The sequence below is a fragment of the Tardiphaga sp. 768_D3_N2_1 genome (genome assembly GCF_052076105.1).
Lineage (GTDB): Bacteria > Pseudomonadota > Alphaproteobacteria > Rhizobiales > Xanthobacteraceae > Tardiphaga.
Genome location: NZ_CP197245.1, coordinates 2,954,785 through 3,010,490, shown reverse-complemented (window position 1 = coordinate 3,010,490; position 55,706 = coordinate 2,954,785). Strand labels below are relative to the sequence as shown.

Genomic DNA, 55,706 nt, shown 5'->3' with positions numbered 1-55,706 from the left:
CGGAATTTACAGATTCCGGCCTGTATAAGTACGTATCCAACAAATTGCCCAAAGACCTTCACACGCGGCGTGATGCCATCCTGAATCGGTTCCTGATCTAAGAACTTGTGACACGCGACCATTCTGCATACAGCAGAAGTCGCGCCGAGCGGCCGGCTCAGGCCTTTCAGGGATAGTAAAACGAGGCCGCACCGTCCTTTGTGTAGATCCAGGTGCCGTCCTCGTAAAACTGTGCACCCCCACTCGGGGAATGCCACCAGCCTGCATCGCGCCAGAATGCGCGGGTGCCGTCGATACCGTAAATGTTGTCATCGATCCGGTAAAAGGCGGCCGTGCCGTCTTTTGCGTAGATCCACTGTTCGTCAGCCATGTCCGAGACTCTCGTACCGATATGTGCTGCATGTAAACCGCTGGCGGGATGTCGACAACTATGCTGGCGACGGCAGCGTGAGCCATGTCTGGAACGTCTTCTGGCAAGTCGCGGGAAGCCGGTGATGCCCGGTCAACTGAACTGCCGCTTTTCCGGCGCTGCGACCACGCGGTTGCGGCCCGCGTCCTTGGCGCCATAGAGTGCGCGATCGGTGCGCGCCAGAATGTCTTCCGGCGCATCATTGGGCCTGATGGCGCTGATCCCGGCGGACATCGTCAGAGTCAGATCCTGCGCAATCGCTGACCAGTTCAGTTCCGTGATCAGGCTGCGCAATCGATTCAGCGTCTGGATCGCACGATCGATGTCGGTATCCGGCAGGATCAACAGAAATTCCTCGCCGCCCTGACGGCCGAACCTGTCAGTGGTGCGGATATTGGCGAAGATCGAGACGGCGAAGGCGCGCAGCACTTCATCGCCCACCGGATGTCCGAAGTGATCATTGATTGTCTTGAAGTGATCGAGGTCGATGATCGCGATGCAGCAGGTTGTGGCGTTGCGCTGGACCCTGGCGATCTCATCGTTCAGGCACTGCATGATGGAGCGCCGGTTCAGTGCACCGGTGAGCTCGTCGAGTTGCGCCAGTTCCTCGATCCGCGCATTGGCGGCTGCAAGGTCGTTGCTGCGATGATACAGCAGCTCGCGCATCGAGTTGCCGTAGAGGCCGGCGCTGGCACAGCGGCCAAGCGCGGTGACGAAACAGGCCAGCGCCAGAGCGCGCTCGGCCGTTGTTGCCATGGGAATGCTGATCGGTTTGTCGGTCATCAGAAACAGCAGTGCGAGGCCCAGCGTTGCAGTGGACCAGACGATGGCGGTCTGGCGCGCACTCATGCGGAGTGCGGCGAAGCCGAGCACGACGAAAATGATGGAGATGAAGTAGAAGCCGATCTGGGGCACGAGATAGATCGCGCCGATCTGGACGACGATGCTGACGACGGAGAGGGGGACCGTGAGATAGGGATCCTTGAAGCGGTCGTTGACCTGGATCTCCGAGAGATAGGTCGCAATGCCGACGACAGCGAGCCTGATGGCCAGATACACGACGGCCGTCGCCACCGTGGTGACGCCGATCATGGCGTAGAGCAGCAGGATCGCGGTATCGATCAGATAGCTCGACGCCTGAGCGATATAGGCGGTTCGCCGCCGCGCGATCTGCAGCGCCGAATGTTTGCTGACATCTGTCGCGGGAGCGTCGATTCCCCCGGACAGGGTGCTGATGCTGGTCATTCGCTGCATGCCCGTCGCATTGCTGACTAAGTCAGCAATCTGCTGATCAAAGCATTCAGGTCTGCTAATGCGTCAACTCGCTGCGGTATTCAGGTAGTTCTCGATGTTTTAGTCTGGCCGCGGGGTTAATGGAATCTGACGGACCGCGGGGCAATTTGCTCGATAGGCTGATGGCCATGTCCGGCATCGGCATCGAATTCCGCTGATCATGCGCGATCGTGCGCAAGCCAGATTTGCTTCGCATGGCCTGCCTGCGGCGTGCGGTCGCGGCGATGAACCTAGCTTGCCGCGCGCGCGACACACCCGTTGGGAATTCAGCCGGAAGTCGAGAATGAAATTACATGTGACGTTCGTCGTGGGGGCCACGACGTTGCTGTTGTCGTCCTTTGGTCTTTTGTCATTGAGCTATGGCGCTCATGCCGCCGATCTGCTCTGGCAGGTGGAAAGTCCATTTCGCTTCTTCAAGAATGCCGCGTCCTTCGCGATGTATGAGCGCGGCTATCCTGCTGCGCGTAACGAATTGGTGCAGCCGCCCGCCGATGTGGTGTGGCGCACCGAGCGGCGGCTCAACGATCCCGATTGCCGCGACATGACCAGCCCGACCAGTTGCGCCGATACCGCGCGGGCGCGCTACGATCGCTCGCGTCTCGGCTGGGCGTCGCAGACCATCGACGCCGTCTGCTACGACAGCCGGCAGGGCCGCTATCTCGCGAGTTGCGACCGCCGCTATTCGTGGGGCACGGCCAAGGAAGATTACGTGTTGCCGGATGCGCATACAGTGCTGATCCGGCTGTCGCCCGAGCGCATTGCCGAAGCCGGCGCGTATGATTGCGTGTGGAGCTGGACGCCGCGGCGGCCGGGCAGCAGGACGGAGACCGCAACGCAATCCTGCGCGACGCCGCTCAAGATCACGCGCCTGCCTTATGCCGTCGATCGCAACCTGTCCGGTGCGTCGGTCCAGGTCAAATTGCCCGACGGTCGTATGTTGAACGACCCGCAAGTCGTGGTCGAGGATCTGTTCATCGTGGCGCTCGGCGATTCCTTTGCCTCGGGCGAAAGCAATCCGGACGTTCCGGTGACGTTCAGCGCCGTCCGCGAGATGGTCTACGATCCGACCCTGATGCGCGAGGAGATGGCGACACGTAGCACCGCCAAGTCGCTGCAGAAGCTCGATCTCTCCTCGGGAACGGGGTTCGACTACAAGAACCTGCCGCGGCGCAAGCTCGCCGACGAGGAGCAGGAGCTGTATTTCCCGCTCGCGTCCGCGCAGTTCGACAAGGCTTTCAACGCCGCCAATCCGCGCTGGCTCAGCCCCGATTGTCACCGCTCGCAATACGGCTATCCGTTTCGCGTCGGCCTGCAGCTCAGTCTGGAGAACCCGCACCGGTCGATCACGCTGGTCAGTCTGGCCTGCACCGGCTCGGAGGTCACCGAAGGTCTCTTCCTCGAGAAGAAGGCGCGCGAGGGCGCCGGCAACGCGATGGTGCGTTCGCAGCTCGATCAACTCGCCGATCTGATCTGCAAAAGCCCTGCGGGCCGCACGCAGCGTGCGACTTACAATCTGCCGACCTATTCGAGCGGCAGCGTGCAGGTTGCGAACACGCCGGTCACGAAATCCTGGTGTGCGCCGAACGAGCGCAAGCGGCCCATCGATACGCTGCTGCTGTCGATCGGCGGCAACGATGTCGGCTTCTCGCCGCTGATGGTCTATGCGATGACCGAATCCGCCGGCGATCTCGCGCCGATCGCGAACCTGCTCGGCAAGCAGATCCGGTTCTCGCCGCAGGTGTCGCGCGCCTATATGGAGCAGCTCGACGAGCGCATGGTGGCGCTCCGCGATGCCTTGCGCGACGGTTTTGGCGTGGCGCCCGCGAAGGTGCTGCAGACGGCTTACGAGCCGATCCAGTTCGACGAGACGGGCGCCCTGTGCGGCGCGCAGCCGACACTCGGCCTCGACGTCCACAAGAAGCTGTCGCTGTCGCGCGAACGGCTGGCCGAGACGGTGAGCTTTCTCAACGATTTCTTCACCCGGACCGCCTGCATCACCAACGGACGGGGCGGTGGCTGCCCGGCGCTGGCCACCGGCGCCGGAACCGGCTTCCAGCTGATCACCGATCACCAGAGCGAATTCACCAAGCGCGGTCTCTGCGCGCGCGATCCGAAGCGGCCGCAGGCGGACGGCGAGGCGATGGCGATGCCGCGGCGCTGGATCGGCAAGGAGGAGTTCACACCCTATTCGCCGGCGGCCTATCTGCCCTATGCGTCGCGCTGGCGCCTGTTCCGGACCCCGAATGACGCGTTTCTGACCGCAAACGTCCATGCGACGGGCTTCACCCAGTTCGACATCCTGCAGCCGGTCTATGCGGCCATGTATAGCGGGGCGGTGCATCCGACCGCGGAGGGCCACGCCATCGTCGCCGATCACGTGGTCCGGCATGTCCGCGCGGCGGTGCGGAAGTAGGCGTCCTGACGGGAAGGGCTGCCGTCCTGGCTCCGTCATGCGCGGGCTTGTCCCGCGTATCCACGCCTTTCTTCAACCATATCAAAGACGTGCATGGCCGGGACGAGTTCGGCCATGACGGTGCAGGGGGCTGGGCAGGGTCCTCCCGGACCAGTTGGAGTTCTTGACCTTTCGGCTCTCCTGCCATACAAAGCGCCACTCGCTGTCGGCCCGTTTTGACGGACTTCCGACGCGGCTTTGATCTCCAGACAAAAGAGCTCTTTTGGCGGCTCATCCTTGGCAAAGATTCCTGGTAGCAGGTTCTTCGGCAATGGGTTGGGCGCAAGAGGGCTGTTCGGATTCCTGAAACCTAACAATCGTCTCACGACGGACGCGGATCACATAACGATGGCTTTCAGCCCGTTCAAATTCCTGCAGGAAGTGCGCACCGAGACCAACAAGGTCACGTGGCCTTCGCGACGCGAGACGACCATCACCACCATCATGGTGTTCGTCATGGTGGCGCTGTCGTCGATCTTCTTTTTCGCGGCGGATCAGATCATCCGCTACCTCGTATCGTTTTTGCTCACGATGCACTAACTCGGAACTGAATTATGAGCATGCGCTGGTACATCGTTCACGCCTATTCGAATTTCGAAAAGAAGGTGATGGAGTCGATCAAGGAACAGGCCAAGCAGCGTGGCCTGGAAGACCTGTTCGAGCAGATTCTGGTTCCGACCGAGAAGGTCACCGAAGTGCGTCGCGGTCGCAAGATGGACGCCGAGCGCAAGTTCTTCCCGGGCTACGTGCTGGTGAAGATGCAGCTCACCGACGAAGCATTTCATCTGATCAAGAACACCCCGAAGGTCACGGGCTTCCTCGGCGCGGAAAACAAGCCGATGCCGATTTCGGAAGCCGAGGCGATGCGCATTCTGCACCAGGTGCAGGAAGGCGTGGAGCGCCCGAAGGCGTCGGTGTCGTTCGAGATCGGCGAGAACGTGAAGGTGGCCGATGGCCCATTCGCGTCGTTCTCCGGCGTCGTCGAGGAAATCGACGAGGCACGCTCGCGCGTGAAGGTCGCAGTGTCGATCTTCGGCCGCGCCACGCCGGTCGAACTGGAATTCGGTCAGGTCGAGAAGGTCTGATCGCAATAGCGTAGAGCGCGTCTCTGCGTTTCGAAGGCCGTGGGAGGAAGAGGGCGGTTGCCAGCCGTTTTCGACCGAACCACGAAACCTGAAACAGCCGGTCGTCGATCGGCACAACAGGAGTGACACATGGCAAAGAAAGTGACCGGATACCTGAAGCTTCAGGTGCCGGCCGGTGCGGCGAACCCTTCGCCCCCGATCGGTCCCGCGCTTGGTCAGCGCGGTTTGAACATCATGGAATTCTGCAAAGCGTTCAACGCGCAGACGCAGAAGGAAGAAAAGAACACCCCAATCCCGGTGGTGATCACGATCTATGCCGATCGTTCGTTCACCTTCGCCCTCAAGACCCCCCCGATGTCCTTCTTCATCAAGAAGGCCGCCAAGCTCACCTCCGGCTCCAAGCTGCCGGGTCGTGACAAGGCCGGCGCGGTGACCAAAGCGCAGGTGCGCGAGATCGCCGAAGCAAAGATGAAGGATCTGAATTGCGACACCATTGAATCGGCCATGAAGATGGTTGAGGGCTCTGCCCGTTCGATGGGCGTCGAGGTCGCGGGGTAAACGGTCATGGCAATTGGAAAACGTTTGAAGAAAGCCCGTGAGGGCATCGACCGCGAGAAGCTCTATCCGGTCGCCGAGGCCATCAAGATGGTCAAGGAACGCGCCAAGTCGAAGTTCGACGAGACCATCGAAGTCTCGATGAATCTCGGTGTTGATCCGCGTCACGCCGACCAGATGGTCCGTGGCGTCGTCACGCTGCCGAACGGCACTGGCCGTACGCTGCGCGTCGGCGTGTTCGCCCGTGGTCCGAAGGCTGAAGAAGCCAAGGCAGCAGGCGCAGACGTCGTCGGTGCAGAGGACCTGTTCGAGAAGGTTCAGGCCGGTCAGATCGATTTCGACCGCTGTATCGCAACCCCCGACATGATGCCGCTGGTCGGTCGCCTTGGTAAGGTGCTCGGTCCGCGCGGCATGATGCCGAACCCGAAGATCGGTACCGTGACCATGGACGTCACGGGTGCGGTCAAGGGTGCCAAGGGCGGTTCGGTCGAGTTCCGCGTCGAGAAGGCCGGCATCATCCAGGCTGGCGTCGGCAAGGCGTCGTTCTCGGAAGAGAAGCTGGTCGAAAACATCAAGGCTCTGGCCGACGCCGTCGCCAAGGCGAAGCCGGCTGGCGCGAAGGGCACCTATGTGCAGCGCGTGGCCGTGTCCTCGACCATGGGCCCCGGCATCAAGGTTGAGCCGGGCACCGTGCTCGGCTAAGCCGGAACAAGGCTTGCAAGAAACCAGGGCGGAATCGGGCAACCGGTTCCGCCCTTTCTTTTGTCTTCCGCTCTCTGATCCAGCAGGAATGTCACGATGGCCGAGAAGGTTCTGATCTATTCGCGTTTCCCGAAGTCCCAGATGGTGCGCATCGGCGAGCGCTTCGATCTTCTGGACGCTGCAGGCAAGCCGCCGCTGCAGACCTTTTCCGCTGACCAGCTGAAAGACGTGCGCGCGCTGATCACCGCGGGCGGTCAGTTGCTCAAGGCAGACGTGATGGACATGATGCCGGCGCTCGGCGCCATCATCTGCTACGGCACCGGCTATGACGGCGTCGACTTCAAGGCTGCGGCCGAGCGCAAGATCGTTGTTGGCAACAGCCCCGGCGCGAATGCGGCCTCGGTCGCCGATCTGGCGCTGACGCTGATGCTCGCGGTGACGCGGCGCCTGCTGCCCGCGGATCAGTATCTGCGCGAAGGTGGCTGGTCCTCCGCAAAGCCGTCGCCGCTGATGTCGCCGCAGCCCGGCAATCCGGGCCGCAAGGTGGGCGTCTATGGCATGGGCGAGATCGGCCGCAAGATCGCATCGCGCGTCGCGGCCTTCGAATGCGACGTCGCCTATACCAACCGCACGAAGTATGACGACCTGCCGTATCGCCATGAGCCGAGCCTCGAGGCGCTGGTCGAATGGTGCGACGTGCTCATGATCGCGGTGCGCGCCGGCAAGGAGACGCATCACATCATCGATGCCGCGATGCTGAAGAAGCTCGGCGCCAACGGCGTGGTCGTGAACATCTCGCGCGGCTCGGTGATCGATCAGGCGGCGCTGACGGCGGCGCTCGCCGACAAGACCATCGCGGGCGCCGGCCTCGACGTGTTCGAGAAGGAGCCGCATGCGCCCGACGCGCTGACGGCGCTGCCGAATGTCGTGCTGACGCCGCATATCGGCGGCCACACGCTCGACTCGCATATGGGAATGCAGAACTGCGTCATCGCCAATCTCGACGCGTTTTATGCGGGGAAGGGGCTGCCTTACCCTGTGAAGGTGTAGCAGCAAGGGAATTGACGCGATGACGATCGAGAACGAGGACCAGCTCGAGAAGCTGCGCGCCATCGGCAGTCTGGCGGCGCGCACGCTGGCCGCCATGGGCAAGGCGCTGGAGCCCGGCATGACGACGCGGGAGCTCGATGATCTCGGCCGCGCCATGCTGGAGAAGGAAGGCGCACGTTCCGCGCCCGAACTCGCTTATGATTTTCCTGGCGCGACCTGTATCTCGGTCGGTCCGGATTGCGCGCATGGCATCCCGGATGACACCGTGGTGAAGGCTGGCGATCTCATCAATATCGACGTCTCGGCGGAGCTCGACGGCTTTTTCGGCGACACCGGGGCAAGCTTCGCCGTGCCGCCGGTCAAGCCGCGCATCGAGCGTCTCTGTCGCGACGGGCGCCGCGCGATGTGGGCCGGCATCAAGGCCGTGAAGCCCGGCGGCCGGTTGAATGAAGTCGGTCGCTCCATCGAGAAATTCGCCAAGACCAACGGTTACAGCCTGGTGCGCAATCTCGCGAGCCACGGTGTCGGACGCTCGCTGCACGACGAGCCTGGCGAGATCCCGACATGGTACGAGGTGCGTGACAGGCGCATGATCACCGAGGGTCTCGTCTTCACCATCGAGCCGTTCCTGTCGCTCGGCGCGGACTGGGTAGATCAGCAGGACGACGGCTGGACGCTGCGTCCGCCGTTCAACCAGCCCACGGTGCAGTTCGAACACACGCTGGTCGCGACGAGCCGAGGGCCGGTGATTTTGACGCTTGCATGATGCTGCGAGATTTATGTCAGATCCTGCAACAAGGCCGAAAACGCCCCGGAATCCTGCTGAAGTAATTTCGTTCCCGGCCGGTACAAAAATAATTGAATGGGCCATTCCGCAATGCGGATGTAGACGTCGGATGTTTAGAACAACTCGAATGTAGGCGTACATTCGACGACATAGGACATCAGCGATGGCTGCGTTCACCCTCAAGATCAACGGTCAGGCCCGTCAGGTCGACGTCGATCCCAATACACCTCTCCTCTGGGCCATTCGTGATGGAGTCGGTCTCACCGGCACCAAATATGGCTGCGGCGTCGCGCAATGCGGTGCCTGCACGGTCTATGTGGACGGCCAGACCGTCCGCTCCTGTTCGATGCCCGTCTCGTCTATCGGCACCAGCGAAATCACCACCATCGAAGGCCTCGACTCCAAGGAAGCCAAGGCGGTGCAGGCGGCCTGGGTCGCGCTCGACGTGCCGCAATGCGGCTACTGCCAGTCCGGCCAGGTGATGAGCGCGACCGCGCTGCTCAGCCTCAATCCCAAGCCAACCGACGAGGACATCGATCTGGCGATGAATGGCAATATCTGCCGCTGCGCCACCTATGTCCGTATCCGCGCCGCCATTCATGGCGCCGCCAAATCGCTGGAGGGTTGAGCCATGACCGTTCATGACACCAAGCTCTCCCGTCGCACGCTGCTCAAGGGCGGTGCCGGCCTCGTGCTCGGCGCCTATGTTGCCCGCGCCGACAAAATGTTCGCGCAGGCGGCGGCAAAGCCGCAGGTCAATATCGCGCCGAACACCTTCCTGATCATCAAGCCTGACAACACCGTCACGGTGCTGTGCAAGGCGATCGAGTTCGGGCAGGGGCCGTTCACCGGCATGGCGACACTGGTCGCCGAAGAACTCGACGCGGACTGGGCGCAGATGCGCGCCGATCACGCGCCGTCGAATCCGCAGCTCTACAAGAATCTGGCGTTCGGCATGCAGGGCACCGGTGGCTCGACCGCCATCGCCAATTCCTACATCCAGATGCGCCAGGTCGGCGCCGCCGCGCGCCAGATGCTGGTCGCGGCTGCTGCCGATGCGTGGCAGGTGCCGGCAAGCGAGATCACGGTCGAGAACGGCGTGATCAAGCATGCGTCAGGTCATGAAGGCAGCTTCGGTCAATTCGCTGAGAAGGCGATGGCCATGCCGGTGCCGACCGATCCGAAACTGAAGGATCCGTCGCAGTTCAAGCTGATCGGCAAGGAAGGCGTCGTGAAGCGCCTCGACAGCGCCGACAAGACCAATGGCAAGGCATTCTACACGCTCGATATCAACGAGCCGGACATGCTCACGGTGGTCGTGGCGCGTTCGCCGAAATTCGGCGGCAAGGTCGCATCATTCGACGCGACGGCTGCGAAAGCGGTGCCTGGTGTCGTCGACGTCAAGCAGGTGTCGAACGGTGTCGCCGTCTATGCCAAGGGGTTCTGGCCCGCGAAGATGGGCCGTGAAGCGCTGAAGATAACCTGGGATGACAGCAAGGCGGAGAAGCGTGGCAGTGCCGAGCTGCTGCAGCAATTCCGCGGGCTGTCGAAGACGGCCGGCAAGCTCGTGAGAGCGGAAGGCAAGTTCGAAGAGTCGATGGCCAAGGGTGGCCGCGTGATCGAGGTCGAATACGTCTTCCCGTATCTCGCTCATGCCGCGATGGAGCCGCTCAACGCCTATCTGAAATGGGACGGCGACACCGCCTATGCGCGCTATGGCTGCCAGTTTCCGACGCCTGACCATATGGCGATCTCCAAGGTGCTCGGGCTGCCGATCGAGAAGGTGAAGATCGACGTTGTTCTCGCCGGTGGCAGCTTCGGCCGCCGCGCGCAGCAGAGCACGCATCAAGCCATCGAGCTCGCCGAAGTCGCGAAAGCGATCGGGCCGGGCAAGCCGGTCAAGCTGGTGTGGACCCGCGAAGACGACATGCGCGGTGGCTACTATCGGCCATACGCCATCCACCGCATGCGCGGTGCGGTGCGCGACGGCAAGATCGAAGCCTGGAGCGACACCATCGTCTCGCAGTCGATCATGAAGGGCTCGTTCTTTGAGTCCATGATGTTCAAGGACGGCCTCGACCCGACCTCCTATGAAGGCTCGAACGAAATCCCGTACGACGTCGAGAACTTCCGTTGCGACATGCACCAGGTCGATGTCGGCGTGCCCGTGTTGTGGTGGCGCTCGGTGGGCCACACCCACACCGGTTATGTCGTCGAGGCCTTTGTCGATGAACTGCTGGAAGCCGCCGGCAAGGATCCGGTCGAAGGTCGGCTCGCGCTGCTGAGCAAGAAGCCGCGCCATGCCGGTGTGCTGAAGGCCGTCGCCGAACTCGCCGACTGGAAGAACTACAAGGTGCCCGCAGGCCGCGCGCGCGGCGTTGCGGTGGTCGAGAGCTTCAACACCTTCGTCGCGCAGGTCGTGGAACTGTCCATGACCGACGACGGTCCGAAGGTGCACAAGGTGTGGTGCGCGGTGGATTGCGGCGTCGCCGTGAACCCCGACATCATCCGCGCGCAGATGGAAGGTGGCATCGGCTTCGGCCTCGGTCACATCCTCTATGCGGAACAGACGCTCGATGCCGGCGCGCCGGTGTCCGGCAATTTCGACACCTATCGTTCGCTGCGCATCAACGAGATGCCGGAGGTCGAAGTGGTGATCGTGAAGTCGACCGAGAAGCCGACGGGTGTTGGCGAACCCGGCGTGCCTCCGCTCGGGCCTGCCGTTGCCAATGCGATGGCCAAATTGGGTGTGGGAAGGCCGCGGCAATTGCCGGTCGTGCCGGGAGCGTCGGCATGAAGCTGTTCAGGACCTCGATGCTGGCGCTGGTCGCTGGCGGCCTTGCGGCTGGCCTCCTCGCATTCGCGGAGCCGGGCTTCCAGGAGGCCGATGCAGCGGTCAGCAATCCGACCAAGCTGCAGCCGGTCTCGGCCTTCGCCAAGATCAAGAACAAGAACGAGCGCGCGGTGGCGCTGTTTACGGAGGCCGGCAAGGTCATCCAGTCGCCGCGCTGCATGAACTGCCACCCGGCCACCGACCGGCCGACCCAGACCGATCGCATGCGGCCGCATATCCCGCTGGTGGTGCGCGGCGAAGGCGGCATGGGAGCAGCGGGCGGTCTCGTCTGCACGACCTGCCACCACGAGAACAACTTTGATGCCGCCAACGTCCCCGGCAATCCGAAGTGGTCGCTGGCGCCCATCGAGATGGCCTGGCAGGGCAAGACGCTTGGCCAGATCTGCACCCAGATCAAGGACAAGGAGCGCAACGGCGGCAAGGACATGGCCGCGCTTGTGAAGCACATGGCCGAAGACGAACTGGTCGGCTGGGGCTGGCATCCCGGCGGCAACCGGACCCCGGCGCCGGGTACCCAGAAGGAGTTCGGTGAGCTGATCAAGGCCTGGGCGGATGCCGGAGCGGCCTGCCCGAAGGGGTAATATTGACGGAAGTGGAGCCGGCCCGACCGGTTCCACTTCCGGTCCAGGAAGGGGGCCTGACGGCTCCCTTGCAGAAAAGATGCCAGATCGGCATTTCGCGCTTGGCAACACGAAAAAGACTCGTTAAACAACCGTTTCCGGGCGTGCTGGCTGGTAGCTGGCGCGTCTGTGTTCGCATTCCGACAACCCACATCGCAGGAGACTTTTCCTTTCAGGCTATCCACTCGGATCGCTCGAAGGGGATGGAACGCGCGACGCGGATTTGAGGAAGGCGGGCAGGGGTCACCAATAGGTCAGATGATGGCTTATCGATGATCTTGAATCCTGTCCGAGACTGCTGGCGCCTGAGACGAACGCGAGTTCGATCAATGGCTTAATCGATAAACTTGATGCAGCCAGCATAGACGGGTGAAGACTGGATTTCGCCAGTGTCGTTTTGTGCGGCACGACGCGTATTTGGTTCGAACCTCGACACCCCGCGTCATGGCTGCTCGCAGCTGCGGTTCGGGAGGGCAGGCTATCATATCGTCTCGCCCGACGTGTCTTTGTAGGCCAAGTCTTTATAGAGGACGGGCGCCTTGGGGTCAGGTTCAGGTGGGGCGGTGGGTGTAACCCGGCGGTCCTATCTTGATAGAGGCCGCCAACCGGAGAGAGCTTGCTGTGGAAAGAGCGGCAAAAAAGGACGCGGTCGAAGCGCTGAACGGGGTCTTCAAGACCACCGGCGTTGCGGTCGTCGCCCACTATTCCGGCCTCACGGTTGCCCAGATGCAGACTCTGCGTTCGCAGATGAAGCAGGCTGGTGCCTCGGTGAAGGTCTCGAAAAACCGTCTCGCCAAAATTGCTCTTGAAGGCACGGATGTTGTTGCCATCGGTTCCCTGCTGAAGGGCCCGACTGTGATCGCCACTTCGGACGATCCGGTAGCTGCACCGAAGGTTGCCGTCGAATTTGCCAAGGCGAACGAGAAGTTCGTCATTCTTGGCGGCTCGATGGGTAAAACCGTCCTGAACGTCGACAGCGTCAAGGCTCTGGCCTCGCTGCCCTCGCTCGACGAACTGCGCGGCAAGATCGTTGGCCTCCTCGTGGCGCCTGCGACCAAGATCGCCCAGCTCTCGACAGCTCCCGCGGCGAAGCTCGCGCGTGTTGTTCAGGCTTATGCCTCAAAGGGCGAAGCGGCCTGACGCCCTTCGCAATCAACCCTGGTTCGAACCAAATACGCTTAAGGATATAGATCAATGGCTGACCTCAATAAAATCGTTGACGACCTCTCGAGCCTGACCGTGCTCGAAGCTGCTGAACTCGCGAAGCTTCTCGAAGAGAAGTGGGGCGTTTCGGCTGCTGCCGCTGTTGCAGTTGCTGGTCCGGCTGCTGGTGGTGGCGGTGCCGCTGCTGCTGAAGAAAAGACCGACTTCACGGTTGTCCTGGCTTCGGCCGGCGACAAGAAGATCGAAGTCATCAAGGAAGTCCGTGCGATCACGGGCCTGGGCCTCAAGGAAGCCAAGGACCTGGTCGAAGGCGCGCCGAAGCCCCTCAAGGAAGGCGTTGCCAAGGACGAAGCCGAAAAGATCAAGGCTCAGCTCGAGAAGGCTGGCGCCAAGGTCGAACTCAAGTAAGACCCTTTGGGTTCCCCCAAAGAGCGGCCTCTGGCCGTTCTTTGGGAGAGGGACGGCCTCCGGGCCGTTCCTCGGACGGGAACTCGATGCACTACACAGGAATGTGTGGGGATGCGCTGGGAACCACCCTCGAATCTCCACGATTGCCATCCCATATCGGGACGGCAGCACGAAAACGCGGTCTGACAGCAGGAGCGGCGACGCCTCTGGTTAAGCCGTTGGGAGACAGGCAATTTTCGGGCTTTTCGGTCCGTAGCTAGACGGTTTGGACGGGCGGGATGCAGTCGGGCATCGCGCACGTCGTTTTGCGTTCTGCGATTCAAATGCTCGGGGGAGGGATTTTGTTCCTCATATTGAGCGCTGAATTCGGGGCGTTCTTGGAAATTCAACCCGGAGGCGATGGCAGTCGCGCTCTGGAAGGTTCGCCCCTTTCGGGCGACGCAATGAGAGGCCACGATGGGTCAGCAGACGTTCACAGGTCGCAAGCGCGTTCGCAAGTTCTTCGGTCATATTAAAGAAGTCGCAGAGATGCCGAACCTCATCGAGGTTCAGAAGGCGTCCTACGACCAGTTCCTGATGGTCGATGAGCCGACCGGCGGTCGCCTCGACGAAGGTCTGCAGGCTGTTTTCCGTTCGGTGTTTCCGATCTCGGACTTCTCGGGCACCTCGATGCTGGAATTCGTGCGCTACGAATTCGAGCCGCCGAAGTATGACGTGGACGAGTGCCGTCAGCGCGGCATGACCTATGCTGCGCCGCTGAAGGTGACGCTGCGCCTGATCGTGTTCGATATCGACGAAGAAACCGGCGCCAAGTCCGTCAAGGACATCAAGGAGCAGGACGTCTACATGGGCGATATCCCGCTCATGACCATGAACGGCACCTTCGTCGTCAACGGCACCGAGCGCGTCATCGTCTCGCAGATGCATCGTTCGCCGGGCGTGTTCTTCGATCACGACAAGGGCAAGACCCATTCGTCGGGCAAGCTGCTGTTCGCTGCCCGCGTGATCCCGTATCGCGGTTCCTGGCTGGACATCGAGTTCGACGCCAAGGACATCGTGTTCGCGCGTATCGACCGTCGCCGCAAGATTCCGGTGACGTCGCTGATGTTCGCGCTGGGTCTGGACGGCGAGGAGATCCTCTCGACGTTCTACAAGAAGATCCAGTTCAAGAAGATCAAGGAAGGCTGGCGCGTTCCGTTCGACGCCACCCGTTTCCGTGGCTACTCCACCGTCAACGACCTGATCGATGCCGACACCGGCAAGGTCGTGCTCGAAGCCGGCAAGAAGCTCACCGTGCGCGCTGCCCGTCAGCTCGTCGAGAAGGGCCTCAAGGCGCTGCGCATGACCGACGAAGAGTTGGTCGGCAACTACCTCGCCGAGGACCTCGTCAACGTGAAGACCGGTGAAATCTACGCCGAAGCCGGCGAAGAGATCACCGAGAAGTCGCTGAAGGCGCTGAACGAGGAGGGCTACAAGGAACTCCCGCTGCTGGACATCGACCACGTCAATATCGGCGCCTATATCCGCAACACGCTCTCGGCAGACAAGAACCTGACGCGTGAAGACGCGCTGTTCGACATCTATCGCGTGATGCGTCCGGGCGAGCCGCCGACGCTCGAATCCGCGCAGAACATGTTCCAGTCGCTGTTCTTCGACAGTGAGCGTTACGATCTCTCGGCCGTGGGCCGCGTGAAGATGAACATGCGCCTCGAACTCGACGCGCCGGACACTCATCGCACGCTGCGCAAGGAAGACATCCTGGCCGTCATCAAGACGCTGGTGGATCTGCGCGACGGCAAGGGCGAAATCGACGACATCGACCATCTCGGCAACCGCCGTGTGCGTTCGGTCGGCGAGCTGATGGAAAATCAGTATCGCGTCGGCCTGCTGCGCATGGAGCGCGCCATCAAGGAACGTATGTCGTCCGTCGACATCGACACCGTGATGCCGCAGGACCTTATCAACGCGAAGCCCGCGGCTGCCGCGGTGCGCGAGTTCTTCGGCTCGTCGCAGCTGTCGCAGTTCATGGACCAGACCAACCCGCTGTCGGAAATCACCCACAAGCGTCGTCTCTCGGCGCTTGGACCGGGCGGTCTGACCCGCGAGCGCGCCGGCTTCGAAGTCCGCGACGTGCATCCGACCCATTACGGCCGTATCTGCCCGATTGAGACGCCGGAAGGCCCGAACATCGGTCTGATCAACTCGCTCGCCACCTTCGCGCGCGTCAACAAGTACGGCTTCGTCGAGACCCCTTACCGCAAGGTCAAGGACGGTCGCGTCACTGACGACGTGGTGTACCTGTCGGCAATGGAAGAGGGCCGCTACTCGGTCGCGCAGGCGAACGTGTCGCTCGACGCCAAGGGCAAGTTCACCGAAGAAATGGTGATCTGCCGTCACGCCGGCGACGTGTTGCCGCTGCCGGCCGACAAGGTCGACTACATGGACGTGTCGCCGAAGCAGCTCGTTTCGGTCGCCGCGGCGCTGATCCCGTTCCTCGAGAACGACGACGCCAACCGCGCGCTGATGGGCTCGAACATGCAGCGTCAGGCCGTGCCTCTGGTGCGCGCTGAAGCTCCGTTCGTCGGTACCGGCATGGAAGCCGTCGTGGCTCGCGACTCCGGTGCTGCGATCGCTGCCCGCCGTTCGGGTGTCATCGACCAGATCGACGCAACCCGCGTGGTTATCCGTGCGACCGAAGATCTCGATCCGACCAAGTCGGGCGTCGATATCTATCGCCTGATGAAGTACCAGCGTTCGAACCAGTCGACCTGCATCAACCAGCGTCCGCTGGTGAAGGTTGGCGACGTCGTGCGCAAGGGCGACATCATTGCCGACGGTCCGTCGACCGATCTCGGTGAACTCGCGCTCGGCCGTAACGTGCTCGTCGCGTTCATGCCGTGGAATGGCTACAACTTCGAAGACTCGATCCTGCTCTCGGAGCGGATCGTGAAGGAAGACGTCTTCACCTCGATCCATATCGAGGAATTCGAAGTCATGGCCCGCGACACCAAGCTCGGCCCTGAGGAAATCACCCGCGACATTCCGAACGTGTCGGAAGAAGCGCTGAAGAATCTCGACGAAGCCGGCATCGTGTATATCGGCGCCGAAGTCCGCGCCGGCGACATCCTGGTCGGCAAGATCACGCCGAAGGGCGAAAGCCCGATGACGCCGGAAGAAAAGCTTCTGCGCGCCATCTTCGGTGAGAAGGCGTCGGACGTTCGCGACACCTCGCTCCGCGTGCCTCCGGGCGTGCAAGGCACGATCGTGGAAGTCCGCGTGTTCAACCGTCACGGCGTCGACAAGGACGAACGTGCTCTGGCGATCGAGCGGGAAGAAATCGAACGTCTCGCCAAGGACCGTGACGACGAACAGGCCATCCTGGATCGTAACGTCTATGGCCGTCTGGCTGATCTTCTGGAGAACAAGGTCGGCATCGCCGGTCCGAAGGGCTTCAAGAAGGACGGCAAGATCACGCGCGCCGTGCTCGACGAGAATCCGCGGTCGCAGTGGTGGATGTTCGCCACCGCGAACGACAAGCTGATGACCGAAATCGAAGCGATGCGGAAGCAGTACGACGAGTCGAAGAAGGGCCTTGAACAGCGCTTCCTCGACAAGGTCGAGAAGCTGCAGCGTGGCGACGAACTTCCTCCGGGCGTGATGAAGATGGTCAAGGTCTTCGTCGCGGTGAAGCGCAAGATCCAGCCCGGCGACAAGATGGCCGGCCGTCACGGCAACAAGGGCGTGGTGTCGAAGATTGTTCCGATCGAAGACATGCCGTTCCTTGAGGACGGTACGCATGCGGACATCGTGCTGAACCCGCTCGGCGTGCCTTCGCGTATGAACGTCGGTCAGATTCTCGAGACGCATCTTGGCTGGGCCTGCGCAGGCATGGGCAAGAAGATCGGTCAGACCATCGACGCCTTCTACCAGAAGCAGGACCTGAAGCCGCTGCGCGACACCCTGAAGAAGGTCTACGGCGAAGACGAAGTCATCAAGTCGCTGAACGACGACCAGCTGCTTGAACTCGCGCGTAACCTGAAGCCGGGCGTGCCGATCGCGACGCCGGTGTTCGACGGTGCGAAGGAAGCCGACATCGAAGAGATGTTGAAGATGGCAGGCTTCGACGCGTCGGGTCAGTCCACCGTCTATGACGGCCGGACCGGCGACCAGTTCGATCGCAAGGTGACTGTGGGCTACATCTACATGCTCAAGCTTCACCATCTCGTGGACGACAAGATCCACGCGCGTTCGATCGGTCCGTACTCGCTCGTCACGCAGCAGCCGCTGGGTGGCAAGGCGCAGTTCGGCGGCCAGCGTTTCGGCGAAATGGAAGTGTGGGCGCTCGAGGCTTATGGCGCGGCGTACACGCTCCAGGAAATGCTGACGGTGAAGTCGGACGACGTCGCGGGCCGTACCAAGGTCTACGAGGCGATCGTGCGCGGCGACGACACGTTCGAGGCCGGTATCCCGGAATCGTTCAACGTGCTGGTCAAGGAAATGCGCTCGCTCGGCCTCAACGTCGATCTGCACAATTCCAAGCTGCCGGGGCCGACCTCCGAGGCTGCCGAGTAAGAACAAGCGTTACGCCCGGCCTGATGGCCGGGCGTCCGCACCCAGCCGGGACGTGGGGCAGGGTGTGTGGCTCTAAAGAATTTCGAATTTGCTGCTGATGGCGATCGGCACGCGAGGAGAAGACGATGAACCAAGAAATTATGAATCTCTTCAATCCGACGACTCCGGCTCAGGTCTTCGACCAGATCCGGATCTCGATTGCGTCCCCGGAGAAGATTCTGTCGTGGTCCTACGGCGAGATCAAGAAGCCGGAAACCATCAATTACCGTACCTTCAAGCCCGAGCGCGACGGCCTGTTCTGCGCCCGCATCTTCGGGCCCATCAAGGATTACGAGTGCTTGTGCGGCAAGTACAAGCGCATGAAGTACAAGGGCATCATCTGCGAGAAGTGCTCGGTCGAAGTGACTTTGTCGCGCGTCCGTCGCGAGCGCATGGGTCACATCGAACTGGCGGCTCCGGTTGCGCATATCTGGTTCCTGAAGTCGCTGCCGTCGCGCATCGGCCAGCTGCTGGACATGACGCTCAAGGATCTCGAGCGTATCCTGTATTTCGAATACTACGTCGTTCTCGAGCCGGGTCTCACCGCGCTCAAGGACCGTCAGCTGCTGTCTGAAGAAGAGTATCTGAAGGCGCAGGACGAATACGGCCAGGACTCGTTCACCGCGATGATCGGTGCCGAGGCGATCCGTGAACTGTTGAAGGGTCTGGAGCTCGAGAAGCTCGACGAGCAGCTGCGCGTCGAGATGAAGGAGACCGAATCCGACATCAAGCACAAGAAGCTCGCCAAGCGCCTGAAGATCGTCGAGGCCTTCCGCTATTCCGGCAACAAGCCGGAATGGATGATCCTCACGGTGGTACCGGTGATCCCGCCGGATCTGCGTCCGCTGGTGCCGCTTGATGGCGGCCGCTTCGCGACGTCGGATCTGAATGATCTGTATCGCCGCGTCATCAACCGTAACAACCGCCTGAAGCGTCTGATGGAGCTCCGCGCGCCGGACATCATCATCCGCAACGAAAAGCGCATGCTGCAGGAGGCCGTCGACGCACTGTTCGACAACGGCCGCCGTGGCCGTGTCATCACCGGCGCCAACAAGCGTCCGCTGAAGTCGCTGGCCGACATGCTGAAGGGCAAGCAGGGTCGTTTCCGTCAGAACCTGCTCGGCAAGCGCGTCGACTATTCGGGCCGTTCGGTCATCGTCGTCGGTCCGGAACTGCGTCTGCATCAGTGCGGCCTGCCGAAGAAGATGGCGCTCGAACTGTTCAAGCCGTTCATCTATTCGCGTCTCGACGCCAAGGGTCTGTCCACCACGGTGAAGCAGGCGAAGAAGCTCGTTGAAAAAGAGCGTCCCGAGGTCTGGGACATCCTCGACGAGGTCATTCGCGAACATCCCGTGCTGCTGAACCGCGCGCCGACGCTGCATCGTCTGGGCATCCAGGCGTTCGAGCCGGTGCTGATCGAAGGCAAGGCGATCCAGCTGCACCCGCTGGTCTGCTCGGCCTTCAACGCCGACTTCGACGGTGACCAGATGGCCGTGCACGTTCCGCTGTCGCTCGAAGCGCAGCTGGAAGCGCGCGTCCTGATGATGTCGACCAACAACATCCTGCATCCCGCGAACGGTCAGCCGATCATCGTGCCGTCGCAGGACATCGTGCTGGGTCTGTACTACCTGTCGACCATGCGTGCGGGTCTCCCGGGCGAGGGCAAGGTCTATCGCGAGATGTCGGAGATCGAGCATGCGCTGCATGCGAAGGTCATCCACCTCCACACCAAGATCAAGTACAGCTGGTCGGGTCTGGATGCAGACGGCAAGCCGGTCACGCGTCTGATCGAAACCACCGCCGGCCGTGCGATGCTCGGTCAGGTTCTGCCGAAGTCGCCGAAGATGCCTTTCGACGTCATCAACAAGCTGATGACCAAGAAGGAAATCTCGGGCGTCATCGATCAGGTCTATCGTCACTGCGGTCAGAAAGAGACTGTGATCTTCTGCGATCGCATCATGGCGCTCGGCTTCTACAACGCGTTCAAGGCGGGCATCTCGTTCGGCAAGGACGACATGGTCGTGCCAGGCTCGAAGTGGAAGATCGTCGACTCGACTCGTGCCTTCGCGAAGGACTTCGAGCAGCAGTACAATGACGGTCTGATCACCCACGGTGAGAAGTACAACAAGGTCGTCGACGCCTGGTCGAAGGCGGGTGAAGAAGTCGCCAAGGAGATGATGAAGGAAATCTCCTCGGTGAAGAAGAATGCGCAGGGTGAAGAAGCCCAGATCAACTCGATCTACATGATGGCGCATTCCGGTGCCCGTGGTTCGCCGGCCCAGATGCGTCAGCTCGGTGGTATGCGCGGCCTGATGGCCAAGCCGTCGGGCGAGATCATCGAAACGCCGATCATCTCGAACTTCAAGGAAGGTCTGTCGGTTCTCGAATACTTCAACTCGACCCACGGCGCCCGCAAGGGCCTCGCGGACACCGCGTTGAAGACCGCGAACTCGGGCTACCTGACCCGCCGTCTCGTCGACGTGGCGCAGGACTGCATCATCACGCAGACCGATTGCGGCACCAATCTCGGCATCAAGATGCGCGCCATCATCGACTCCGGTTCGGTGGTCGCATCGCTGGCGTCGCGTATCCTCGGTCGTTCGGCCTGCGAAGACATTCGCGATCCCGCGACCAACAAGGTGCTGATCAAGCGCAACACGCTGATGGAAGAGAAGGACGTCGATCTGCTCCAGCAGGCCGGCATCCAGGAAGTGAAGATCCGTTCGGCTCTCACTTGCGAGCTGGTCAACGGCATCTGCGGTACCTGCTACGGTCGCGATCTGGCCCGCGGTACGCCTGTCAACCACGGTGAGGCCGTCGGCGTCATCGCGGCGCAGTCGATCGGTGAGCCCGGCACGCAGCTGACGATGCGTACCTTCCACATCGGTGGCGCGGCGCAGCTCAACGAACAGTCGGTGATCGAGTCGAACTTCGACGGCAAGATCACGATCAAGAACGAGAGCATCGCCAAGAACGGCGAAGGTCACATGGTCGCGATGGTGCGCAACATGGTCATCGCCATCAGCGATGCCGATGGCACCGAGCGTGCGACGTACCGTATTCAGTACGGTGCCCGCGTGCACGTGGCCGATGGCGACATGATCAAGCGTGGCCAGCGCATCGCGGAATGGGATCCGTATTCCCGTCCGCTGCTGACCGAAGTCGAAGGCACGATCGGGTTCGAGGATCTGATCGACGGCCAGTCGATTGCGGAAACGCTCGACGAGTCGACCGGTATCGCCAAGCGTGTCGTTACCGACTGGCGTTCGTCGCGTGGCGGTGCGGACCTGCGTCCGGCCATCGTCATCAAGGGCAAGGACGGCAAGGTCCTCAAGCTCGCACGTGGCGGCGATGCCCGTTACATGCTGTCGCCCGACGCCATTCTGTCGGTCGACGTCGATGCCAAGGTGACCTCGGGTGACATTCTCGCCCGTGTCTCGATGGAAAGCGCGAAGACGCGTGACATCACCGGCGGTCTGCCGCGGGTGGCCGAACTGTTCGAGGCGCGCAAGCCGAAGGACGCGGCGATCATCGCGGAAATCGGCGGCACCATCCGCTTTGGACGCGACTACAAGAACAAGCGTCGCATTTCGATCGAGCCGCTCGACAAGACTGAGGAGACTCGCGAGTACCTCATTCCGAAGGGCAAGCAGATCCATCTGCAGGACGGCGATATCGTCGAAAAGGGCGATTACATCGTCGAAGGCAATCCGGCGCCGCACGACATTCTGGCGATCAAGGGCATCGAGGAACTCGCTGCCTATCTGGTCAACGAAATCCAGGAAGTTTACCGGTTGCAGGGCGTGCTCATCAACGACAAGCACATCGAAGTGATTGTCCGTCAGATGCTGCAGAAGATCGAGATCACCGATCAGGGCGAGACCGACATGATCTCGGGCGAGCAGATCGACAAGATCGAGTTCGACGCGCTGAACCTGAAGGCGAAGGAAGAAGGCAAGAAGCAGGCGACCGGCAATCCGGTTCTGCTGGGCATCACCAAGGCCAGCTTGCAGACCCGTTCGTTCTTCTCGGCAGCGTCGTTCCAGGAGACCACGCGCGTGCTCACCGAAGCTGCCGTCAACGGCAAGGTGGACCCGCTCGAAGGCCTCAAGGAGAACGTCATTGTCGGCCGTCTGATCCCGGCCGGTACCGGCGCCTCGATGGCGAAGATCCGCGAAGTCGCAATGAAGCGCGACAAGATGATCCTCGACGAGCGCGAGAAGCAGGCGGCGATCGTGCCGTCGGCTCCGGCAGAAGAACCGCTGATGCTGCCGTCGGCCGAGTAATCGGGCCGGGCAGACCTAAGAAACGAAAGGGCCAGCGCAAGCTGGCCCTTTCTCGTTTTGATCTGTTCATTCGGTTGGAAACGGAGAGCGGTCAGATGACATGCGATATTCGGTCGGCCCTGGCCGGCGATGCAGCAGATATCAGTCGCGTCATCATCCGCGCGCTGCGCGAAACCAATGCCAAGGATTACACGCCCGATATCATCGCGCGGGTTGAACTCAGTTTCGGCCCCGCGGCTGTCGAACGATTGATCGACCAGCGCGAGGTGTTCGTTGCCGAGATGGACAATCGCGTTGTCGGCACGGCGAGCCTGGACGGGCAGGCCCTGCGGACCATGTTCGTTTCGCCAGATGCGCAAGGGCGCGGCATCGGCCGTCTGCTGGTGCAGCGGATCGAGATGGTTGCCCGCGACCGGGGGCTTGCGATTCTGATGGTCCCGGCGACGGTCACTGCAGAGGCTTTTTACGCGAGACTGGGCTTCACCGCCGTTCGCGACGCCTATCACGGTGAGGAGCGGACCATCATCATGGAGCGTGTCTTGTCGCGAAGCGCCGACTGACCTTCCACTGCAGATCACACCAATGCCATGGAAAAGGCTGGCGAAAGTCGGCCTTTTTCGCGTATGGCGTGTGTTGCGGCGCACTACATGCTTTCGTTCATCTTTCCTTCAGCTGAAAAATGTTTTCACTTGGAGTGGGTTAGCGCGAGTCGACGGGGTCGACGGGCCAGCCTTGCAGCGTCAGCGGATTCCGCTTTGGCTGGGAATACGTTACATCGACCGTTGCCGGATATTGCCGCCGGTAAATACGACGCGTGAAAGAAACCTATGCTCGATCTTGCAATTGTTGGTGGTGGTCCAGGCGGCCTGATGAGCGCCTGGTATCTCAAGAAGAAGCTCGGCGATCTCTGCCGTGTCACCATTTATGAGGCGTCCGACCGCGTCGGCGGCAAGATTCTCACGCGCACATTCGATACCGCGCCAGCCGTGTACGAAGCTGGCGTCGCCGAGATCTACGATTACTCGATGACCGGTCCGGATCCGCTGCGCGAGCTGATCCAGCATTTCGGTCTGCAGACGATTCCGATGGATGCCGAGCAGGTGCAGCTCGACGGCGAGCTGCTCAATGACGTGCCGGGCATGCGCAAGAAATATGGCGCGAAGACCGCAGCCGCCATTGAAGCCTTTCGCAAGAAGTGCGCGAGCATGGTGTCGCCGATCGAATATTACGAGGGCGTCGGTTCGCACGACAACGAACATCCCTGGGCATGGATGAATGCCGAGGAGCTGCTTGATAAGGAAGTCAGCGATCCCATGGCCAAGCGCTTCCTGAAAGTGATGGCGCGCTCCGACATCGCGACCGAGACGCACAACACCAACGGCCTCAATGCGCTGAAGAACTTCGTGATGGATGTCGACGGCTATATCGGCCTGTATTCGATCCAGAACGGCAACGAGCAACTGATCTCCTGCCTGCAGTCGGAGGTCGATGCCGACATCCGGCTCAATCACCGTGTGCTCAAGGTCGGCAAGACCGAGAAGGGCCGCTATCAGCTCGACATGATGAACGGCAAGGGCCCGGACACCCGCGACTTCGATCTCGTGGTGATGTGCCTGCCGCATTCATGGCTGGCGACCATGCGCTGGGATGGCGAAGAACTGCGCAAGTCGATGGTCAAGCACATCGCTTACTTCGACCGTCCGGCGCATTATCTGCGCATCTCGCTGCTGTTCGATACGCCGTTCTGGGGCGATCAGATTCCCGGCGCCTGGTTCATGTCGGAAGCCTTTGGCGGCTGCTGCGTCTATAACGAGGGTGCGCGCCACGATGTCGGCAAGCATGGTGTGCTGAACTGGCTGGTGCCAGGCTCCGACGCACTGGCCTTTGCGAACCTCACGGACGATGAGTTGATCGACGCCGCGCTGAAGTCGTTGCCGGCATCATTCGGCGATGCGCGTGAGCATCTGCTGGAAGGCAAGATCCATCGCTGGCTGTCGTCGGTCAACGCGATCCCCGGCGGCATGCCGGTACGCGACGTGATGACCAATCACCGGCCGGAGCCGAAGGATCATCCCGGCCTCGTCGTGGTCGGCGATTATCTGTTCGACTCGACGCTGAACGGTCTGCTCGACTCTTCCGATGCCGCGACCGACATCATCCTCACCGAAATGATGCGTCTGCGCCGCGCGCAGGGACAGGGCGGTGCGGTCAGCTCCGACAAGATCGACCGCGATTATTTCCAGAACTATCGCGGAGTCGGTCCCTATAGCGAGGTCTGGAGCCAGTTCACCGACCCCGCTTATCTGACAAATCTCATCAAGATCGTCTGGGGCCGCGCCAAGGGCTACAAGCTGCTGGTCGCCGGCTCGGCATCAGGCGAACTGGTCGGCGCGCTGCGCGCCAGGGGCATCGACGCCTGGGGTGTCGAGAACAACAAGGCGATCCACGCCAAGACGCCAAAGGCGCTGCAGAAGTTCAACAAGCTCGGCTCGATCACCGATCTGCCGTTCAAGGCCGAGCAGTTCGATTTCGTGTTCGAGACCAGCCTGTGCCATGTCGGCGACAAGCAGGTGGTGAAGGCGGTGCAGGAGCTCAACCGCGTGGTGAAGACCGGCCTCGTGTTTGGCTCGGTCACATCGGACATGGCGCCGGCGGTGATCGATCGCTATGACCTGCTGCGCGGCGTCAAGAAGCTCGGCACCTGGTGGGAATGGTCGGAATTGTTCTTCGGCAACGGCTTCGACCTGTCGATGCATCGCCGCGACTGCACCGAGGCGGTCTGGGAAGCGACATTGGCCGCCGGCAAGGGGCCGGGCCACTGGTATGCGGACGCGGACAGCCTGCGTTACTCGTTCTTCGACAAGGTCGATGCCGAGGATTGATCTTTGGCATCTGCCTTCGGTTGCTTTGCCGAGGGCATTCTGATCGCATAGGATCATTGCCGTGGCTGTCCGGGCCGCTTCATTGATTCTTGCGGTCGAAGGACCGTGCAGCAACGGTTCGTTCCATGGCGTCGAAGCCACCTCCAAAGCCTCCATCTGACGACAAGAATGCGGCCGAGCCGGCCACGCCGCTCGATGACAAGTTTGCGCTCCCGGTTGGCGCCGCCGCCGCTTCGGTTCCCAGCACCAAACCGCCGCCTGTCGAGAAGGCGGCAAAAGCCAAGCCTGTCGTCGACGATGACGACGAGGATGAAGACGACGACGAGCTCGATGACGATGATGACGAGGAACTGGTCGTCTTCACCGCGCGCGAGGCCGCCGGCGCATTCGGGACGGTCTATCGTTTCACGCGGCCGTTCGTCGGCAGGTATCGCAAGCTGGTAGGCTTCGTTGGTTTCGGCGTTCTGGTCGAGACGCTATTCAACGTCTTCATGCCGCTCAGCCTCAAATATCTGATCGACGATGCGCTTGGCGAAGAAGACTTCGACGCGCTGTACAAGATCCTGTCGGTGCTCGCCGTCGCCGGCGTCGTCACGTCGATCGTTGCGATCTGGTACGAGCGCTGGGACGCCAAGCTGGCCGCCTCGATCATCACGGACGTTCGCTCGCGCCTGTTCGATCACGTGCAGGATCTGCCGTCGGCCTATTTCGCCCGCACCAAGCGCGGCGAGATCCTGTCACGCTTCTCGATCGATCTGTCGTCCTTCGAGACGGCCATCAAGAGCTTCGCCAACAGCGCCTTGTTGCCGTTCCTCGAACTGATCGCCGGCATCGTGCTGATGCTGTATCTGAACTGGCAGCTGGCCGCCGTTGCGCTATTGATTTTCCCGATCACGCTGATCGGTCCGCGCATCCTGACGCCGAAAGCGGTGCAGGCCAATTACGACCAGAAGCTCAGCGAAGCGTCCGTACTCGGCATGGTGCAGGAGAACATCGCGGCACAGGCGGTGATCAAGGCCTTCAGCCTGCAGCGCCGGACCATGGGCTGGTTCCGGCTGCGCAACAACGAGACCCGCGACAGGATCGCGGCTGCGACCTTCCTGTCGACCATGGTCGAGCGCTCGGTCACCGTCGCGGTGTTGTTGCTGCATTTGGTGGTGCTGGCGATCGGCGCCTATCTCGCCACCAAGGGGCAGATCACCGTCGGCACCTTCGTCACCTTCGAAAGCGCGTTCTGGGAGGTATCCTACAACATCGCACATGTGATGCATTTCATCCCGGTGTCGATCCAGGCGGCGGCCGCCGTGCGGCACATGGAGGAGATGCTCGATGAACCGACCCGCGGTGCGGACAAGCCTGGCTCACCGGAGCTGCCGCGTATCGTCAATGACATCACCTTCGACCGCGTCTCGTTCCAGTATGAGAACAGCCAGCAGCCGGTGCTCGACAATCTCAGCCTCAAGATCAATGTCGGCAAGACTGTCGCCATTGTCGGCCCGTCAGGTTCCGGCAAGAGCACGCTGCTCAACCTGATCCTGCGGCTCTATGTGCCGGATGAGGGCAGGGTGTCCATCGACGGCGTCGATATCCGCAAGGTGACGCGGGAATCCCTGCGCGGACACATGGCCGTGGTGTTCCAGGAGAACATGCTGTTCAACATGTCGATCCGCGAGAACATCCGGCTTGGCAAGGAAGGCGCGACCGACGAGGAAGTCGAGCAGGCGGCGCGCAAGGCGGAGATCCATCGCTACATCATGAGCCTGCCGGATAAATATGACACCCAGGTCGGCGAACGCGGCGATACGCTGTCCGGCGGCCAGCGCCAGCGCATCGCCATCGCGCGGGCCATCGTTCGCAATCCGTCGGTGCTGCTGCTGGACGAAGCGACGTCGGCCCTCGATCAGACGACAGAGGCGGCGCTCAACAAGACGCTGTTCAAACTCGCCAAGGGCCGCACCCTGATTTCGTCGACGCACAGGCTGGCCGCCGTGGTGGATATGGACGAAATCATTGTCATCAATGGCGGCAAGGTGATCGAGCGCGGCTCGCACAAAGAGCTACTGGCGCTGAACGGTACTTACCGCCAGCTCTGGGATGATCAGCGGCACAGGTCATCTGCCAATGACGATGATGATGACGAGGATGACGACGAGTGAGCACATCTGAAGATGTGTGACGCGGTCATCCCACCGTTCGCAGCAGGCCCGCCGCGAGCTGGCGGAAAGCCTCGACAGCTTTCGCAAGGACCGCGTGGGGATCATCGGCTGCAGCGATCCAGAGCGCAGCGTTGAGCGCCGCGCCATTGATCAGACGGGCCGCCGCTTCGGCATCGACAGGCTTAACCGTTCCGTCGTCGATCAGCCGCTGGATTGCTTGTGTTGTCGTACGCAGGCACGCGGTCTGGTTCGGCCATTGCGAGGGATCGCCGAGCACGGCAGGGCCATCCAGCAGCATGATGCGCTGAATCTCGGGCTCGAGCGACATTTCGATATAGGCGATGCCCTCGTTGAGGAATCCTTCCCAGGCCGTCGCTGCCTGACCATATGCCACGCGCATTCGGGCCAGCATCTCTGCGTCGATCTGGTCGATGACCGCCTGCAGCAAACCCTTCTTGTCGCCGAAGTTGTGATAGAGCGCGCCGCGCGTCAGGCCGGCCTCGGCGGTGAGGTCGTCCATCGATGCCGCGGCATAACCCTTGGTGGCAAAAGCCGTCCGGGCCGCCCGGATGAGCTTGGCCCGGGTTTCCTCCACCATTTCCGCTCGCCGTCGCGCGACCACTGCCATCTCCGCAAAGTAGCATACGCACCGTATGTGTATTGACATGCGGATCGTATGTTCGAATAATCTGACATACGAGGCGTATATAATCCTTGAACAGGACTGACACCATGACCAAACGCGACGCGATTTTTCCGGCCGGCCGACAGGCCCTCTACGAGATCAACCGCTATTCAGCGGCGATACGCTCGGGCGACCTCCTGTTTGTCTCCGGCCAGGTTGGCAGCCGGGAAGACGGCTCGCCAGAGCCGGTGTTCGAAAAGCAGGTCCGGCTGGCATTCGATAATCTCGCGGCCGTGCTGAAGGCGGCTGGTTGCACGTTTGAGGACGTCGTTGACGTCACCACCTTCCATACCGATCCGGCCACGCAGTTCGCGGCGGTCGATGCCGTCCGGTCGGGGTGATCGGTGAGCCGCCTTACCCGAACTGGACTGCGGTAGGGGTCAACTGGCTGGCGGGCTTCGATTTCGAAATCAAAGTCATCGCGCGCATTCCTGTATCCGCCTGACCGATGGAAAGCGGGCAGGTCGCAGCTCTCCGCAAGTGGGCCGGGTACCATTTAATGCCCGGAAGCTCCTAGATTGTACCGATTCGGGACGGGATTCGGCTCGCAGGCGATGCGGGTCGGCAGGGGAGGCGCAAAATCGCCGCAACCGAGGCGATTCTCCTTCATCAAACTGCAACGAATCCGAGTCGGAGATTCTTCCGTGGATGGCATGTGCGGCGTCGAAATCGCGTATGTTCTGTCATGATCGACATGCTAGAACATCCTCTGCGAGAAGCGTTTCTTTCATCGCGCTTTGTTGTTGACTTGGGTATCCCCTGCGGATACAACCCGCCCATTCAACGACAGGCGGTGAGCTTCGCCAGTGTCGGAACGGATCACCCAATCAGTTCTTCGGGATAAATTGGGCACCAACCTCGACCCAGAAGCTCAGACGCTGTCGCTATATCAAGGCAATGCCAAAGCGACGTTTGTCTCCTGAGAGACTTGTTCTCTTGAGATCAAATTCGAATGCATGACCTCGATGCAGATCCAAAGACGTAAGTCTGGCGGTCAAGTCGCGGTCCTCTGTGGCGTTTAGCGCTTTCCATTCAGCGATGAATGGTTGGCGTGATTTCGTTTTGCGTGAAGCTTTCACGTGATGCGAACCGTGGGGCAGGTTGCTCCGAGTGATTTTGAGGAAACCGTTACGGTTTCGAGCGAACTAAAGGGTGAAGGCTGACATGCCGACGATCAACCAGCTGATCGCTACTCCGCGCGCAATTCAGAAGTCGCGCAAGAAGGTTCCTGCGCTGCAGCAGTCGCCGCAGAAGCGCGGCGTTTGCACGCGCGTCTACACGACGACTCCGAAGAAGCCGAACTCGGCGCTTCGTAAGGTTGCCAAGGTGCGTCTGACCAATGGCTTCGAAGTCATCGGTTACATTCCGGGTGAAGGTCATAACCTTCAGGAGCACTCCGTGGTCATGATCCGCGGCGGTCGCGTCAAGGATTTGCCCGGCGTGCGTTACCACATTCTCCGCGGCGTGCTGGATACCCAGGGCGTCAAGAACCGTAAGCAGCGTCGTTCGAAGTACGGCGCGAAGCGTCCGAAGTAAGTCGGGGTTTGATCGATGTCTCGTCGCCACTCAGCTGAAAAGCGTGAAGTTAACCCGGATCCGAAGTTCGGGAACATCATCGTCACCAAGTTTATGAATTCGATCATGTACGACGGCAAGAAGTCTGCCGCCGAAACCATCGTTTACGGTGCGTTCGACCTGATCGAAGCCAAGACCAAGCAGGGTCCGCTCGGCGTGTTCGAGCAGGCTCTGGAAAACGTGATGCCGACGATCGAAGTTCGTTCGCGTCGCGTCGGCGGCGCCACCTATCAGGTGCCGGTTGAAGTCCGCAGCATCCGGCGCCAGGCGCTGGGTATTCGCTGGCTGATCACCGCTGCGCGCGCCCGCAACGAAAAGACCATGACCGAGCGTCTGTCGGCTGAATTGCTCGACGCCTCGAACAATCGCGGCAACGCGGTGAAGAAGCGTGAAGACGTGCACAAGATGGCGGAAGCCAACCGCGCCTTCTCTCATTATCGCTGGTAATCGCGTCTCGAACGGACACGTAAGGACACTCTCATGCCCCGCCAAAATGCCATCGAGGACTACCGTAACTTCGGTATCATGGCGCATATCGACGCTGGCAAGACCACGACGACCGAGCGCATCCTCTATTACACCGGCAAGAGCCACAAGATCGGCGAAGTGCACGAAGGTGCGGCGACGATGGACTGGATGGAGCAGGAGCAGGAGCGTGGCATCACGATCACTTCGGCTGCTACCACCGCCTACTGGAACGGCAAGCGCCTGAACATCATCGACACTCCCGGCCACGTCGACTTCACGATCGAAGTCGAGCGTTCGCTGCGCGTGCTCGACGGCGCCGTATGCGTTCTCGACTCCAACCAGGGCGTCGAGCCGCAGACCGAAACCGTCTGGCGTCAGGGCGACAAGTACAAGGTTCCGCGGATCGTTTTCGCGAACAAGATGGATAAGACCGGCGCTGACTTCTATAAGTGCCTGCAGGACATCATCGACCGTCTCGGTGCGAAGCCGGTTGCGATCCAGCTGCCGATCGGCGCTGAGAACAACTTCAAGGGTCTCGTCGATCTCGTGACCATGAAGGGCATCATCTGGAACGATGAGTCCCTCGGTGCGAAGTTCGACTATGTCGATATTCCGGAAGACATGGTCGAGAAGGCCAAGGAATATCGCGAGAAGATGCTGGAAGCCGCCGTCGAGCTCGACGACGATGCCATGGCCGCTTATCTCGACGGCAACGAGCCGGACGAAGCCACGCTGAAGAAGCTGCTCCGCAAGGCCGTGCTGACTGGCGCGTTCTATCCGGTGCTCTGCGGCTCGGCCTTCAAGAACAAGGGCGTGCAGCCTCTGCTCGACGCGGTCGTCGACTATCTCCCGTCGCCGATCGACGTGCCTGCCATCAAGGGCACGGACGAAGACGGCAACGAGATCGTCCGCAAGGCCGACGACAAGGAGCCGCTGGCTCTGCTCGCATTCAAGATCATGGACGATCCGTTCGTTGGCACCATCACCTTCTGCCGCATCTATTCGGGTGTTCTGCAGAGCGGCACCGGTGTCGTGAACTCGACCCGTGAGAAGAAAGAACGTATCGGCCGTATGCTGCTGATGCATGCGAACAACCGCGAAGACATCAAGGAAGCCTATGCCGGCGACATCGTCGCTCTGGCTGGCCTCAAGGAAGCCCGCACCGGTGACACGCTTTGCGATCCGGACAAGCCGGTCATCCTCGAGCGCATGGAATTCCCGGAGCCGGTGATCGAAATCGCCATCGAGCCGAAGTCCAAGGCCGACCAGGAAAAGCTGGGCGTTGCTCTGGCGAAGCTCGCTGCGGAAGATCCGTCGTTCCGCGTGTCGACCGACCACGAGTCCGGCCAGACCATCCTCAAGGGCATGGGCGAACTCCATCTCGACATCAAGGTCGACATTCTGCGCCGTACCTACAAGGTCGATGCGAACATCGGTGCACCGCAGGTGGCGTTCCGTGAGAAGATCACGAAGCGCGCTGAAGTCGACTACACCCACAAGAAGCAGACCGGTGGTACCGGCCAGTTCGCCCGCGTCAAGTTCGTGGTCGAGCCGGGCGAGCCGGGTTCGGGCTTCGTGTTCGAGTCCAAGATCGTCGGTGGTGCTGTTCCGAAGGAATACATCCCGGGCGTTGAAAAGGGTCTCAACAGCGTCATGACCTCTGGCGTGGTCGCGGGCTTCCCCGTGGTCGACGTTCATGTCCAGCTGGTTGACGGCGCCTATCACGACGTCGACTCGTCGGCACTGGCCTTCGAAATCGCATCGCGCGCGGCCCTCCGTGACGCGCTGCAGAAGGGCAAGTCCGTTCTGCTCGAGCCGATCATGAAGGTCGAATGCGTGACCCCGGAAGACTACACCGGTTCGGTCATCGGCGACTTGAACTCGCGGCGCGGTCAGATCCAGGGGCAGGACATGCGCGGCAACGCCAACGTCATCAACGCGATGGTGCCGCTCATGAACATGTTCGGTTACGTGAACACGCTGCGCTCGATGAGCCAGGGTCGTGCAACGTTCTCGATGTCATTCGATCACTACGCGGAAGCGCCGGCCAATGTGTCGGCAGAAGTCCAGAAGAAGTTTGCCTGATTGTCGTTAGCGACAGTTGACGACTAAACGGAGAGAGTCATGGCCAAAGCAAAATTTGAACGTAACAAGCCGCACTGCAACATTGGTACGATCGGTCACGTTGACCACGGCAAGACGTCGCTGACGGCGGCGATCACGAAGGTGCTCGCGGAGACGGGCGGTGCGTCGTTCACCGCTTACGACCAGATCGACAAGGCGCCGGAAGAGAAGGCGCGCGGCATCACCATCTCGACCGCTCACGTCGAATACGAGACCGCCAACCGCCACTACGCCCACGTCGACTGCCCCGGCCACGCCGACTATGTGAAGAACATGATCACTGGCGCCGCGCAGATGGACGGCGCGATCCTGGTCGTGTCGGCTGCCGACGGCCCGATGCCGCAGACCCGCGAGCACATCCTGCTCGCCCGCCAGGTCGGCGTGCCGGCGCTGGTCGTGTTCCTGAACAAGTGCGACATGGTCGACGATCCGGAACTGCTCGAGCTCGTGGAAATGGAAGTCCGCGAACTGCTGTCGAAGTACGACTTCCCGGGCGATGACATTCCGATCGTCAAGGGTTCGGCGCTCGCTGCGCTCGAAGATTCGAACCGCGCACTCGGCCACGACGCCATTCAAGAGCTGATGAAGAACGTCGACAGCTACATCCCGCAGCCGGAGCGTCCGGTTGACCAGCCGTTCCTGATGCCGGTGGAAGACGTGTTCTCGATCTCGGGCCGTGGTACGGTCGTGACCGGCCGCGTCGAGCGCGGCATCGTCAAGGTCGGCGAGGAAATCGAAATCGTCGGCATCCGCGCCACGCAGAAGACGATCTGCACCGGCGTGGAAATGTTCCGCAAGCTGCTCGATCAGGGCCAGGCCGGCGATAACATCGGCGCGCTGCTGCGCGGCACCAAGCGTGAAGACGTCGAGCGCGGCCAGGTGCTGTGCAAGCCGGGTTCGGTGAAGCCGCACACCAAGTTCAAGGCCGAGGCCTACATCCTGACCAAGGAAGAGGGTGGCCGTCACACGCCGTTCTTCACCAACTACCGTCCGCAGTTCTACTTCCGCACCACCGACGTGACCGGTGTTGTGCATCTGCCGGAAGGCACCGAAATGGTGATGCCGGGCGACAACATCGCCATGGAAGTGCACCTGATCGTGCCGATCGCCATGGAAGAGAAGCTGCGCTTCGCCATCCGTGAAGGCGGCCGCACCGTCGGTGCAGGCGTCGTCGCTAGCATCATCGAGTAAGGACGCGAACAGGAAGTCGTGAGTAGCGGGTCTCGCTACTCGCTACTCGCAACAACCATTCGCTTTCAAAGAAAGACACGGCAATGAACGGCCAGAATATCCGCATTCGTCTCAAGGCGTTCGACCATCGTATCCTCGATGCATCGACCCGTGAGATCGTGAGCACCGCGAAGCGCACGGGTGCACAGGTCCGTGGACCCATCCCGCTGCCGACGCGCATCGAGAAGTTCACGGTCAACCGTTCGCCGCACGTCGACAAGAAGAGCCGCGAGCAGTTCGAGATGCGCACCCATAAGCGCCTTCTCGATATCGTCGATCCGACCCCGCAGACAGTCGATGCTTTGATGAAGCTCGACCTGGCCGCCGGTGTCGACGTCGAAATCAAGCTCTAAGTATTTAGGTCCCCGTCCGGTCAAACGGACAGAAAGAACAGGAAGCACGCCGATGCGCTCCGGAGTGATCGCACAAAAGGTCGGGATGACCCGGGTCTTCACAGACGCCGGTGAACATATCCCTGTGACCGTGCTCAAGCTGGGTAACTGCCAGGTGGTTGGCCACCTCACCAGCGAGAAGAACGGTTACGTCGCGCTGCAGCTCGGATCGGGCTCGCGCAAGACCGTGTATTTGCCCAAGGCTGAACGCGGCCAGTTCGCGGTTGCCAAGGTTGAACCCAAGCGGAAGGTCGCGGAATTCCGCGTGTCGGAAGACGCGCTGATCCCGGTCGGCGCCGAGATCCAGGCAGACCACTTCGTGGTTGGCCAGTTCGTCGATGTCACCGGCACCTCGGTCGGTAAGGGCTTCGCCGGTGGTATGAAGCGCTGGAACTTCGGCGGTCTTCGCGCCACGCACGGTGTGTCGGTTTCGCATCGTTCGATCGGTTCGACCGGTGGCCGTCAGGACCCGGGCAAGACCTTCAAGAACAAGAAGATGCCCGGTCACATGGGTGTCGATCGTATCACCACGCTCAACCTGCGCGTCGTGCAGCTTGATGTCGAGCGCGGCCTGATCCTCGTCGAAGGCGCCGTTCCCGGCTCCAAGGGCGGCTGGATCTCGGTTCGCGATGCGGTGAAGAAGGCTCTGCCGAAGGACGCGCCGAAGCCCGGCAAGTTCAAGCTGGCAGGTGAGGGTGCTGCTGAAGCACCTGCCGCCGAGCAGGAGGGCGTGTGAGATGAAATTGAACGTCACCACGCTTGAGGGTAAGGACGCCGGCTCGATCGAGCTGTCGGACGCCATCTTCGGTCTCGATCCGCGCGCGGACATCATCCAGCGTTGCGTCAACTGGCAGCTCGCAAAGCGCCAGTCGGGTAACCACAAGGCCAAGGGCCGTGCGGAAATCTGGCGTACCGGCAAGAAGATGTACAAGCAGAAGGGCACCGGCGGTGCTCGTCACGGTTCGGCCCGCGTTCCGCAGTTCCGCGGCGGTGGTCGTGCCTTCGGTCCGGTAGTTCGCTCCCATGCGTTCGATCTGCCGAAGAAGGTCCGCGCACTCGCGCTGAAGCATGCTCTGTCGGCGAAGGCCAAGGACGGCGGCTTGATCGTGATCGAGAACGCCAACCTGGAAGCCGCCAAGACCAAGGCTCTGATCGGTCATTTCTCGGGTCTCGGCCTGACCAATGCGCTGATCATCGATGGCGCCGAGGTTCATGTCGGTTTCGCTCAGGCGGCCCGCAACATTCCGAACATCGACGTGCTGCCGATCCAGGGCATCAACGTTTATGACATTCTGCGTCGTCAGAAGCTTGTTCTGACCAAGGCGGCGCTTGATGCGTTGGAGGCGCGCTTCAAATGAAGAACATCGACCCGCGCCATTACGACGTGATCGTCGCCCCTGTGGTGACGGAAAAGGCCACTGTCGCCTCTGAATTCAACAAGGTTGTTTTCAAGGTCGACGGCAAGGCCACCAAGCCGCAGATCAAGGAAGCCGTCGAAAAGCTGTTCGACGTCAAGGTAAAGAGCGTGAACACGCTGGTTCGCAAGGGCAAGACGAAGGTCTTCCGCGGCAACCTCGGTTCACAGTCGAACGTCAAGCGTGCGATTGTCACCCTCGAAGAGGGCCACCGCATCGACGTTACGACCGGACTGTAAGGGCGATCAACGATGGCACTTAAGACATTCAACCCAACGACACCCGGCCAGCGTCAGCTGGTCATGGTCGATCGTTCCGCGCTGTACAAGGGCAAGCCTGTCAAGGCTCTGACCGAAGGCAAGCACTCGGCTGGCGGTCGTAACAACACCGGTCGTATCACGGTGCGCTTCCGTGGCGGTGGCCACAAGAAGGCCTATCGTATCGTCGACTTCAAGCGCTCCAAGGTCGATGTTCCGGCCGTGGTCGAGCGTCTGGAATACGATCCGAACCGCACGGCGTTCATCGCGCTGATCAAGTACACAGACGGTGAGCAGGCCTATATCCTGGCGCCGCAGCGTCTGGCCGTTGGCGACACCGTCATCGCCGGCAGCTATGTCGACGTGAAGCCGGGCAATGTCATGCCGCTCGGCAACATGCCGATCGGCACGATCATCCACAACGTCGAGATGAAGATCGGGAAGGGCGGCCAGATCGCTCGCTCGGCCGGCACCTACGCCCAGCTCGTCGGTCGTGACCATGATTACGTGATCATTCGTCTGAACTCGGGCGAACAGCGCCTGGTTCACGGTCGTTGCACCGCCACCATCGGCGCTGTGTCGAACCCGGATCACATGAACATCTCGATCGGCAAGGCCGGTCGTACCCGCTGGCTCGGCTGGCGTCCGCATAACCGCGGCGTCGTCATGAACCCGATCGACCATCCGCACGGTGGTGGTGAAGGTCGTACCTCGGGTGGTCGTCACCCGGTTACGCCCTGGGGCAAGCCGACCAAGGGCAAGAAGACCCGGTCGAACAAGTCGACCAACAAGTTCATTCTCATCAGCCGCCACAAGCGGAAGAAGTAAGGATCGCCGGACATGGTTCGTTCAGTCTGGAAAGGCCCGTTCGTCGAGGGTTCGCTGCTCAAGAAGGCAGATGCCGCTCGTTCGTCTGGTCGTCATGATGTGATCAAGATCTGGAGCCGTCGCTCGACGATCTTGCCGCAGTTCGTGGGTCTCACCTTCGGCGTTTACAACGGCCAGAAGCATGTACCTGTCGCTGTGAACGAGGAAATGGTCGGTCACAAGTTCGGTGAGTTCTCGCCGACCCGTACCTTCCATGGCCACGCCGGCGACAAGAAAGCCAAGAAGGGCTAAGGACTATGAGCAAGCCAAAGCGCGAACGGAGCCTCCCGGATAACGAGGCCAAGGCGATCGCCCGCATGCTGCGCGTGAGCCCGCAGAAGCTCAACCTCGTTGCGCAGATGATCCGCGGCCGGAAAGCTTCGGCTGCGCTCGCCGACCTGCAGTTCTCGCGCAAGCGGATCGCGGTCGATGTGAAGAAGTGCCTGGAATCGGCGATCGCCAATGCCGAGAACAACCATGACCTCGACGTTGACGCGCTGATCGTCTCCGAGGCGCATGTTGGCAAGGGCATCGTCATGAAGCGTTTCAGTCCGCGCGGCCGTGGCCGTTCGGGCCGTATCTTTAAACCGTTTGCGCAGCTGACGATCGTCGTTCGTCAGGTCGAAGCAGAAGCCGCGTAAGCAGGCGCAGGAGAATAAGATGGGTCAGAAGATCAATCCAATCGGTCTGCGCCTCGGCATCAACCGTACGTGGGACTCGCGTTGGTATGCCGGCAAGAACGAATACGGCAAGCTGCTGCATGAAGACGTCAAGATCCGCGAGATCCTGCACAAGGAACTGAAGCAGGCTGCCGTCGCCAAGATCATCATCGAGCGCCCGCATAAGAAGTGCCGCGTCACGATCCAATCGGCTCGTCCGGGTGTCGTGATCGGCAAGAAGGGCGCCGACATCGACAAGCTTCGCAAGAAGGTTGCCGACATTACGTCGTCGGACGTGGTGATCAACATCGTCGAAATCCGCAAGCCGGAGCTCGATGCGACCCTGGTCGCCGAGTCGATCGCACAGCAGCTCGAGCGCCGCGTTGCGTTCCGCCGTGCGATGAAGCGGGCAGTGCAGTCGGCGATGCGTCTCGGCGCCGAAGGCATTCGTATCAACTGCTCGGGTCGTCTGGGCGGTGCGGAAATCGCGCGTATGGAATGGTATCGCGAAGGTCGCGTGCCGCTGCACACGCTGCGTGCGGATATCGATTACGGCGTAGCCACCGCGTTCACGACGTTCGGCACCTGCGGCGTCAAGGTCTGGATCTTCAAGGGCGAAATCCTCGAGCACGATCCGATGGCTCAGGACAAGCGCATGGCCGAGGGTGACAATTCCCGGCCGCGTCGCGACGCCGCTTGAGCGTTTAATTAGAAGGTTTGAGGGCGTAAGCCATGATGCAACCAAAGAAGACCAAGTTCCGGAAGGCGCATAAGGGCCGGATTCACGGCGTTGCGACTTCGGGCGCCACGCTGGCTTTCGGTCAGTTCGGCCTGAAGGCGATGGCCCCTGAGCGGATCACCGCCCGTCAGATCGAAGCTGCCCGTCGCGCGCTGACCCGTCACATGAAGCGTGCCGGCCGCGTGTGGATCCGCGTGTTCCCGGATCTCCCGGTTTCGAAGAAGCCTGCTGAAGTCCGAATGGGCTCCGGCAAGGGCACCCCGGAATTGTGGGTTGCGCGCGTCAAGCCAGGCCGTGTGATCTTCGAGATCGACGGTGTCACCACGCAGATTGCCAAGGAAGCGATGACCCTCGCTGCCGCCAAGCTGCCGATCAAGACGCGTTTCGTTACGCGCATTGCGGAGTAAAGCCATGGCCGAAATGAAAACCAGCGATATCCGCGCAATGAGCCCCGATCAGATGGACGACGCCGTCCTCAATCTGAAGAAGGAGCGTTTCAACCTGCGCTTCCAGCGCGCCACCGGGCAGTTGGAAAACACCTCTCGCCTTCGTGAGGCGCGTCGTGATATTGCACGAATCAAGACCATCGCCGCGCAGAAGCGCGACGGTAAGTCGAAGTAAGGGGCCGAACATGCCGAAACGTACTCTGCAGGGCGTGGTCGTCAGCGACAAGCAAGCCAAGACGGTTGTTGTTCGCGTTGACCGTCGCTTTACGCACCCGATCTACAAGAAGACCATTCGCCGTTCGAAAAACTACCATGCCCACGACGAGAACAACGAGTTCAAGCCGGGCGACATGGTGTGGATCGAAGAGAGCAAGCCGATGTCGAAGCTGAAGCACTGGACGGTTGTCCGGGGCGAACAGAAGAAGACTGCCTAAAAATCGCGCATTAGCGCATAAACAGAGGACGAGGTGCATCAATGATTCAGATGCAGACCAACCTCGACGTGGCCGATAATTCAGGCGCACGCCGTGTCATGTGCATTAAGGTGATTGGTGGATCCAAGCGCCGTTATGCATCCGTTGGCGACGTAATTGTCGTATCGATCAAGGAAGCCATCCCACGCGGGAAGGTGAAGAAGGGCGACGTCATGAAGGCGGTCGTCGTGCGCGTCCGCAAGGACATTCGCCGCCCGGATGGCTCTGTCATCCGCTTCGATCGCAACGCTGCCGTGCTGATCAACAATCAGTCCGAGCCGATCGGTACCCGTATCTTCGGGCCCGTGCCGCGTGAGCTGCGCGCCAAAAACCACATGAAGATCATCTCGCTTGCGCCGGAGGTGCTGTAATGGCTGCCAAGATTCGCAAGGGTGACAAGGTCATCGTGCTGAACGGTCGCGACAAGGGCCGTACCGGCGAAGTGTTCGAAGTGCGCCCGACCGAGGGCAAGGCGCTGGTTCGCGGCGTCAACCTGGTCAAGCGTCACCAGAAGCAGACCCAGGCACAGGAAGGCGGCATCATCTCGAAGGAGGCGCCGATCCAACTGTCCAACATCGCGATCGTCGGCAAGGACGGCAAGCCGACCCGCGTTGGTTTCAAGATCCAGGCTGACGGCACCAAGGTGCGCATCGCCAAGCGTTCGGGAGCAGAGATCGATGGCTGAGACCGCATACATTCCGCGTCTGCGCGTCGAATACGACAAGACCATTCGTGCCAAGCTGACTGAACAGTTCGGCTACGAAAACGTCATGCAGGTTCCGCGCCTCGACAAGATCGTCCTGAACATGGGCGTTGGCGAAGCCGTCAACGACCGCAAGAAGGCCGAAACCGCCGCTGCCGACCTGTCGCTGATCGCCGGTCAGAAGGCCATCGTGACCTATTCGCGCGTTGCTATCGCGACCTTCAAGCTGCGTGAAAACCAGCCGATTGGCGCCAAGGTGACGCTGCGCAAGGCCAAGATGTACGAGTTCATCGATCGTCTGGTGAACGTCGCTCTGCCGCGCGTCCGCGACTTCCGCGGCCTGAACGGCAAGAGCTTTGACGGCCGTGGCAACTATTCGCTCGGTCTCAAAGAGCACATCATTTTCCCGGAAATCGATTTCGACAAGGCCGGGGATACGCCGCTGGGCATGGACATCACGGTGTGCACCACTGCGCGCACCGACGACGAGGCCCGCGCTTTGTTGACCGCTTTCAATTTCCCGTTCCGGCAGTGAGTAGCTGAAAAGCTTCTCAAACGCGGTAACCCAGGAGCCAAGCATGGCAAAGAAGAGTTCGATCGAGAAGAACAACCGTCGGAAGAAGATGTCCGCAAACGCTGCGCCGAAGCGCGCGCGTCTCAAGGCCATCATCGCCGACAAGACCAAGCCGATGGAAGAGCGGTTCGCCGCAACGCTGAAGCTCGCCGAGCTTCCGCGCAATTCATCGCCTGTTCGGATCATGAACCGTTGCGAAATCACCGGTCGTCCGCATTCGGTCTATCGTATCAACAAGCTCAGCCGTATCGCGCTGCGTGAACTCGGCTCGAAGGGCCTGGTTCCCGGGCTCGTGAAGTCCAGCTGGTAAGGGGGGCGGAACATGTCGACCCACGATCCAATCAGCGATCTCATCACCCGTATCCGCAATGCGCAGATGCGTACCAAGTCCAAGGTTTCGACCCCGGGCTCCAAGATGCGCGCCAACGTGCTCGAAGTGCTGAAGAACGAAGGCTACATCCGTGGCTTCGCCAGCGTCGAGCATTCGTCGGGCCGTTCGGAACTCGAGATCGAACTCAAGTATTTCGATGGCGAACCGGTCATCCGCGAAATCGAGCGTGTTTCGAAGCCAGGACGTCGTGTGTACGTCTCGGTGAAGAACCTGCCGCGCGTGAAGAACGGCCTCGGTATCTCCGTTTTGTCGACGCCCAAGGGAATTATGGCCGACCACGACGCGCGCGACGCGAACGTGGGCGGCGAAGTTCTCTTCACGGTGTTCTGAGGAAGGATCAGTCATGTCACGAGTTGGCAAGAAGCCAGTGACGGTGACCGCGGGTGTTACCGCGACCGTCGAAGGCCAGACCGTCAAGATGAAGGGCCCCAAGGGCGCTCTTCAGTTCGTCGTGCACGACGACGTGGTGGTGAAGATGGAAGAGGGTGCAATCAAGGTTGCTCCTCGCGTCGAAACCAATCGCGCTCGTGCACTGTACGGTACGGCTCGCGCGCAGATCGCGAATCTGCTCGAAGGCGTTACCAAGGGTTTCGAGAAGAAGCTCGAGATCACCGGCGTCGGTTATCGTGCGGCCCTGCAGGGCAAGAACCTGCAGCTGGCTCTCGGTTACAGCCACGATGTCGTTTACGCGATCCCGGAAGGCATCACCATCACGGTGCCGAAGCCGACCGAGATCAACGTCGCCGGCAACGACTCGCAGCGCGTCGGTCAGGTAGCCGCGGAGATCCGCAGCTATCGTCCGCCGGAGCCCTATAAGGGCAAGGGCGTACGTTATTCCGACGAGTTTATCTTCCGCAAGGAAGGCAAGAAGAAGTAACGGAGCCGGTCATGTCGAAACTCAAGATTACGAATGCCCGGCGGAAGCAGCGCGTTCGTCTGGCGCTGCGCCGGACTGCCAATGGTCGTCCGCGGCTGTCGATCTTCCGCTCGTCGAAGCACATCTACGCGCAGGTCATCGACGACCTGAAGGGCGAGACGCTCGCTTCCGCGTCGTCGCTGGAGAAGGCGATGCGCGAAACCGGCAAGACCGGCGCGGACGTCGATGCGGCGCAGGCTGTCGGCAAGTTACTGGCAGAGCGCGCAGTCAAGAACGGCGTCAAGGAAGTGGTCTTCGACCGTGGTCAGTATCTGTACCACGGCCGCGTCAAGGCGCTGGCAGATGCAGCTCGCGAAGGCGGGCTCAGCTTCTAAGCGATTTCACTTTCGTTGATTTGCAAGTTGCAGATTTGAACGGGACACAGGGTTAGAAGCGAAAGCTTCGCAAGGATTGGAAAACACCATGGCAGGTGAACGCGAACGCGGCGGACGCGACCGGGGCCCCCGGGAAGAGCGTGATAGTGAGTTCGTCGACAAGCTCGTCCACATCAATCGTGTGGCGAAGGTCGTCAAGGGCGGCAAGCGCTTCGGCTTTGCAGCTCTGGTCGTCATTGGCGATCAGAAGGGCAGGGTCGGGTTTGGTCACGGTAAGGCCCGTGAAGTTCCGGAAGCGATCCGCAAGGCGACCGAGTCGGCCAAGCGCAACCTGACGCGCGTCGCTCTGCGCGAAGGTCGCACGCTGCATCACGACATCGCCGGCCGTCATGGCGCGGGCCGCGTGTATCTGCGTGCAGCTCCGGCTGGTACCGGCATCATCGCCGGCGGTCCGATGCGCGCTGTGTTCGAAACGCTGGGCATCCAGGACGTGGTGGCCAAGTCGATCGGTTCGTCGAATCCCTACAACATGGTTCGCGCAACCTTCGACGCGCTGAAGCATCAGGATTCGCCGCGCTCGGTTGCTGCTCGCCGCAATCTCAAGGTTTCCACTCTGCAGTCGCGCCGCGTTGGCGGTGACGCCGAGCTGGTTGCCGAATAACCAACTCTTTCTGGAGTAATCCGATGGCCAAGGCCGCAAAGATGATCAAGGTCGAGCAGGTGGCGAGCGCAATCCGCCGTCACCACTCGCAGCGCTCCACGCTGATCGGCCTCAAGCTCAACAAGATCGGTCGCGTCAGCGAGCTGCAGGACACTCCTGAAGTTCGCGGCATGATCACCAAGGTGCAGCACCTCGTCCGCGTGGTCGAGGATAAGTAAGTTCACGTCGTCTCACTGCGGCCGCCAGGTTGCCGCAGGAATGACACTGTTGACCTTCGAGGTCCGGATTTGCCGGTAAGCCTCGGGAAGACAGGGCGAAACAGGGAAAAGAACGATGAAGCTCAGCGATATCGCCGATAACGCCGGCTCCCGTAAGAAGCGTATGCGCGTCGGCCGTGGCATCGGCTCCGGCAAGGGCAAGACCTCGGGCCGCGGCGGCAAGGGCCAGACCGCACGTTCGGGCGTCCGCATCAAGGGCTTCGAGGGCGGCCAGATGCCGTTGCATCGTCGTCTGCCGAAGCGTGGCTTCAACAACATCTTCCGCGTCGACTACGCCGAGATCAACCTGGACCGTCTCCAGGACGCGATCGATGCGAAGACCATCGATGCCAAGGACCTGATCAACGCCGAGTCGCTGGTGAAGGCTGGCGTTCTGCGCCGCTCGAAGGCTGGCGTGCGCGTTCTCGGTCGCGGCGAAATCAAGGCCAAGATCAACATCGAAGTGCACGGTGCCACCAAGACGGCCATCGCAGCTATCGAGAAGGCCGGCGGTTCGGTGAAGATCATCGCGCCGAAGAAGGCCGACGGCGAAGCTGCGTAACATCTGCGGCATCGCCTGCGTCTGCGGGCGGCCTTGCGTGACGTGGCAGTAGATTTTATCAATGCCGAGCACCAAATAATGTCCGGCCTCCGCTGCATGCCCCGCTCTTTCGGGGCATGATGGCGAAAGGGGCGCGGGAGAAAGCCAAACATGGTCTCTGCAGCAGAGCAATTAGCAGCAAACCTCAACTTTTCGGCGCTCGGCAAGGCCGATGAACTGAAGAAGCGCATCTGGTTCACACTGGGTGCGCTGCTTGTTTATCGGCTCGGCACCTATATTCCGTTGCCCGGCATCGATCCGGCCGCATGGGAACAGGTGTTCAAGCAGCAGGCCGGCGGCATCCTCGGCATGTTCAACATGTTCGCGGGCGGCGGCATCAATCGCATGGCGATTTTTGCGCTGAACATCATGCCGTATATCTCGGCATCGATCATCATTCAGCTGCTGACCACCGTGTCGTCCCAACTCGAAGCTCTCAAGAAAGAGGGCGAGGCGGGCCGCAAGACGCTGAACCAGTACACTCGTTACCTGACTGTCATCCTGGCTGCGTTCCAGTCCTATGCCATTGCGGCGGGCCTGCAGGGCGCCGGCAATGTCGTCAGCGAACCCGGCATGTTCTTCCTGATCTCGACCTCGGTTACGCTGACCGGCGGCACGATGTTCCTGATGTGGCTGGGCGAGCAGATCACGTCCCGTGGCATCGGCAACGGCATCTCGCTGATCATTCTGGCCGGCATCGTGGCGGAGCTTCCGTCGGCGATCGCCAACATGCTCGAACTGGGTCGTCAGGGCGCTCTGTCGACCGGCCTGATCCTGGTAGTGATCGTAATGGCCGTCGTCGTGATCGCCTTCATCGTGTTCATGGAGCGTGCCCAGCGCCGGCTGCTGATCCAGTATCCGAAGCGCCAGGTCGGCAACAAGATGTTCGAGGGCCAGTCCTCGCATCTGCCGCTGAAGCTCAACACGTCGGGCGTCATCCCGCCGATCTTCGCATCGTCGCTGCTGCTGCTGCCGGCGACCATTGCGAGCTTCAACGCAGGCAAGGGGCCGGAATGGTTCCAGTGGCTGACCACGCAGCTCAGCCACGGCCGCCCGCTGTTCCTGATCTTCTACGTGTCGCTGATCGTGTTCTTCGCGTTCTTCTATACGGCGATCGTGTTCAACCCGACCGAGACCGCCGACAATCTGAAGAAGCATGGTGGCTTCATCCCAGGCATTCGCCCGGGTGAGCGGACCGCGGAATACATCGACTACGTGCTCTCGCGCATCACCGTGCTCGGCGCTGCCTATCTCGCTGTGGTCTGCTTGATTCCCGAGATCCTGATCTCCTATGCGTCGGTGCCGTTCTATTTCGGCGGCACGTCGCTGCTGATCGTGGTCAGTGTCACCATGGACACTGTGGCGCAGGTGCAGGGCTATCTGCTGGCGCACCAGTATGAAGGTTTGATCCGCAAGTCGAAGCTGAGGGGCCGGCGCAAATGAGGTTGATTCTTCTCGGGCCGCCGGGGGCGGGCAAGGGAACTCAGGCACATCGTCTTGTTGAGCGTCACAATATCGTTCAGCTTTCCACCGGTGACATGCTGCGTGCTGCCGTGGCCGCCGAGACCGAAGTCGGCCTCAAGGCCAAGGACATCATGGCCGCTGGCGGTCTGGTGCCGGATGACGTGGTGATCGGGATCATCTCGGATCGCATCGAGCTGCCGGATGCCGCCAATGGCTTCATCCTCGACGGCTTCCCGCGCACTGTGCCGCAGGCCGAAGCGCTGGATGCACTGCTGAAGTCCAAGGGGCTTCATCTCGATGCCGCCGTTGAACTCCGCGTCAACGAGAGCGCGCTGTTGCAGCGTGTTGAAGCCCGTGTCGCGCAGATGATGGAGCGCGGCGAGACCGTGCGCATCGACGATACGCCGGAAGTGCTGTCGAAGCGCCTGGCGAGCTACCGCACTTCGACCGAGCCGCTGGTCCATTACTATTCGGAAAAGCGGAAGCTGGTGACCATCGATGGCATGATGACCATTGAAGAGGTGACGGCTGAGATCAACCGCGTGCTGGCAGCGATTCTCGCTGCCGATGAGTCGGCGAAGAAGCCGGCCCGCAAGCCCGCCAAGAAGGCAGCTGCGGCCAAGCGTGGATCTGCTCCGGCCAAGAAGGCAGCCAAATCGGCCAAAAAAGCCGCGAAGGCAGTGAAGAAGGCCAAGAAGGCGCCGGTAAAGGCCGCCAAGAAGGCAAAGGCGGCCAAGAAGGCCGTGAAGAAGACTGTCAAGAAAACGGTCAAAAAGGCGGTAAAAGCGGCCAAAAAGGCTGTAAAATCCGCTTCAAAGGCCAAAACCAGCAAGTCGGCCAAAAAGCCAGCCAAGAAGGCCGGTAAAGTGGCCAAGAAGGCCGGCAAAAAGCGCGCCAAACGCTAGAGCAGGTTGACGAAACGAAGTCGAATACTTTAATAAGGCCCTCATCCAGTCGGAAGATTCCAACGATGCCGGGCCCCACTGAAATCCAGGGGACGGGCGTCGTGTTCGCGTTTGTGAATGCCCGCCCGACAAATGATGATAATACCGGTTCGTGATGGACTGGTGACAGGAGAGAAGTTGTGGCCCGTATCGCCGGTGTAAACATCCCGACCAACAAGCGCGTGCTGATCGCGCTGCAGTACATTCATGGCATCGGCCAGAAGAACGCAGCCGATATCATCGAGAAGGTAAAGATCACTCCGGAACGTCGCGTCAATCAGCTCAGCGACGCGGAAGTTCTGCAGATCCGCGAAGTCATCGACCGTGACTATCTGGTCGAGGGCGATCTCCGTCGTGAGACGGGCATGAACATCAAGCGTCTGATGGACCTCGGCTGCTATCGCGGCCTGCGTCATCGTCGCGGTCTGCCGGTTCGTGGCCAGCGCACGCATACCAATGCGCGCACCCGCAAGGGGCCGGCCAAGTCGATCGCCGGCAAGAAGAAGTAAGCTTTCGAATACGAGTTTGCGGAAGCGGATAGCCATCCGCTTCTGCAATTATTTTTTTGGTGTAGCCGCTGGCATTACGGCGGCGTTGAGATCCTCAGAAAGGTTAGAGATGGCAAAGGAAGCCGGACGTATTCGCCGCCGCGAGCGCAAGAACATTGCATCGGGCATCGCGCACGTGAATTCGTCGTTCAACAACACGACCATCACCATCACCGACGCGCAGGGCAACACGATTGCCTGGTCGTCGGCTGGCACGATGGGCTTCAAGGGGTCGCGCAAGTCGACCCCGTATGCAGCGCAGGTTGCCGCTGAAGACGTGTCGAAGAAGGCGCAGGAACACGGCATGCGCACGCTGGAAGTCGAAGTCGGCGGTCCGGGTTCGGGTCGTGAATCGGCTCTCCGCGCTCTGCAGGCCGCGGGCTTCACGGTCACCTCGATCCGCGACGTGACCTCGATCCCGCACAATGGTTGCCGCCCGCGCAAGCGTCGGCGCGTTTAATACTTTTCGATCGCGGGTGGCTCGGCTGCCCGCGATCGCTTTTGCGATGCTACTTACGCGGACTGATCCGCGATCTCCAACGCCAGTGAGTTTGATGGCATGGGTGACACAGTGACGATCCAGAAAAATTGGCAAGAACTTATCCGGCCGAACAAGCTGCAGGTAACCCCTGGCAGCGATCCTTCCCGTTTTGCGACCCTGGTTGCCGAACCGCTCGAGCGTGGTTTCGGTCAGACCCTCGGTAACGCACTTCGCCGCATCCTGCTGTCCTCGCTGCAGGGCGCTGCCGTGCAGTCGGTGCACATCGACGGCGTGTTGCACGAATTCTCCTCGATCGCCGGCGTGCGTGAAGACGTCACCGACATCGTGCTGAACGTGAAGGACATCTCGATCAAGATGCTGGGCGAAGGCCCGAAGCGCATGGTCGTGAAGAAGCAGGGCCCGGGCGTCGTGACCGCCGGCGACATTCAGACTGTCGGCGACGTGACCGTTCTCAATCCCGACCTGCAGATCTGCACCCTCGACGAGGGCGCCGAGATCCGCATGGAATTCACCGTTGCCGGCGGCAAGGGTTATGTCGCTGCCGAGCACAACCGTCCGGAAGACGCGCCGATCGGCCTGATCCCGATCGACAGCCTGTACTCGCCGGTTCGCAAGGTGTCGTACAAGGTCGAAAACACCCGTGAGGGCCAGATCCTCGATTACGACAAGCTGACGATGACCATCGAGACCAACGGCGCGCTGACGCCGGATGACGCGGTCGCTTATGCCGCGCGCATCCTGCAGGACCAGCTCAACGTATTCGTGAACTTCGAAGAGCCCCGCAAGGAAGTTGCTCAGGAAGTCATCCCGGATCTCGCTTTCAACCCGGCTTTCCTCAAGAAGGTCGACGAGCTCGAGCTCTCGGTGCGTTCGGCAAACTGCCTGAAGAACGACAACATCGTTTACATCGGCGACCTCGTTCAGAAGTCGGAAGCAGAAATGCTCCGCACTCCGAACTTCGGCCGCAAGTCGCTGAACGAAATCAAGGAAGTGCTCGCCCAGATGGGTCTGCACCTCGGCATGGAAGTGCCCGGTTGGCCGCCGGAGAATATCGACGAACTGGCCAAGCGCTTCGAAGACCACTACTAAGCAAACGATTGGCGATGGCCGGGTGACATGCCCGGCCGACGCCTTGGGCGAACGCAGGTAGCCCACCTGTAACATGATGTCCGACGAACCGTCGCGGCAAACTGAAATCAAGGATTACTTCAATGCGTCACGGCAAGGTTCATCGTAAGCTCAACCGCACCGCAGAACATCGCAAGGCGATGTTCGCCAACATGTGCGCGTCGCTGATCAAGCACGAGCAGATCATCACCACGCTTCCGAAGGCCAAGGAGCTCCGCCCGATCGTGGAGAAGCTCGTCACCCTCGGCAAGAAGGGCGGCCTCGACAAGCGTCGCCAGGCCATCAGCGAGATGCGCGACCAGGATCAGGTCCGCAAGCTGTTCGACGTGCTGGCCAAGCGCTACGCGGATCGTCAGGGCGGCTACACCCGCATCATCAAGGCCGGCTTCCGCTACGGCGACAACGCCCCGATGGCGCTGATCGAATTCGTCGATCGCGACGAAGACGCCAAGGGCAAGGATTCGGGTCCGGTGCAGGGCGCGTCCGAAGCGGCGTAAGCCACCTCACATCAGAGTTTTGGAAAAGCGGCGCCTCGTGCGCCGCTTTTTTGTTGTGCTTTCGCCGTTTGGATGCAGTTGCATCTTTCAATCCGCATTCCGATATCAGCTCCGTCATTCAAACGGAGCACGGATATGAAAATCGATCTGACGGGGAAGACGGCGTTGGTGACAGGCTCCACTGCGGGCATCGGCCACGCCATCGCCAAAGGGCTGGCAGCAACTGGGGCAGAGGTCGTCATCAATGGCCGCAGCCAGGCCAAGGTAGACGCTGCGATTGCAGCGATTGCCAAGGCCGTGCCCGGCGCGAAAGTGAAGGGCGTTGCTGCGGATGTCTCCACAGCAGCTGGCTGCAAGGCGCTGGTGAGTGCGCTGCCAGACGTCGATATCCTCATCAACAATGCCGGCATCTTCGAGCCCAAGGGCTTCTTTGACATCCCGGACGAAGACTGGACGCGCTTCTACGAGGTCAATGTAATGTCCGGCGTGCGGCTCTCGCGCGCCTATATGCAGGGCATGCTGAAGCGCAACTGGGGCCGCATCGTTTTCATCTCATCGGAGTCCGGACTGAATATTCCCGGCGAGATGATTCACTACGGCATGACGAAGACTGCGCAGCTCGCGATCTCGCGCGGCCTGGCCGAACTGACCAAGGGCACCGCGGTGACGGTCAACTCCGTGCTTCCCGGACCGACCATGTCGGAAGGCGTCGAGACTTTCGTCAAGGATCTCGCCAGGCAGAACGGACAATCAGTCGAGGAGGCGGCTTCCAATTTCGTCAAGCAGCATCGCTCGACGTCGCTGATCCAGCGCTTTGCCACGGTCGATGAGATCGCCAATATGGTGGTTTACGTCTCGTCGAAGGAGGCATCGGTGACCAACGGCGCGGCGCTGCGTGCGGAAGGCGGGATCGTCCAGACCATTGCGTAAACATACGCTTCGCAAACGAGGAAAGGCGGCGCCGAAGCGCCGCCTTTGTTCGTTGTGGGGCCGTGGGCATTCAGCCCCGAACCTTGGAGAATTACAGAAGCGTTCTGCGCCTGAAAGGTTGCGCTTAGAAGGCCACCTGGGTGCGCATCGCAAAGACGTCGTAGTCGGCGCCGGTGTTCACGTTGCTGTTGACGGCGAATTTGTCGACGGTGCCGTGGATCCAGTTGAACATGAAGCGCATGTTCTGGTTCACATACCAGTTCACGCCGACCGTGGTGTTCTTCAACTCGCCGCCGCGAATGACGCCGTCATTCAGGCTGGCGTAGCTGTAGCGCACCGCGAGTTCCCACGCGCCGAGATCGCCGGTCGCGAAGTTGACCGGGCGGGCCGGGTTGATGCCGCCGAACGCACCAGCCGAGGTGCTGTATTTGTGCTGTTCGCCGGTGATGACATAGCTGGCCTGACCGTAGCCGCCGTTGAAGCTCAGGTCGGACAGACCGTTGCTGCGCTGGATATTGTAGTCGAAGTATTCACCCGACGCCATGAAGCTACCGAACTTGACGGCGGCTTCACCGCTCAGCACGCGGGCATTGTTCACGAAGTTCATGGTGCCGGTGTTGAGCAATGCGTTGGTCGCAGGATCGACACGAACTTCGATACGATCGGACATGCCGAGCGTGTTGTTGGTCACACCACCGGTCTGGGCGAGATACAGCGCGTCGAAGCCGACGAGGACCGTGCCGACTTCGTTGTTCATCGGCAGGCCGACAGCGCGGAAGGTGGCGCCGAGCGGCTGCGGCTGGCTGTGATTGACGTTCAGGCCCGTGGTCGGACCGGTCACGTAAGCACTGACCCAGTAGTGATCGCCGAAGACCTGACCACCGAATGCAGCGCGGTTGTCGCCTGCGGCAAGGTTCGTCGCGAGAACCTGCGAAGCTGCGCGTTCCATGAACATGATGTTGTTCGAGCTGGTTGCTTCGTCCAGCGTATAGGGGACGTCGATGTAACCACCCTGGATCAACAGGCCCTTGACGCCCTTATAGGCGACATAAGCGTTGTTGAGGGTGACATCGCCATCGGTGGTGCCGCCGGCGTCGACAATCACGCCGTATTCCCAATCCTTGTTGAAGGTGCCGATCAGGCCGAGGCGGGCGCGACGAGCATTGATGCCGTCATTGACGCTCTGCGGGCTGGTGCCGGCCGACTTGGGCGAGAACGAGTAGGCGGCGGTGTCGAGGTGCAGACGGCCGGTGATGGCGATGCAGTTCAGACCGTCGCTGGTGCAGAAGGTCGGACGGTTGCCTGGCATCGTCAGGGTCGCATCGATGAACGGCACGGCCTTCTTGTGCATGGCCGCGTTGGCATTCGCGAAGTTCTGCTTGACCGATTCCGTCTGCTTCTGCGTGGTGTTCGCCTGTTTCTGAACGTTATCGAGCTTCTTTTCCAGCGCGCGGAGCTGCGCCTTCAATGCTGCGATCTCGTCATTCGATGACTGTGCATGCGCCGGGCCTGCGCCCAGCGCGCCGATCACGCCGAGCGTGCCCAGGATTTTGTGTGTCGTGAAAGACATGGAGTACCCCTGTAGAAGACAAAATCCGACACGCCCCGCGAATTGCTCCGCAGGTGATGAGCGTATGGATCTGTGTTTTGCGATCTTGTGAGAGGGAACGTCCGAAGTCGTTCCCATGGTTACAAGCGAGCTACCGTTGAGCTCGCGGGCAACCTAGGCTCGCTTTGCGACAGTTCTGTAAAACCCGCATCGCATTGTAGTGAACGACACCGCGGTGTCGCTTTTCGATCACAAGAGATTTATATAGTTAGCTATCTATATTAGCTATTAACCGAAAAGAGCGCATCCATGGATGCGCTCTTTTGTCGTAGATGTCGCCAGGCGCGAATTTCGCGGTGCCGGTTTCGTGATCACCAGCCTTCGAGCACGATCTTGCCGTGCGACTTGCCGGATTCAAGCAACGCATGCGCGCGCTTGAGATTCGCGGCGTTGATGGTGCCGAAGGTCTTGTCGAGCGTCGTGCGCAGCACGCCCTTGTCGATGAGATACGCAACGTCGTTGAGAAGGTAATGTTGCGCGATCATGTCAGGGGTCTGGAATGACGATCGCGTGAACATGGATTCCCAGTGCACCGATACGGCCTTGCCCTTGAACGCGGCGATGTTGAATTCAACGGGATCGTCGATCAGCCCAAGCTTGCCCTGCGGTGCGATCAGATCGGCAAGCGCCTTGTAGTGCTGCTCCGTCCCCGTGAGACTGGCGACGAGCGAGACCGGTGGCAGCTTCAACGCGTCGATCTGCTCCTTCAGCGGCTTGCTGTGATCGATCACCGCATGTGCGCCGAGATCCTGGCACCACTTGATCGTCTCGGGCCGCGATGCCGTTGCAACGACGGTGAGGCCGGTGAGGCGACGCGCAAGCTGGATGAGGATCGAGCCGACGCCGCCGGCGCCGCCGATGATGAGCAGCGTGCGCGGATCGAGGCTCTTGCCGGGGGCGACGCCGAGCCGATCGAACAGCAGTTCCCAGGCGGTGATCGCGGTGAGCGGCAAGGCCGCAGATTGTGCGAAGGAAAGGGAAGAGGGCTTGCGGCCGACAATGCGCTCATCGACCAGATGGAACTCGGCATTGGTGCCCTGGCGCTGGATCGAGCCGGCATAGAACACCTCATCGCCCGGCTTGAACATGGTCACATCGGGGCCGACAGCATCGACGACGCCGGCAGCGTCGTAACCGAGGATCTTGGTTTCGCCAGCCGGCGGCGCCGCGCGCTTGCGCACCTTGAAATCGACGGGGTTGGCCGAGATCGCCTTCACCGATACGCGGATGTCGCGGCCGGTCGGTTCTGGCTTCGGAGCCTCGAAATCGACCAGCGCGTCAACTGCGTCGATCGGGAGGGATTGGGTGTAGCCGACTGCCTTCATTGGTGCGCTCCATGCTCCTGGCGGGAATGTCCAAAAACAGGTGTCCCGGCATGACAATAATTGCAAGTACTGTCATTTCAGGGATATAGTCACCGAATGGATACTATTGGAAATTTGCAGTGAAACGGCGTGATTTCGGCAACGGGCCGGGCTGTCCCGTCGAGGTGACGCTCGATCTAATCGACGGCAAGTGGAAGGGCGTGATCCTGTATCATTTGCAGCAGGGGCGGCTGCGTTTCGGCGAGCTGCGCAAGCTGATGCCACGGATCACCCAGCGCATGCTGACCAAGCAGCTGCGCGCGCTCGAAGAGGATGGGCTGATCGTCCGGACGGTCTATGCCGAGGTCCCGCCGCGGGTCGAATATGCACTGTCGGAAACCGGGCTCGGATTGCGTCCGGTCATCGATGCCCTCAAGGCGTGGGGGGACGCGCACAAGATGCGCCAGAAGTCGGTCGCGGCCGTAGCGCCCCAGCCGCGCAAAAAAGCGCCGGTGGAGAAGGATGTGCCGGCGGACGCAAGCTAGTTCCTGCCCTTCTATTGCCCCGCTCAGCAGCCTATATTCGCCGCGATTTCCTCAAAGAGGCCCCGATGATCCCATTTTTCCGCAACGCTGCTGCCGCTTCCGCTCTGTGCGCCATTGTCCTGTCCTCCGCACTCGCGCCGGCTGTTGCACAAGATCGCCGGGTCCCGACATCGCCCACGGAAATGAAGCTGTCCTACGCGCCGATCGTGCAGCGCGTGCAGCCGGCCGTGGTGAATGTCTATGCGGCCAAGACTGTGCAGAACCGTAATCCGCTGCTGGACGATCCGGTGTTCCGTCGCTTCTTCGGCGGGCAGGGCATGCAGCCGGAGCAGATGCAACGCTCGCTCGGTTCAGGCGTGATGGTCGATGCGTCGGGTCTCGTCGTCACGAACAACCACGTCATCGAAGGCGCCGACCAGGTGAAGGTGTCACTGGCGGACAAGCGCGAGTTCGAAGCCGAGATCGTGCTGAAGGACAGCCGCACCGATCTGGCAGTGCTGCGCATCAAGGACACGAAAGAGAAATTTCCGACGCTGGATTTCTCCAACTCCGACGACCTGCTGGTTGGTGACGTCGTTCTCGCCATCGGCAACCCGTTCGGCGTTGGCCAGACGGTGACCCACGGCATCGTATCCGCGCTTGCGCGTACGCAGGTCGGCATCACCGACTATCAGTTCTTCATCCAGACCGACGCTGCGATCAATCCCGGGAATTCCGGCGGCGCGCTGGTCGACATGACCGGCAAGCTGGTTGGCGTGAACACCGCGATCTTCTCGCGCTCCGGCGGTTCGCAGGGCATCGGCTTCGCGATCCCGGCCAACATGGTGCGCGTCGTCGTTGCCTCCGCCAAATCAGGCGGCAAGGCCGTGAAGCGTCCGTGGCTCGGTGCGCGGCTGCAGAACATCACGCCTGAAATTGCCGAGACGCTCGGTCTCAAGACGCCATCCGGCGCGCTGGTCGTGAATGTTACGCCGAACAGCCCGGCGGCAAAGGCCGGCCTCAAGGTTTCCGATCTCGTGACCGCCATCGATGGCCAGACCATCGAGGATCCGAATGCATTCGAATATCGCTTCGCGACGCGGCCGCTCGGCGGCACTGCGCAGCTCGATGCGCAACGTGGCGGTAAGCCGGTGAAACTGACCGTTGCGCTCGAAGCTGCGCCCGACACCGGCCGCGACGAGATCACGCTGACGGCACGTTCGCCATTCCAGGGCGCCAAGATCGCCAATATCTCGCCGGCCGTTGCCGACGAGTTGCGGTTGGATTCCAGCACCGAAGGCGTTGTCATTACGGAGCTGACCGACTCGGCCACTGCGGCTGGCGTCGGCTTCCAGAAGGGCGACCTCATCGTCGCGGTCAACGGTACCAAGATCGGCAAGACCAGCGATCTCGACAAGGTGACGCGCGAGGGTGCGCGGCTGTGGCGCATCGTGGTGGTGCGCGGCGGCCAGCAGATCAACGTTACACTCGGCGGATGAGCCCGAAACAACCCACGCCTTCTGCAAACCTGTTTGCCGCAGCCGGGCTGGAGCAGGACGCGCCGCGTCCGCTGCCTGAGCGGCTGCGGCCGCGTGTGCTGTCCGACGTCGTCGGGCAGGATCATATCCTTGGCCCCGATGGCGCGCTGACGCGGATGCTGGAAACCCGCACATTGGGCTCGCTGGTATTCTGGGGACCGCCCGGCACCGGCAAGACCACCGTCGCGCGGCTGCTTGCTGATGCCACCGAATTGCAGTTCGAGCAGATCTCGGCGGTGTTCTCTGGCGTCGCCGATCTGAAGAAAGTGTTCGAAGCCGCGCGCGCGCGCCGCGAGATGGGCAGGGGCACGCTGCTGTTCGTCGACGAGGTGCATCGCTTCAACAAGGCGCAGCAGGACTCGTTCTTGCCGGTCATGGAAGACGGCACCGTGGTGCTGGTCGGTGCCACCACCGAGAACCCGTCCTTCGAACTCAATGCCGCTCTGTTGTCACGTTCGCGCGTGCTGGTGTTCCAGTCGCTGGATGCAGCGGCGATCGAGAAACTGTTTGCGCATGCGGAGAAGGTCGAAGGCCGCGCGCTGCCGCTCGATGCTGAGGCGCGTGCCGTGCTGGTGCGGATGGCCGATGGCGATGGCCGCGCTGCACTGACACTGGTCGAGGAAGTCTGGCGCGCTGCGCGAACCAATGAAGTATTCAGTGCCGCGCAATTGCAGGACATCCTGCAGCGCCGCGCGCCGATCTACGACAAGTCGGCCGATGGCCATTACAATCTGATCTCTGCATTGCATAAATCGGTGCGCGGCAGCGATCCCGACGCCGCGCTGTATTATCTCGCGCGCATGCTCGATGCCGGCGAGGATCCGCTGTTTCTGGCGCGCCGCGTGGTGCGGATGGCGGTGGAGGATATCGGTCTTGCCGATCCGCAGGCGCTGGTGATCTGCAACGCCGCCAAGGACGCCTATGATTTCCTCGGCCATCCCGAAGGCGAACTCGCCATCGCACAGGCGGTGATCTACATCGCCACCGCGCCGAAATCGAACGCCGCCTATGTGGCCTACAAGGCGGCGATGCGGACGGCGAAGGAGGGCGGCTCACTGCTGCCGCCGAAACACATCCTGAACTCGCCGACCAAGCTGATGAAGTCCGAAGGCTATGGCGACGGGTATCAATATGACCACGACACGCCAGAAGGTTTCTCCGGGCAAGACTATTTCCCGGAAGCCTTGGGGCGGCAGACCTTCTATGATCCGCCGGAGCGCGGGTTCGAACGCGAGATTCGCAAGCGGCTGGATTATTGGGCCAGGCTGAGGAACGAGAGACAATCATGAGCCGTCGCGACAAGAAGCCTCTCGCCAAGCGCGGCCCCGGTGGTGAGCGCAGCAAGGCGCCGCGTGGTAAGGGCGCCGCACCGAAGGCGGCTGCCGCCAAAGCTGGGGCATCCAAAGGCGACCGGCCGTCATTCGGCAAGGCCGGCCGCGTGAGCAGCGATCGCCCGATGAGCGCCCGCCCGCCGCGTGCGCGTGCCGGTGAACGCTCGGAGTGGTCCGAGCGGCCGGAGCGTGCCGAGCGATCCGAACGCCCTCAGCGCGCCGAACGGGCCGAACGCTTCGATGCGCCGCAACGCTCCGACCGACCGGGCAGCAAGCGTCCACCGAGCTCGCGTCCTTCCGGTCCG

59 protein-coding genes and 1 pseudogene (2 of these 60 only partly in view) are annotated in these 55,706 nt (G+C 61.2%); 55 read left to right on the top strand and 5 right to left on the bottom strand.

Annotated features, from left to right (window positions below):
• On the top strand, positions 1-101 hold the final stretch of the coding sequence (locus tag AB8A27_RS14050; RefSeq protein ID WP_441242411.1) for an AAA family ATPase. It extends 652 nt beyond the left edge of the window; 101 of the gene's 753 nt are visible here — the last part of the coding sequence; the start codon falls outside the window, past its left edge; its stop codon occupies positions 99-101.
• 65 nt (positions 102-166) lie between these two features.
• On the opposite strand, the gene AB8A27_RS14045 is transcribed toward AB8A27_RS14050, so the two are convergent.
• Positions 167-370, bottom strand: coding sequence for a hypothetical protein (locus tag AB8A27_RS14045; RefSeq protein ID WP_441242410.1), 204 nt, complete (start codon positions 368-370; stop codon positions 167-169).
• 132 nt (positions 371-502) lie between these two features.
• The gene (locus AB8A27_RS14040; RefSeq protein ID WP_441242409.1) at positions 503-1,654 is read right to left on the bottom strand and encodes a GGDEF domain-containing protein; all 1,152 of its coding nucleotides are present in this window, start codon (positions 1,652-1,654) and stop codon (positions 503-505) included.
• Positions 1,655-1,985: 331 nt separating this feature from the next.
• Between AB8A27_RS14040 and AB8A27_RS14035 the strand changes: the two genes are divergently transcribed.
• The 17 genes from AB8A27_RS14035 to AB8A27_RS13955 all read left to right on the top strand — a co-directional run bounded on the left by AB8A27_RS14035 (position 1,986) and on the right by AB8A27_RS13955 (position 27,314).
• The gene (locus tag AB8A27_RS14035) at positions 1,986-4,115 is read left to right on the top strand and encodes a hypothetical protein (protein WP_441242408.1); all 2,130 of its coding nucleotides are present in this window, start codon (positions 1,986-1,988) and stop codon (positions 4,113-4,115) included.
• 387 nt (positions 4,116-4,502) lie between these two features.
• A complete protein-coding gene (gene secE, locus AB8A27_RS14030) occupies positions 4,503-4,694 on the top strand; it encodes a preprotein translocase subunit SecE (RefSeq protein WP_441242407.1) in 192 nt (63 codons plus the stop codon).
• A gap of 14 nt (positions 4,695-4,708) precedes the next feature.
• Positions 4,709-5,239 (top strand): transcription termination/antitermination protein NusG, encoded by a 531-nt coding sequence (gene nusG, locus AB8A27_RS14025; RefSeq protein WP_092151984.1) that lies wholly within the window; start codon positions 4,709-4,711, stop codon positions 5,237-5,239.
• A 129-nt stretch (positions 5,240-5,368) separates the two neighbouring features.
• Complete coding sequence (gene rplK / locus AB8A27_RS14020) at positions 5,369-5,797, top strand: 50S ribosomal protein L11 (RefSeq protein ID WP_068731528.1); 429 nt, start codon at positions 5,369-5,371, stop codon at positions 5,795-5,797.
• A 6-nt stretch (positions 5,798-5,803) separates the two neighbouring features.
• Entirely contained in the window at positions 5,804-6,496 is a 693-nt protein-coding gene (rplA, locus tag AB8A27_RS14015) for a 50S ribosomal protein L1 (RefSeq protein ID WP_441242406.1), read from the top strand.
• Between the two features lie 96 nt (positions 6,497-6,592).
• Complete coding sequence (locus AB8A27_RS14010) at positions 6,593-7,546, top strand: 2-hydroxyacid dehydrogenase (RefSeq protein WP_441242405.1); 954 nt, start codon at positions 6,593-6,595, stop codon at positions 7,544-7,546.
• A gap of 19 nt (positions 7,547-7,565) precedes the next feature.
• Positions 7,566-8,312 (top strand): type I methionyl aminopeptidase, encoded by a 747-nt coding sequence (gene map, locus AB8A27_RS14005; RefSeq protein WP_441242404.1) that lies wholly within the window; start codon positions 7,566-7,568, stop codon positions 8,310-8,312.
• Between the two features lie 184 nt (positions 8,313-8,496).
• A complete protein-coding gene (locus AB8A27_RS14000) occupies positions 8,497-8,961 on the top strand; it encodes a (2Fe-2S)-binding protein (protein ID WP_441242403.1) in 465 nt (154 codons plus the stop codon).
• 3 nt (positions 8,962-8,964) lie between these two features.
• A complete protein-coding gene (locus AB8A27_RS13995; protein ID WP_441242402.1) occupies positions 8,965-11,130 on the top strand; it encodes a molybdopterin cofactor-binding domain-containing protein in 2,166 nt (721 codons plus the stop codon).
• Complete coding sequence (locus tag AB8A27_RS13990) at positions 11,127-11,768, top strand: Isoquinoline 1-oxidoreductase subunit (RefSeq protein WP_441242401.1); 642 nt, start codon at positions 11,127-11,129, stop codon at positions 11,766-11,768. The genes AB8A27_RS13995 and AB8A27_RS13990 overlap by 4 nt, the downstream gene beginning before the upstream one ends.
• Positions 11,769-12,428: 660 nt before the next feature.
• On the top strand, positions 12,429-12,947 hold the full coding sequence (gene rplJ, locus AB8A27_RS13985) for a 50S ribosomal protein L10 (protein WP_092151998.1): 519 nt from the start codon (positions 12,429-12,431) through the stop codon (positions 12,945-12,947).
• Between the two features lie 54 nt (positions 12,948-13,001).
• Positions 13,002-13,379, top strand: coding sequence for a 50S ribosomal protein L7/L12 (rplL, locus tag AB8A27_RS13980; RefSeq protein WP_092152000.1), 378 nt, complete (start codon positions 13,002-13,004; stop codon positions 13,377-13,379).
• Positions 13,380-13,835: 456 nt separating this feature from the next.
• On the top strand, positions 13,836-17,951 hold the full coding sequence (rpoB, locus tag AB8A27_RS13975; RefSeq protein ID WP_092152002.1) for a DNA-directed RNA polymerase subunit beta: 4,116 nt from the start codon (positions 13,836-13,838) through the stop codon (positions 17,949-17,951).
• A 125-nt stretch (positions 17,952-18,076) separates the two neighbouring features.
• On the top strand, positions 18,077-22,276 hold the full coding sequence (gene rpoC, locus AB8A27_RS13970) for a DNA-directed RNA polymerase subunit beta' (protein ID WP_441242400.1): 4,200 nt from the start codon (positions 18,077-18,079) through the stop codon (positions 22,274-22,276).
• Positions 22,277-22,371: 95 nt separating this feature from the next.
• Positions 22,372-22,836: a GNAT family N-acetyltransferase gene (locus tag AB8A27_RS13965; protein WP_441242399.1), complete on the top strand. Its 465-nt coding sequence runs from the start codon at positions 22,372-22,374 to the stop codon at positions 22,834-22,836.
• 267 nt (positions 22,837-23,103) lie between these two features.
• Positions 23,104-25,158, top strand: a complete 2,055-nt coding sequence (locus AB8A27_RS13960; protein WP_441242398.1) for an FAD-dependent oxidoreductase — start codon at positions 23,104-23,106, stop codon at positions 25,156-25,158.
• 125 nt (positions 25,159-25,283) lie between these two features.
• On the top strand, positions 25,284-27,314 hold the full coding sequence (locus AB8A27_RS13955; protein ID WP_441242397.1) for an ABC transporter ATP-binding protein: 2,031 nt from the start codon (positions 25,284-25,286) through the stop codon (positions 27,312-27,314).
• 25 nt (positions 27,315-27,339) lie between these two features.
• Here the strand turns inward: AB8A27_RS13955 and AB8A27_RS13950 are convergent, their stop codons facing one another.
• Positions 27,340-27,912: a TetR/AcrR family transcriptional regulator gene (locus AB8A27_RS13950; protein ID WP_441242396.1), complete on the bottom strand. Its 573-nt coding sequence runs from the start codon at positions 27,910-27,912 to the stop codon at positions 27,340-27,342.
• A gap of 134 nt (positions 27,913-28,046) precedes the next feature.
• Between AB8A27_RS13950 and AB8A27_RS13945 the strand changes: the two are divergent.
• From AB8A27_RS13945 to AB8A27_RS13785, 33 genes and pseudogenes are all read left to right on the top strand, one after another.
• Positions 28,047-28,444: pseudogene (locus tag AB8A27_RS13945) on the top strand (RidA family protein).
• Between the two features lie 719 nt (positions 28,445-29,163).
• Positions 29,164-29,535: a 30S ribosomal protein S12 gene (gene rpsL, locus AB8A27_RS13940; RefSeq protein ID WP_068731626.1), complete on the top strand. Its 372-nt coding sequence runs from the start codon at positions 29,164-29,166 to the stop codon at positions 29,533-29,535.
• A gap of 15 nt (positions 29,536-29,550) precedes the next feature.
• Positions 29,551-30,021: a 30S ribosomal protein S7 gene (rpsG, locus tag AB8A27_RS13935; protein ID WP_441242395.1), complete on the top strand. Its 471-nt coding sequence runs from the start codon at positions 29,551-29,553 to the stop codon at positions 30,019-30,021.
• Between the two features lie 33 nt (positions 30,022-30,054).
• Entirely contained in the window at positions 30,055-32,127 is a 2,073-nt protein-coding gene (gene fusA, locus AB8A27_RS13930) for an elongation factor G (RefSeq protein WP_441242394.1), read from the top strand.
• 39 nt (positions 32,128-32,166) lie between these two features.
• Positions 32,167-33,357, top strand: a complete 1,191-nt coding sequence (gene tuf / locus AB8A27_RS13925) for an elongation factor Tu (RefSeq protein WP_115029402.1) — start codon at positions 32,167-32,169, stop codon at positions 33,355-33,357.
• An 83-nt stretch (positions 33,358-33,440) separates the two neighbouring features.
• Positions 33,441-33,749 carry a 30S ribosomal protein S10 gene (gene rpsJ, locus AB8A27_RS13920; protein WP_013166261.1) on the top strand — a complete coding sequence of 103 codons (309 nt, stop codon included), beginning with the start codon at positions 33,441-33,443 and terminating at the stop codon, positions 33,747-33,749.
• A 52-nt stretch (positions 33,750-33,801) separates the two neighbouring features.
• On the top strand, positions 33,802-34,524 hold the full coding sequence (gene rplC / locus AB8A27_RS13915; protein WP_092144483.1) for a 50S ribosomal protein L3: 723 nt from the start codon (positions 33,802-33,804) through the stop codon (positions 34,522-34,524).
• A 1-nt stretch (position 34,525) separates the two neighbouring features.
• Complete coding sequence (gene rplD / locus AB8A27_RS13910) at positions 34,526-35,146, top strand: 50S ribosomal protein L4 (protein ID WP_441242393.1); 621 nt, start codon at positions 34,526-34,528, stop codon at positions 35,144-35,146.
• Entirely contained in the window at positions 35,143-35,442 is a 300-nt protein-coding gene (locus tag AB8A27_RS13905) for a 50S ribosomal protein L23 (protein WP_441242392.1), read from the top strand. The genes rplD and AB8A27_RS13905 overlap by 4 nt, the downstream gene beginning before the upstream one ends.
• A 12-nt stretch (positions 35,443-35,454) precedes the next feature.
• Positions 35,455-36,288: a 50S ribosomal protein L2 gene (rplB, locus tag AB8A27_RS13900; protein WP_441242391.1), complete on the top strand. Its 834-nt coding sequence runs from the start codon at positions 35,455-35,457 to the stop codon at positions 36,286-36,288.
• 12 nt (positions 36,289-36,300) lie between these two features.
• Positions 36,301-36,579, top strand: a complete 279-nt coding sequence (rpsS, locus tag AB8A27_RS13895; RefSeq protein WP_089268170.1) for a 30S ribosomal protein S19 — start codon at positions 36,301-36,303, stop codon at positions 36,577-36,579.
• Positions 36,580-36,584: 5 nt separating this feature from the next.
• Positions 36,585-36,968 (top strand): 50S ribosomal protein L22, encoded by a 384-nt coding sequence (gene rplV, locus AB8A27_RS13890; RefSeq protein WP_092144475.1) that lies wholly within the window; start codon positions 36,585-36,587, stop codon positions 36,966-36,968.
• A gap of 19 nt (positions 36,969-36,987) precedes the next feature.
• Positions 36,988-37,686 carry a 30S ribosomal protein S3 gene (rpsC, locus tag AB8A27_RS13885; protein WP_068731624.1) on the top strand — a complete coding sequence of 233 codons (699 nt, stop codon included), beginning with the start codon at positions 36,988-36,990 and terminating at the stop codon, positions 37,684-37,686.
• Positions 37,687-37,718: 32 nt separating this feature from the next.
• Positions 37,719-38,132 (top strand): 50S ribosomal protein L16, encoded by a 414-nt coding sequence (gene rplP, locus AB8A27_RS13880; protein ID WP_092144473.1) that lies wholly within the window; start codon positions 37,719-37,721, stop codon positions 38,130-38,132.
• A gap of 4 nt (positions 38,133-38,136) precedes the next feature.
• Complete coding sequence (rpmC, locus tag AB8A27_RS13875; protein ID WP_089268172.1) at positions 38,137-38,346, top strand: 50S ribosomal protein L29; 210 nt, start codon at positions 38,137-38,139, stop codon at positions 38,344-38,346.
• Between the two features lie 10 nt (positions 38,347-38,356).
• Positions 38,357-38,605 carry a 30S ribosomal protein S17 gene (rpsQ, locus tag AB8A27_RS13870; RefSeq protein ID WP_089268173.1) on the top strand — a complete coding sequence of 83 codons (249 nt, stop codon included), beginning with the start codon at positions 38,357-38,359 and terminating at the stop codon, positions 38,603-38,605.
• A 41-nt stretch (positions 38,606-38,646) separates the two neighbouring features.
• A complete protein-coding gene (gene rplN, locus AB8A27_RS13865; protein ID WP_068731479.1) occupies positions 38,647-39,015 on the top strand; it encodes a 50S ribosomal protein L14 in 369 nt (122 codons plus the stop codon).
• Complete coding sequence (gene rplX / locus AB8A27_RS13860; RefSeq protein WP_441242390.1) at positions 39,015-39,329, top strand: 50S ribosomal protein L24; 315 nt, start codon at positions 39,015-39,017, stop codon at positions 39,327-39,329. Before rplN ends, rplX begins: the two co-directional genes overlap by 1 nt.
• Complete coding sequence (rplE, locus tag AB8A27_RS13855; protein WP_441242389.1) at positions 39,322-39,882, top strand: 50S ribosomal protein L5; 561 nt, start codon at positions 39,322-39,324, stop codon at positions 39,880-39,882. The genes rplX and rplE overlap by 8 nt, the downstream gene beginning before the upstream one ends.
• A 43-nt stretch (positions 39,883-39,925) precedes the next feature.
• Positions 39,926-40,231: a 30S ribosomal protein S14 gene (gene rpsN, locus AB8A27_RS13850; protein WP_089268175.1), complete on the top strand. Its 306-nt coding sequence runs from the start codon at positions 39,926-39,928 to the stop codon at positions 40,229-40,231.
• Between the two features lie 12 nt (positions 40,232-40,243).
• The gene (rpsH, locus tag AB8A27_RS13845; protein WP_089268176.1) at positions 40,244-40,642 is read left to right on the top strand and encodes a 30S ribosomal protein S8; all 399 of its coding nucleotides are present in this window, start codon (positions 40,244-40,246) and stop codon (positions 40,640-40,642) included.
• 13 nt (positions 40,643-40,655) lie between these two features.
• Positions 40,656-41,189, top strand: a complete 534-nt coding sequence (gene rplF, locus AB8A27_RS13840; protein WP_092144467.1) for a 50S ribosomal protein L6 — start codon at positions 40,656-40,658, stop codon at positions 41,187-41,189.
• A gap of 11 nt (positions 41,190-41,200) precedes the next feature.
• Positions 41,201-41,563, top strand: coding sequence for a 50S ribosomal protein L18 (gene rplR, locus AB8A27_RS13835; protein ID WP_115029377.1), 363 nt, complete (start codon positions 41,201-41,203; stop codon positions 41,561-41,563).
• 88 nt (positions 41,564-41,651) lie between these two features.
• Positions 41,652-42,224 carry a 30S ribosomal protein S5 gene (gene rpsE, locus AB8A27_RS13830; RefSeq protein ID WP_092144465.1) on the top strand — a complete coding sequence of 191 codons (573 nt, stop codon included), beginning with the start codon at positions 41,652-41,654 and terminating at the stop codon, positions 42,222-42,224.
• A gap of 23 nt (positions 42,225-42,247) precedes the next feature.
• On the top strand, positions 42,248-42,442 hold the full coding sequence (rpmD, locus tag AB8A27_RS13825) for a 50S ribosomal protein L30 (protein WP_068731463.1): 195 nt from the start codon (positions 42,248-42,250) through the stop codon (positions 42,440-42,442).
• A 115-nt stretch (positions 42,443-42,557) separates the two neighbouring features.
• The gene (gene rplO, locus AB8A27_RS13820; protein ID WP_115029375.1) at positions 42,558-43,043 is read left to right on the top strand and encodes a 50S ribosomal protein L15; all 486 of its coding nucleotides are present in this window, start codon (positions 42,558-42,560) and stop codon (positions 43,041-43,043) included.
• A 150-nt stretch (positions 43,044-43,193) separates the two neighbouring features.
• On the top strand, positions 43,194-44,525 hold the full coding sequence (gene secY / locus AB8A27_RS13815) for a preprotein translocase subunit SecY (RefSeq protein ID WP_092144461.1): 1,332 nt from the start codon (positions 43,194-43,196) through the stop codon (positions 44,523-44,525).
• Positions 44,522-45,451: an adenylate kinase gene (locus tag AB8A27_RS13810; RefSeq protein ID WP_441242388.1), complete on the top strand. Its 930-nt coding sequence runs from the start codon at positions 44,522-44,524 to the stop codon at positions 45,449-45,451. Before secY ends, AB8A27_RS13810 begins: the two co-directional genes overlap by 4 nt.
• Before the next feature lie 179 nt (positions 45,452-45,630).
• Entirely contained in the window at positions 45,631-45,999 is a 369-nt protein-coding gene (gene rpsM, locus AB8A27_RS13805) for a 30S ribosomal protein S13 (RefSeq protein ID WP_068731455.1), read from the top strand.
• Positions 46,000-46,108: 109 nt separating this feature from the next.
• The gene (gene rpsK, locus AB8A27_RS13800; RefSeq protein ID WP_068731453.1) at positions 46,109-46,498 is read left to right on the top strand and encodes a 30S ribosomal protein S11; all 390 of its coding nucleotides are present in this window, start codon (positions 46,109-46,111) and stop codon (positions 46,496-46,498) included.
• Positions 46,499-46,597: 99 nt separating this feature from the next.
• Positions 46,598-47,629 (top strand): DNA-directed RNA polymerase subunit alpha, encoded by a 1,032-nt coding sequence (locus AB8A27_RS13795; protein WP_115029371.1) that lies wholly within the window; start codon positions 46,598-46,600, stop codon positions 47,627-47,629.
• 122 nt (positions 47,630-47,751) lie between these two features.
• On the top strand, positions 47,752-48,165 hold the full coding sequence (gene rplQ, locus AB8A27_RS13790; RefSeq protein ID WP_092144457.1) for a 50S ribosomal protein L17: 414 nt from the start codon (positions 47,752-47,754) through the stop codon (positions 48,163-48,165).
• Positions 48,166-48,300: 135 nt separating this feature from the next.
• The gene (locus AB8A27_RS13785; protein WP_441242387.1) at positions 48,301-49,095 is read left to right on the top strand and encodes an SDR family NAD(P)-dependent oxidoreductase; all 795 of its coding nucleotides are present in this window, start codon (positions 48,301-48,303) and stop codon (positions 49,093-49,095) included.
• A gap of 124 nt (positions 49,096-49,219) precedes the next feature.
• On the opposite strand, the gene AB8A27_RS13780 is transcribed toward AB8A27_RS13785, so the two are convergent.
• Positions 49,220-50,665: a porin gene (locus AB8A27_RS13780; protein WP_441242386.1), complete on the bottom strand. Its 1,446-nt coding sequence runs from the start codon at positions 50,663-50,665 to the stop codon at positions 49,220-49,222.
• 350 nt (positions 50,666-51,015) lie between these two features.
• Complete coding sequence (locus AB8A27_RS13775) at positions 51,016-52,029, bottom strand: zinc-binding alcohol dehydrogenase family protein (RefSeq protein ID WP_441242385.1); 1,014 nt, start codon at positions 52,027-52,029, stop codon at positions 51,016-51,018.
• A 119-nt stretch (positions 52,030-52,148) separates the two neighbouring features.
• Between AB8A27_RS13775 and AB8A27_RS13770 the strand changes: the two genes are divergently transcribed.
• From AB8A27_RS13770 to AB8A27_RS13755, 4 genes are all read left to right on the top strand, one after another.
• A complete protein-coding gene (locus AB8A27_RS13770) occupies positions 52,149-52,553 on the top strand; it encodes a winged helix-turn-helix transcriptional regulator (RefSeq protein ID WP_439064211.1) in 405 nt (134 codons plus the stop codon).
• A gap of 65 nt (positions 52,554-52,618) precedes the next feature.
• Positions 52,619-54,031 carry a DegQ family serine endoprotease gene (locus AB8A27_RS13765; RefSeq protein WP_441242384.1) on the top strand — a complete coding sequence of 471 codons (1,413 nt, stop codon included), beginning with the start codon at positions 52,619-52,621 and terminating at the stop codon, positions 54,029-54,031.
• Positions 54,028-55,359, top strand: a complete 1,332-nt coding sequence (locus AB8A27_RS13760) for a replication-associated recombination protein A (protein ID WP_441242383.1) — start codon at positions 54,028-54,030, stop codon at positions 55,357-55,359. The genes AB8A27_RS13765 and AB8A27_RS13760 overlap by 4 nt, the downstream gene beginning before the upstream one ends.
• Positions 55,356-55,706, top strand: the 5' end (the start) of a protein-coding gene (locus AB8A27_RS13755) for an RluA family pseudouridine synthase (protein ID WP_441242382.1). The gene runs 1,110 nt beyond the window's last position; only the first 351 of its 1,461 coding nucleotides appear in the window; it begins with the start codon at positions 55,356-55,358; its stop codon lies off the right edge, out of view. The genes AB8A27_RS13760 and AB8A27_RS13755 overlap by 4 nt, the downstream gene beginning before the upstream one ends.

Coding starts and splice junctions, on each gene's coding strand:
- rplA (WP_441242406.1), top strand. CDS start 5,804: ATGGCAATTGGAAAACGTTTGAAGAAAGCCCGTGAGGGCATCGACCGC.
- rplQ (WP_092144457.1), top strand. CDS start 47,752: ATGCGTCACGGCAAGGTTCATCGTAAGCTCAACCGCACCGCAGAACAT.
- AB8A27_RS13995 (WP_441242402.1), top strand. CDS start 8,965: ATGACCGTTCATGACACCAAGCTCTCCCGTCGCACGCTGCTCAAGGGC.
- rpsE (WP_092144465.1), top strand. CDS start 41,652: ATGGCAGGTGAACGCGAACGCGGCGGACGCGACCGGGGCCCCCGGGAA.
- rpsC (WP_068731624.1), top strand. CDS start 36,988: ATGGGTCAGAAGATCAATCCAATCGGTCTGCGCCTCGGCATCAACCGT.
- nusG (WP_092151984.1), top strand. CDS start 4,709: ATGAGCATGCGCTGGTACATCGTTCACGCCTATTCGAATTTCGAAAAG.
- AB8A27_RS13950 (WP_441242396.1), bottom strand. CDS start 27,912: ATGGTGGAGGAAACCCGGGCCAAGCTCATCCGGGCGGCCCGGACGGCT.
- AB8A27_RS13965 (WP_441242399.1), top strand. CDS start 22,372: ATGACATGCGATATTCGGTCGGCCCTGGCCGGCGATGCAGCAGATATC.
- fusA (WP_441242394.1), top strand. CDS start 30,055: ATGCCCCGCCAAAATGCCATCGAGGACTACCGTAACTTCGGTATCATG.
- rplC (WP_092144483.1), top strand. CDS start 33,802: ATGCGCTCCGGAGTGATCGCACAAAAGGTCGGGATGACCCGGGTCTTC.
- AB8A27_RS13810 (WP_441242388.1), top strand. CDS start 44,522: ATGAGGTTGATTCTTCTCGGGCCGCCGGGGGCGGGCAAGGGAACTCAG.
- tuf (WP_115029402.1), top strand. CDS start 32,167: ATGGCCAAAGCAAAATTTGAACGTAACAAGCCGCACTGCAACATTGGT.
- rpmD (WP_068731463.1), top strand. CDS start 42,248: ATGGCCAAGGCCGCAAAGATGATCAAGGTCGAGCAGGTGGCGAGCGCA.
- rpsQ (WP_089268173.1), top strand. CDS start 38,357: ATGCCGAAACGTACTCTGCAGGGCGTGGTCGTCAGCGACAAGCAAGCC.
- rpsH (WP_089268176.1), top strand. CDS start 40,244: ATGTCGACCCACGATCCAATCAGCGATCTCATCACCCGTATCCGCAAT.
- AB8A27_RS14000 (WP_441242403.1), top strand. CDS start 8,497: ATGGCTGCGTTCACCCTCAAGATCAACGGTCAGGCCCGTCAGGTCGAC.
- rpsN (WP_089268175.1), top strand. CDS start 39,926: ATGGCAAAGAAGAGTTCGATCGAGAAGAACAACCGTCGGAAGAAGATG.
- rpsL (WP_068731626.1), top strand. CDS start 29,164: ATGCCGACGATCAACCAGCTGATCGCTACTCCGCGCGCAATTCAGAAG.
- rpmC (WP_089268172.1), top strand. CDS start 38,137: ATGGCCGAAATGAAAACCAGCGATATCCGCGCAATGAGCCCCGATCAG.
- rplF (WP_092144467.1), top strand. CDS start 40,656: ATGTCACGAGTTGGCAAGAAGCCAGTGACGGTGACCGCGGGTGTTACC.
- rpsJ (WP_013166261.1), top strand. CDS start 33,441: ATGAACGGCCAGAATATCCGCATTCGTCTCAAGGCGTTCGACCATCGT.
- AB8A27_RS14035 (WP_441242408.1), top strand. CDS start 1,986: ATGAAATTACATGTGACGTTCGTCGTGGGGGCCACGACGTTGCTGTTG.
- rplX (WP_441242390.1), top strand. CDS start 39,015: ATGGCTGCCAAGATTCGCAAGGGTGACAAGGTCATCGTGCTGAACGGT.
- AB8A27_RS13765 (WP_441242384.1), top strand. CDS start 52,619: ATGATCCCATTTTTCCGCAACGCTGCTGCCGCTTCCGCTCTGTGCGCC.
- AB8A27_RS14040 (WP_441242409.1), bottom strand. CDS start 1,654: ATGACCAGCATCAGCACCCTGTCCGGGGGAATCGACGCTCCCGCGACA.
- rpsK (WP_068731453.1), top strand. CDS start 46,109: ATGGCAAAGGAAGCCGGACGTATTCGCCGCCGCGAGCGCAAGAACATT.
- rplN (WP_068731479.1), top strand. CDS start 38,647: ATGATTCAGATGCAGACCAACCTCGACGTGGCCGATAATTCAGGCGCA.
- rplR (WP_115029377.1), top strand. CDS start 41,201: ATGTCGAAACTCAAGATTACGAATGCCCGGCGGAAGCAGCGCGTTCGT.
- AB8A27_RS13905 (WP_441242392.1), top strand. CDS start 35,143: ATGAAGAACATCGACCCGCGCCATTACGACGTGATCGTCGCCCCTGTG.
- AB8A27_RS13990 (WP_441242401.1), top strand. CDS start 11,127: ATGAAGCTGTTCAGGACCTCGATGCTGGCGCTGGTCGCTGGCGGCCTT.
- rplD (WP_441242393.1), top strand. CDS start 34,526: ATGAAATTGAACGTCACCACGCTTGAGGGTAAGGACGCCGGCTCGATC.
- AB8A27_RS13955 (WP_441242397.1), top strand. CDS start 25,284: ATGGCGTCGAAGCCACCTCCAAAGCCTCCATCTGACGACAAGAATGCG.
- rplK (WP_068731528.1), top strand. CDS start 5,369: ATGGCAAAGAAAGTGACCGGATACCTGAAGCTTCAGGTGCCGGCCGGT.
- rpoC (WP_441242400.1), top strand. CDS start 18,077: ATGAACCAAGAAATTATGAATCTCTTCAATCCGACGACTCCGGCTCAG.
- AB8A27_RS13775 (WP_441242385.1), bottom strand. CDS start 52,029: ATGAAGGCAGTCGGCTACACCCAATCCCTCCCGATCGACGCAGTTGAC.
- AB8A27_RS14045 (WP_441242410.1), bottom strand. CDS start 370: ATGGCTGACGAACAGTGGATCTACGCAAAAGACGGCACGGCCGCCTTT.
- rpsG (WP_441242395.1), top strand. CDS start 29,551: ATGTCTCGTCGCCACTCAGCTGAAAAGCGTGAAGTTAACCCGGATCCG.
- rplB (WP_441242391.1), top strand. CDS start 35,455: ATGGCACTTAAGACATTCAACCCAACGACACCCGGCCAGCGTCAGCTG.
- secE (WP_441242407.1), top strand. CDS start 4,503: ATGGCTTTCAGCCCGTTCAAATTCCTGCAGGAAGTGCGCACCGAGACC.
- rplL (WP_092152000.1), top strand. CDS start 13,002: ATGGCTGACCTCAATAAAATCGTTGACGACCTCTCGAGCCTGACCGTG.
- AB8A27_RS13760 (WP_441242383.1), top strand. CDS start 54,028: ATGAGCCCGAAACAACCCACGCCTTCTGCAAACCTGTTTGCCGCAGCC.
- AB8A27_RS13785 (WP_441242387.1), top strand. CDS start 48,301: ATGAAAATCGATCTGACGGGGAAGACGGCGTTGGTGACAGGCTCCACT.
- rplP (WP_092144473.1), top strand. CDS start 37,719: ATGATGCAACCAAAGAAGACCAAGTTCCGGAAGGCGCATAAGGGCCGG.
- AB8A27_RS13960 (WP_441242398.1), top strand. CDS start 23,104: ATGCTCGATCTTGCAATTGTTGGTGGTGGTCCAGGCGGCCTGATGAGC.
- rplV (WP_092144475.1), top strand. CDS start 36,585: ATGAGCAAGCCAAAGCGCGAACGGAGCCTCCCGGATAACGAGGCCAAG.
- AB8A27_RS13780 (WP_441242386.1), bottom strand. CDS start 50,665: ATGTCTTTCACGACACACAAAATCCTGGGCACGCTCGGCGTGATCGGC.
- rpoB (WP_092152002.1), top strand. CDS start 13,836: ATGGGTCAGCAGACGTTCACAGGTCGCAAGCGCGTTCGCAAGTTCTTC.
- rpsS (WP_089268170.1), top strand. CDS start 36,301: ATGGTTCGTTCAGTCTGGAAAGGCCCGTTCGTCGAGGGTTCGCTGCTC.
- rplO (WP_115029375.1), top strand. CDS start 42,558: ATGAAGCTCAGCGATATCGCCGATAACGCCGGCTCCCGTAAGAAGCGT.
- rplE (WP_441242389.1), top strand. CDS start 39,322: ATGGCTGAGACCGCATACATTCCGCGTCTGCGCGTCGAATACGACAAG.
- secY (WP_092144461.1), top strand. CDS start 43,194: ATGGTCTCTGCAGCAGAGCAATTAGCAGCAAACCTCAACTTTTCGGCG.
- AB8A27_RS13795 (WP_115029371.1), top strand. CDS start 46,598: ATGGGTGACACAGTGACGATCCAGAAAAATTGGCAAGAACTTATCCGG.
- map (WP_441242404.1), top strand. CDS start 7,566: ATGACGATCGAGAACGAGGACCAGCTCGAGAAGCTGCGCGCCATCGGC.
- AB8A27_RS14010 (WP_441242405.1), top strand. CDS start 6,593: ATGGCCGAGAAGGTTCTGATCTATTCGCGTTTCCCGAAGTCCCAGATG.